The 48,524-nt window shown below is 71.3% G+C and carries 45 protein-coding genes; 20 read left to right on the forward strand and 25 right to left on the reverse strand.

Going from position 1 to position 48,524, the window contains the following annotated elements:
* The first annotated feature begins 169 nt into the window (after positions 1–169).
* The 4 genes from lipB (at position 170) to ACWDYJ_RS25240 (ending at position 3,376) form a co-directional block, all read left to right on the forward strand.
* Positions 170–982: a lipoyl(octanoyl) transferase LipB gene (gene lipB / locus ACWDYJ_RS25225; protein WP_451567865.1), complete on the forward strand. Its 813-nt coding sequence runs from the start codon at positions 170–172 to the stop codon at positions 980–982.
* A gap of 111 nt (positions 983–1,093) precedes the next feature.
* On the forward strand, positions 1,094–2,047 hold the full coding sequence (gene lipA, locus ACWDYJ_RS25230; RefSeq protein ID WP_451567866.1) for a lipoyl synthase: 954 nt from the start codon (positions 1,094–1,096) through the stop codon (positions 2,045–2,047).
* 422 nt (positions 2,048–2,469) lie between these two features.
* Entirely contained in the window at positions 2,470–2,667 is a 198-nt protein-coding gene (locus ACWDYJ_RS25235; protein WP_388003934.1) for an SCO2195 family GlnR-regulated protein, read from the forward strand.
* Positions 2,668–2,677: 10 nt separating this feature from the next.
* Positions 2,678–3,376 carry a DUF4191 domain-containing protein gene (locus ACWDYJ_RS25240; RefSeq protein ID WP_451567867.1) on the forward strand — a complete coding sequence of 233 codons (699 nt, stop codon included), beginning with the start codon at positions 2,678–2,680 and terminating at the stop codon, positions 3,374–3,376.
* Between the two features lie 151 nt (positions 3,377–3,527).
* Here ACWDYJ_RS25240 and ACWDYJ_RS25245 read toward each other — a convergent pair whose 3' ends face one another.
* On the reverse strand, positions 3,528–3,995 hold the full coding sequence (locus tag ACWDYJ_RS25245) for an RDD family protein (RefSeq protein ID WP_451567868.1): 468 nt from the start codon (positions 3,993–3,995) through the stop codon (positions 3,528–3,530).
* A gap of 184 nt (positions 3,996–4,179) precedes the next feature.
* Between ACWDYJ_RS25245 and glnA the strand changes: the two genes are divergently transcribed.
* Both glnA and ACWDYJ_RS25255 read left to right on the forward strand, forming a co-directional pair.
* Positions 4,180–5,589: a type I glutamate--ammonia ligase gene (gene glnA, locus ACWDYJ_RS25250; RefSeq protein WP_451567869.1), complete on the forward strand. Its 1,410-nt coding sequence runs from the start codon at positions 4,180–4,182 to the stop codon at positions 5,587–5,589.
* Positions 5,590–5,753: 164 nt separating this feature from the next.
* A complete protein-coding gene (locus ACWDYJ_RS25255; RefSeq protein WP_451567870.1) occupies positions 5,754–6,164 on the forward strand; it encodes a hypothetical protein in 411 nt (136 codons plus the stop codon).
* 59 nt (positions 6,165–6,223) lie between these two features.
* Here the strand turns inward: ACWDYJ_RS25255 and ACWDYJ_RS25260 are convergent, their stop codons facing one another.
* The gene (locus ACWDYJ_RS25260) at positions 6,224–6,877 is read right to left on the reverse strand and encodes a TetR/AcrR family transcriptional regulator (protein WP_451567871.1); all 654 of its coding nucleotides are present in this window, start codon (positions 6,875–6,877) and stop codon (positions 6,224–6,226) included.
* Between the two features lie 85 nt (positions 6,878–6,962).
* On the opposite strand from ACWDYJ_RS25260, the gene ACWDYJ_RS25265 reads away from it, so the two are divergent.
* A complete protein-coding gene (locus ACWDYJ_RS25265; protein WP_451567872.1) occupies positions 6,963–7,733 on the forward strand; it encodes an SDR family NAD(P)-dependent oxidoreductase in 771 nt (256 codons plus the stop codon).
* 6 nt (positions 7,734–7,739) lie between these two features.
* Here ACWDYJ_RS25265 and ACWDYJ_RS25270 read toward each other — a convergent pair whose 3' ends face one another.
* The 6 genes from ACWDYJ_RS25270 to ACWDYJ_RS25295 form a co-directional block, all read right to left on the reverse strand.
* A complete protein-coding gene (locus ACWDYJ_RS25270) occupies positions 7,740–8,258 on the reverse strand; it encodes a DUF4240 domain-containing protein (RefSeq protein WP_451567873.1) in 519 nt (172 codons plus the stop codon).
* Between the two features lie 255 nt (positions 8,259–8,513).
* Positions 8,514–11,198 carry a pyruvate dehydrogenase (acetyl-transferring), homodimeric type gene (aceE, locus tag ACWDYJ_RS25275; RefSeq protein WP_451567874.1) on the reverse strand — a complete coding sequence of 895 codons (2,685 nt, stop codon included), beginning with the start codon at positions 11,196–11,198 and terminating at the stop codon, positions 8,514–8,516.
* Positions 11,199–11,413: 215 nt separating this feature from the next.
* Positions 11,414–12,037 (reverse strand): GntR family transcriptional regulator, encoded by a 624-nt coding sequence (locus ACWDYJ_RS25280; RefSeq protein ID WP_451567905.1) that lies wholly within the window; start codon positions 12,035–12,037, stop codon positions 11,414–11,416.
* 231 nt (positions 12,038–12,268) lie between these two features.
* Positions 12,269–14,023: a 2-oxoglutarate dehydrogenase, E2 component, dihydrolipoamide succinyltransferase gene (gene sucB, locus ACWDYJ_RS25285; RefSeq protein WP_451567875.1), complete on the reverse strand. Its 1,755-nt coding sequence runs from the start codon at positions 14,021–14,023 to the stop codon at positions 12,269–12,271.
* A 53-nt stretch (positions 14,024–14,076) separates the two neighbouring features.
* Complete coding sequence (lpdA, locus tag ACWDYJ_RS25290) at positions 14,077–15,465, reverse strand: dihydrolipoyl dehydrogenase (RefSeq protein ID WP_451567876.1); 1,389 nt, start codon at positions 15,463–15,465, stop codon at positions 14,077–14,079.
* A 310-nt stretch (positions 15,466–15,775) separates the two neighbouring features.
* Positions 15,776–17,305 carry a leucyl aminopeptidase gene (locus ACWDYJ_RS25295; protein WP_451567877.1) on the reverse strand — a complete coding sequence of 510 codons (1,530 nt, stop codon included), beginning with the start codon at positions 17,303–17,305 and terminating at the stop codon, positions 15,776–15,778.
* Positions 17,306–17,663: 358 nt separating this feature from the next.
* Between ACWDYJ_RS25295 and ACWDYJ_RS25300 the strand changes: the two genes are divergently transcribed.
* The 5 genes from ACWDYJ_RS25300 (at position 17,664) to ACWDYJ_RS25320 (ending at position 24,397) form a co-directional block, all read left to right on the forward strand.
* Positions 17,664–19,700: a hypothetical protein gene (locus tag ACWDYJ_RS25300; RefSeq protein ID WP_451567878.1), complete on the forward strand. Its 2,037-nt coding sequence runs from the start codon at positions 17,664–17,666 to the stop codon at positions 19,698–19,700.
* Between the two features lie 122 nt (positions 19,701–19,822).
* Positions 19,823–21,328: a GT4 family glycosyltransferase PelF gene (gene pelF, locus ACWDYJ_RS25305; protein WP_451567879.1), complete on the forward strand. Its 1,506-nt coding sequence runs from the start codon at positions 19,823–19,825 to the stop codon at positions 21,326–21,328.
* A complete protein-coding gene (locus ACWDYJ_RS25310; protein WP_451567880.1) occupies positions 21,325–22,899 on the forward strand; it encodes a hypothetical protein in 1,575 nt (524 codons plus the stop codon). The genes pelF and ACWDYJ_RS25310 overlap by 4 nt, the downstream gene beginning before the upstream one ends.
* 32 nt (positions 22,900–22,931) lie before the next feature.
* Positions 22,932–23,594, forward strand: a complete 663-nt coding sequence (locus ACWDYJ_RS25315) for a spherulation-specific family 4 protein (protein ID WP_451567906.1) — start codon at positions 22,932–22,934, stop codon at positions 23,592–23,594.
* Positions 23,591–24,397 (forward strand): endo alpha-1,4 polygalactosaminidase, encoded by an 807-nt coding sequence (locus tag ACWDYJ_RS25320; protein ID WP_451567881.1) that lies wholly within the window; start codon positions 23,591–23,593, stop codon positions 24,395–24,397. Before ACWDYJ_RS25315 ends, ACWDYJ_RS25320 begins: the two co-directional genes overlap by 4 nt.
* A 16-nt stretch (positions 24,398–24,413) precedes the next feature.
* On the opposite strand, the gene ACWDYJ_RS25325 is transcribed toward ACWDYJ_RS25320, so the two are convergent.
* The 6 genes from ACWDYJ_RS25325 to ACWDYJ_RS25350 all read right to left on the reverse strand — a co-directional run bounded on the left by ACWDYJ_RS25325 (position 24,414) and on the right by ACWDYJ_RS25350 (position 31,863).
* On the reverse strand, positions 24,414–25,613 hold the full coding sequence (locus tag ACWDYJ_RS25325; RefSeq protein WP_451567907.1) for a sensor histidine kinase: 1,200 nt from the start codon (positions 25,611–25,613) through the stop codon (positions 24,414–24,416).
* A gap of 81 nt (positions 25,614–25,694) precedes the next feature.
* Positions 25,695–26,441 (reverse strand): hypothetical protein, encoded by a 747-nt coding sequence (locus ACWDYJ_RS25330; RefSeq protein WP_451567882.1) that lies wholly within the window; start codon positions 26,439–26,441, stop codon positions 25,695–25,697.
* Positions 26,438–28,324, reverse strand: a complete 1,887-nt coding sequence (locus tag ACWDYJ_RS25335; RefSeq protein ID WP_451567883.1) for a phosphatidylglycerol lysyltransferase domain-containing protein — start codon at positions 28,322–28,324, stop codon at positions 26,438–26,440. The genes ACWDYJ_RS25330 and ACWDYJ_RS25335 overlap by 4 nt, the downstream gene beginning before the upstream one ends.
* A gap of 80 nt (positions 28,325–28,404) precedes the next feature.
* Entirely contained in the window at positions 28,405–29,496 is a 1,092-nt protein-coding gene (gene cobT, locus ACWDYJ_RS25340) for a nicotinate-nucleotide--dimethylbenzimidazole phosphoribosyltransferase (RefSeq protein ID WP_451567884.1), read from the reverse strand.
* Positions 29,497–29,725: 229 nt separating this feature from the next.
* Positions 29,726–30,649 (reverse strand): DMT family transporter, encoded by a 924-nt coding sequence (locus ACWDYJ_RS25345; RefSeq protein WP_451567885.1) that lies wholly within the window; start codon positions 30,647–30,649, stop codon positions 29,726–29,728.
* A gap of 5 nt (positions 30,650–30,654) precedes the next feature.
* Positions 30,655–31,863 carry a bifunctional adenosylcobinamide kinase/adenosylcobinamide-phosphate guanylyltransferase gene (locus ACWDYJ_RS25350; protein WP_451567886.1) on the reverse strand — a complete coding sequence of 403 codons (1,209 nt, stop codon included), beginning with the start codon at positions 31,861–31,863 and terminating at the stop codon, positions 30,655–30,657.
* 93 nt (positions 31,864–31,956) lie between these two features.
* Between ACWDYJ_RS25350 and ACWDYJ_RS25355 the strand changes: the two genes are divergently transcribed.
* Positions 31,957–32,169: a hypothetical protein gene (locus ACWDYJ_RS25355; RefSeq protein WP_451567887.1), complete on the forward strand. Its 213-nt coding sequence runs from the start codon at positions 31,957–31,959 to the stop codon at positions 32,167–32,169.
* 827 nt (positions 32,170–32,996) lie between these two features.
* Here ACWDYJ_RS25355 and ACWDYJ_RS25360 read toward each other — a convergent pair.
* Positions 32,997–33,704 carry a class I SAM-dependent methyltransferase gene (locus ACWDYJ_RS25360; RefSeq protein ID WP_451567888.1) on the reverse strand — a complete coding sequence of 236 codons (708 nt, stop codon included), beginning with the start codon at positions 33,702–33,704 and terminating at the stop codon, positions 32,997–32,999.
* 101 nt (positions 33,705–33,805) lie between these two features.
* On the reverse strand, positions 33,806–34,414 hold the full coding sequence (locus tag ACWDYJ_RS25365; protein ID WP_451567889.1) for a DUF3043 domain-containing protein: 609 nt from the start codon (positions 34,412–34,414) through the stop codon (positions 33,806–33,808).
* A gap of 287 nt (positions 34,415–34,701) precedes the next feature.
* Between ACWDYJ_RS25365 and ACWDYJ_RS25370 the strand changes: the two genes are divergently transcribed.
* Both ACWDYJ_RS25370 and pspAA read left to right on the forward strand, forming a co-directional pair.
* The gene (locus ACWDYJ_RS25370; protein ID WP_451567890.1) at positions 34,702–35,496 is read left to right on the forward strand and encodes a PspA/IM30 family protein; all 795 of its coding nucleotides are present in this window, start codon (positions 34,702–34,704) and stop codon (positions 35,494–35,496) included.
* Positions 35,497–35,510: 14 nt separating this feature from the next.
* The gene (gene pspAA, locus ACWDYJ_RS25375; RefSeq protein WP_451567891.1) at positions 35,511–35,789 is read left to right on the forward strand and encodes a PspA-associated protein PspAA; all 279 of its coding nucleotides are present in this window, start codon (positions 35,511–35,513) and stop codon (positions 35,787–35,789) included.
* An 88-nt stretch (positions 35,790–35,877) separates the two neighbouring features.
* On the opposite strand, the gene ACWDYJ_RS25380 is transcribed toward pspAA, so the two are convergent.
* A complete protein-coding gene (locus ACWDYJ_RS25380) occupies positions 35,878–36,645 on the reverse strand; it encodes a hypothetical protein (protein WP_451567892.1) in 768 nt (255 codons plus the stop codon).
* Between the two features lie 85 nt (positions 36,646–36,730).
* Between ACWDYJ_RS25380 and ACWDYJ_RS25385 the strand changes: the two genes are divergently transcribed.
* Together ACWDYJ_RS25385 and ACWDYJ_RS25390 are read left to right on the forward strand one after the other, a co-directional pair.
* The gene (locus ACWDYJ_RS25385; protein ID WP_451567893.1) at positions 36,731–37,552 is read left to right on the forward strand and encodes an adenosylcobinamide-GDP ribazoletransferase; all 822 of its coding nucleotides are present in this window, start codon (positions 36,731–36,733) and stop codon (positions 37,550–37,552) included.
* 33 nt (positions 37,553–37,585) lie between these two features.
* Positions 37,586–38,311, forward strand: a complete 726-nt coding sequence (locus ACWDYJ_RS25390) for a response regulator (protein WP_451567894.1) — start codon at positions 37,586–37,588, stop codon at positions 38,309–38,311.
* Positions 38,312–38,468: 157 nt separating this feature from the next.
* On the opposite strand, the gene ACWDYJ_RS25395 is transcribed toward ACWDYJ_RS25390, so the two are convergent.
* From ACWDYJ_RS25395 to ACWDYJ_RS25415, 5 genes are all read right to left on the reverse strand, one after another.
* Complete coding sequence (locus ACWDYJ_RS25395) at positions 38,469–39,701, reverse strand: LuxR C-terminal-related transcriptional regulator (protein WP_451567895.1); 1,233 nt, start codon at positions 39,699–39,701, stop codon at positions 38,469–38,471.
* A gap of 104 nt (positions 39,702–39,805) precedes the next feature.
* Positions 39,806–40,126, reverse strand: coding sequence for a hypothetical protein (locus ACWDYJ_RS25400; RefSeq protein WP_451567896.1), 321 nt, complete (start codon positions 40,124–40,126; stop codon positions 39,806–39,808).
* 191 nt (positions 40,127–40,317) lie between these two features.
* The gene (locus tag ACWDYJ_RS25405) at positions 40,318–41,238 is read right to left on the reverse strand and encodes a hypothetical protein (RefSeq protein WP_451567897.1); all 921 of its coding nucleotides are present in this window, start codon (positions 41,236–41,238) and stop codon (positions 40,318–40,320) included.
* A 632-nt stretch (positions 41,239–41,870) separates the two neighbouring features.
* Positions 41,871–42,089 carry a DUF397 domain-containing protein gene (locus tag ACWDYJ_RS25410; protein WP_451567898.1) on the reverse strand — a complete coding sequence of 73 codons (219 nt, stop codon included), beginning with the start codon at positions 42,087–42,089 and terminating at the stop codon, positions 41,871–41,873.
* Positions 42,065–42,913, reverse strand: a complete 849-nt coding sequence (locus tag ACWDYJ_RS25415; RefSeq protein ID WP_451567899.1) for a helix-turn-helix domain-containing protein — start codon at positions 42,911–42,913, stop codon at positions 42,065–42,067. Before ACWDYJ_RS25415 ends, ACWDYJ_RS25410 begins: the two co-directional genes overlap by 25 nt.
* Before the next feature lie 158 nt (positions 42,914–43,071).
* On the opposite strand from ACWDYJ_RS25415, the gene ACWDYJ_RS25420 reads away from it, so the two are divergent.
* A complete protein-coding gene (locus ACWDYJ_RS25420; protein ID WP_451567900.1) occupies positions 43,072–43,452 on the forward strand; it encodes a hypothetical protein in 381 nt (126 codons plus the stop codon).
* Positions 43,453–43,511: 59 nt separating this feature from the next.
* Here ACWDYJ_RS25420 and nadA read toward each other — a convergent pair whose 3' ends face one another.
* Entirely contained in the window at positions 43,512–44,699 is a 1,188-nt protein-coding gene (nadA, locus tag ACWDYJ_RS25425) for a quinolinate synthase NadA (RefSeq protein WP_451567901.1), read from the reverse strand.
* A 305-nt stretch (positions 44,700–45,004) separates the two neighbouring features.
* Between nadA and erpA the strand changes: the two genes are divergently transcribed.
* Positions 45,005–45,361: an iron-sulfur cluster insertion protein ErpA gene (gene erpA, locus ACWDYJ_RS25430; protein ID WP_030010511.1), complete on the forward strand. Its 357-nt coding sequence runs from the start codon at positions 45,005–45,007 to the stop codon at positions 45,359–45,361.
* A gap of 128 nt (positions 45,362–45,489) precedes the next feature.
* On the opposite strand, the gene ACWDYJ_RS25435 is transcribed toward erpA, so the two are convergent.
* On the reverse strand, positions 45,490–46,926 hold the full coding sequence (locus tag ACWDYJ_RS25435; protein WP_451567902.1) for a hypothetical protein: 1,437 nt from the start codon (positions 46,924–46,926) through the stop codon (positions 45,490–45,492).
* Positions 46,927–47,002: 76 nt separating this feature from the next.
* Entirely contained in the window at positions 47,003–47,218 is a 216-nt protein-coding gene (locus tag ACWDYJ_RS25440) for a hypothetical protein (RefSeq protein WP_451567903.1), read from the reverse strand.
* A 131-nt stretch (positions 47,219–47,349) separates the two neighbouring features.
* Here ACWDYJ_RS25440 and ACWDYJ_RS25445 point away from each other — a divergent pair, with 131 nt between their 5' ends.
* Positions 47,350–48,327, forward strand: a complete 978-nt coding sequence (locus ACWDYJ_RS25445) for a carbohydrate kinase family protein (RefSeq protein ID WP_451567904.1) — start codon at positions 47,350–47,352, stop codon at positions 48,325–48,327.
* Positions 48,328–48,524: the final 197 nt, after the last annotated feature.

Below are 48,524 nucleotides of genomic sequence, written 5' to 3' on the forward strand. Positions count from 1 at the left end.
CAGCGCACCGGCACCACCCCCGCCGCCTACGTGGAGTCGGCCCGGTTGGAGGCCGCCCGCCGCCTCCTCGAAGATCCGAGAAACACCCCCTAAGGGCGTCCCGCGGGGCCGCCGTACCCTTGTCGAGTGCGATACGTGCACACAGCAGGTTCAACGAGGAGGCGCTGCGGTGACTGAGCTTCGGTTTGTCCATCTGGGCTTCGGGCCGGAATCCGTCGAGTACACCGAGGCCTGGGAAGAGCAGCGGCGCGTCCACGCCGCCCGCTTCGCGGACGAGATCGAGGACACCTGCCTGCTCGTGGAGCACCTGCCGGTCTACACCGCGGGCCGGCGCACCGACCCCAGCGAGCGGCCGCTCGACGGCACGCCCGTCGTGGACGTCGACCGAGGCGGCAAGATCACCTGGCACGGCCCGGGCCAGCTGGTCGGCTACCCGATCATGAAGCTGCCCCGCCCGGTCGACGTGGTCGCCCACGTACGCCGCCTCGAGGACGCCCTGATCCGCACGGCCGCCGACTTCGGCCTGGAGACCACCCGCGTCGAAGGCCGCAGCGGCGTCTGGGTGCTGGGTGACCCGGTGGAGGAGCGCCCGGAGATCGGCGGCCTCTCCCTGGACTTCACTGGGCCCGTTCAAGATCTGCGGATCGGCGACGACGACTTCGACGCCCGGCTGAACGGCCCCGAGTACGCCCCGTCCAACGCCGGCCAGCGCCGTGAGGACCGCAAGCTCGCCGCCATCGGCATCCGCGTCGCCAAGGGCGTCACCATGCACGGCTTCGCGATCAACGTGAACCCCGACAACACCTGGTTCGACCGGATCGTCCCCTGCGGCATCCGGGACGCCGGTGTGACCTCGCTCTCGTACGAACTGGGCCGTGAGATCACCATCGCCGAGGTGCTGCCGGTCGTCGAACGGCACCTGAAGGACGTACTGGAGCACGCCGAGCCGCAGCCCCGGCAGATCGAGCCGGCCGTCGGCTGACGGCCGGGGGGAATGCGGTCGGCCGCTCCCAGGTTGGCCGACGTAAGAACGTACGAAATTACGGGCGTACCCTGGTGGGCGCCGAAGAATCGAAGTCACAGGGAGCCGGTCGTGTCCGCAGTCGCACCCGACGGACGCAAGATGCTGCGCCTCGAGGTCCGGAACAGCCAGACCCCCATCGAGCGCAAGCCCGAGTGGATCAAGACCCGGGCGAAGATGGGTCCCGAGTACACCAAGATGCAGGCCCTGGTGAAGGGCGAAGGACTGCACACGGTGTGCCAGGAAGCCGGTTGTCCGAACATCTACGAATGCTGGGAGGACCGCGAGGCCACCTTCCTCATCGGTGGCGACCAGTGCACCCGGCGCTGTGACTTCTGCCAGATCGACACGGGCAAGCCCGAGGCCCTCGACCGGGACGAGCCGCGCCGTGTCGGCGAGTCCGTGGTCACCATGGACCTGAACTACGCCACCATCACCGGCGTCGCCCGCGACGACCTGCCCGACGGCGGCGCGTGGCTGTACGCGGAGACCGTGCGCCAGATCCACCAGCAGACGGCGGGCCGCGAGAGCGGCCACACCAAGGTCGAGCTGCTGGCCCCCGACTTCAACGCGGTTCCGGAGCTGCTGGAGGAGGTCTTCGCCTCCCGCCCCGAGGTCTTCGCGCACAACGTCGAGACCGTGCCCCGGATCTTCAAGCGGATCCGCCCCGGCTTCCGCTACGAGCGCTCGCTGGAAGTGATCACCAAGGCGCGGGCCTACGGCCTGATCACCAAGTCGAACTTGATCCTCGGCATGGGCGAGGAGCGCGAGGAGGTCTCGCAGGCCCTGAAGGACCTGCACGAGGCCGGCTGCGAGCTCATCACCATCACCCAGTACCTGCGGCCCTCGCCGCGGCACCACCCCGTCGAGCGCTGGGTGAAGCCGCACGAGTTCGTCGAGCTGGCGAAGGAGGCCGAGGACATCGGCTTCTCCGGCGTGATGTCCGGCCCGCTCGTCCGCTCGTCCTACAGGGCGGGCCGTCTCTACACGCAGGCGATGGAGAAGCGCAGCCGAGCCGGAGCGTAGGTTGAGGGTCCGCCTGAGGAACGAGGGCGGGCACTCGGCCGGAGCGGTGGCGAGGCGTAGCTCGACCGGCGACACAGAGAAGCGCAGCCGAGCCGGAGCGTAGGTTGAGGGTCCGCCTGAGGAACGAGGGCGGGCACTCGGCCGGAGCGGTGGCGAGGCGTAGCTCGATCGGCGACACAGAGAAGCGCGCCAGCGTGTTAAGCGTGAAGTGTGAAATTGTGAAGTGACGCACAAAGCTGTACCAGGCAGTAACAGCGCGGCGACGCGGCCCCTAGGCTCCTTCCAGGAAGAGCCCGGCGGGCCGCGTCAATGTTTCAGAAACGTTTGACCGACCGGTCATGCCCTGGTAACACCTGTCAGTGATGCTGGGTCCACGCACCGCACACACCATCGATGCGAGCACCGAGAGAGGGATTGACATCATGCAGGCCGCGCCCGTCCGCGCCATCGCCATCCCGTCCTTCACCGACGCCTTCCGCGGCATCGAGTCGCTGCTCATGAGCGGCGCCCGCCGCAACGCCTGGTCGGCGGTCCTGGAAGACCGCCGCAGGGCCAAGGACCGGGTCGAAACCGAGCACGTACTCGAGGCCGCGGCCACCCGGACCCCGCAGGCCACGTAAACTTCGCCTCATGGCGAGGAAGTCAAACGCAGAGACTGCTGCGAACCCCGGGCGACTGAAGCAGATCGCCCTGACGTACAAGATGACGCGCAAGGCCGACCCGAAGGTCGGTCTGATCGTCGCGGGCGTGGGAATCGTCACCTTCGGTGTCTTTCTTGCGATCGGCTTCCTGATCGGCTACCCGGTCTACCTGGGCATTCTGGGCTTCCTGGTGGCGTTCCTCGGGATGGCGATCGTCTTCGGACGACGGGCCGAGCGAGCTGCCTTCGGGCAGATGGAGGGACAGCCGGGCGCGGCCGCGGCCGTACTGGACAACGTGGGACGGGGCTGGACGACCACCCCGGCCGTCGCGATGAACCGGAACCAGGACATCGTCCACCGGGCCGTCGGCAAGGCGGGCGTGGTCCTGATCGGCGAGGGCAACCCGAATCGGGTCAAGACCCTGCTCGCGGCCGAGAAGAAGAAGCTGGCCCGGATCATGCCCGACATCCCGGTCCACGACTTCATCGTGGGCACCGGCGAGGGCGAGGTGCCGCTCAAGAAGGTCCGTACGACGCTGCTGAAGCTGCCCCGCGTCCTGGCCGGCCACCAGATCACCCAGGTCAACGACAAGCTCCGGGCCATGGGCGACTTGCTGAGTAATATGCCGGTGCCAAAGGGTCCGATGCCTAAGGGCATGCGCATGCCACGCGGCGGGAAGCAGCGCTGATCGGCAGCTGATCCGCTTTTCGTATACGACACAGGGGCGCCCCCGAAGCCATCCGGCCCGGGGGCGCCCCTGTGTCATAGGCGGTGCGTCGTACGCGGTGTGTCGTAGGCGGTGTGTCGTAGGCGGTGTGCCCTACGCGAAGGACGCCGGTCTAGATCCGGACCTGGACGGCGCCCGAGAGGCGGTCGTGGAGGCCGCGGCCGTCGCGGTCCCGGACCAGGGCGGGGATGACGAGGGCCAGCAGCGCCGTGCGGATCGCCACACGGACGATGCCGAGGCGGCCGCCGTCCTCCCCGATCACGCGGAGGCCCAGAATCCGCTTGCCGGGGGTGAATCCGACGGTGCCCACCGTCAGGAGGGTCAGGGCCAGGAAGAGCCCCAGCGTCCAGTTGGCCGCCGCCGCCAGGTTCCCGCCCGTGATCAGCCCGTACGCGATCAGCTGGCAGCTCACCCAGTCGATGGCGACCGCGCCGAGGCGGCGTCCGAAGCGGGCCAGGGAGCCGGGTCCCGACTGCGGCATGCCGAGCCGCTGGCCCGGATAGCCGAACTCGACGCCCATTTCCTCGGCGGCCGCCCGGGGGCCCGAGAGCCAGGATCCGATTGCTTGCCTGTTGTCCACCCGACCACGGTACCGGTGGCGCACCAGCGCACTCCGACGGGACCCTGGTTAACTTGTGCGAAACAAATGGGTCATGCTTGAGAAATCCCGTCTGCTTATGGTCGGTACCAGCGTGCGGCACCGCACTGCCGCATCACGAGCTATAAAACCCGCCCTCCCCCGGGCCGGGAGTAGGAGGAGTTGGATGTTCCAGAACGCCGACGAAGTGAAGCAGTACATCGAGGAGAACGACGTCAAGTTCGTCGACGTCCGCTTCTGCGACCTGCCTGGTGTCATGCAGCACTTCACCATCCCGGGGCGGGCGTTCGACCCGAACGAGGAGCTGGCCTTCGACGGCTCCTCGATCCGCGGCTTCCAGGCGATCCACGAGTCCGACATGGCGCTGCGCGCCGACATCACGACCGCGCGCCTGGACCCGTTCCGCAAGGACAAGACGCTCAACATCAACTTCTTCATCCACGACCCGATCACGGGTGAGGCCTACAGCCGCGACCCGCGCAACATCGCGAAGAAGGCCGAGGCCTACCTCGCCTCCACCGGCATCGCCGACACCGCGTACTTCGGTCCCGAGGCCGAGTTCTACGTGTTCGACAGCGTGCGCTTCGCGACCACCGCGAACGAGAGCTTCTACCACATCGACTCCGAGGCCGGCGCCTGGAACACCGGTTCCGAGGAGAACAACCGCGGCTACAAGGTCCGCTACAAGGGCGGCTACTTCCCGGTCGCCCCGGTCGACCACTTCGCCGACCTGCGCGCCGAGATCTCCCTCGAGCTGGACGCCCAGGGCCTCCAGGTCGAGCGCCAGCACCACGAGGTCGGCACCGGTGGCCAGGCCGAGATCAACTACAAGTTCAACACGCTGCTCGCCGCGGCCGACGACCTGATGCTCTTCAAGTACATCGTGAAGAACGTCGCCTGGCGCAACGGCAAGACCGCGACCTTCATGCCGAAGCCGATCTTCGGTGACAACGGCTCGGGCATGCACGTGCACCAGTCGCTGTGGGCGAACGGCGACCCGCTGTTCTACGACGAGTCCGGCTACGCGGGCCTCTCGGACACCGCCCGCTACTACATCGGCGGCATCCTCAAGCACGCCCCGTCGCTGCTGGCCTTCACCAACCCGACGGTGAACTCGTACCACCGCCTGGTGCCGGGCTTCGAGGCGCCGGTCAACATGGTGTACTCGCAGCGCAACCGCTCCGCGGCCATGCGCATCCCGATCACGGGCTCGAACCCGAAGGCCAAGCGCGTCGAGTTCCGCGCCCCGGACCCGTCCTCGAACCCGTACCTCGCCTTCTCGGCGCTGCTGCTCGCGGGTCTCGACGGCGTCAAGAACAAGATCGAGCCGATGGAGCCGATCGACAAGGACCTCTACGAGCTCTCGCCCGACGAGCACGCGAGCGTCCCGCAGGTCCCGACCAGCCTCGAGGACGTCCTCAAGGCGCTGGAGGCCGACCACGACTACCTCCTGGCCGGCGGTGTCTTCACCCCCGACCTGATCGAGACCTGGATCGACTACAAGCGCACGCACGAGATCGCCCCGATCGCGCAGCGTCCGCACCCGCACGAGTTCGAGCTGTACTTCGACCTCTAGGCCGCACTGTTTGAAAGACCGGGTTCTGCCTGGTGAAAGGCCCCCCGCAGCTCTCCACGGAGAGCTGCGGGGGGCCTTCCGCTTTGACAGGTCACCGGGGTCGGGCGAGGGTGGAAATGACCTTAAACGCCCGATAAGCGAGACAGGTGCGGAGGTGCATGAAGATGCGCCGTAGGATCGTAGCGGCAGTCATTGCCGGAACCGCCGGGGCCACCCTCGGCCTGATGCCGGTCGGCAGCGCGAGCGCTTCGGCCACTGGTGGCGACGGGTGGAGGTGCTCGGACCACTCCCACTCCCACTCCCACGAGTGCTGGGACCACGATGGCAGGGGCGGTAACGGCGGTTACGGCGGCTACCACGACGACTGGGTCGACTGGCGCCACTCGAACTGGGACGGCCGCGGTGGAAACGGCCACGACCACGACTGGGACGGCTACGGCGGGAACGGTCACCACTGGGACGGCTACGGCGGCAACGGCCACTGGGACGGCTACGGCGGCAACGGCGACCACGGCTGGGACGGCCACGGCGGCGACGGCTACGGCGGGAACGGCCACGGCGACTGGGACCACTGACCGCGGCGGGCCCTGAGCACCGCCCGACACGCTGCACCGATGCCCCTGCTCCGCTGTCCTCAGCGGAGCAGGGGCATCGCGCCTGTGAGGTCGCGCAGGCAGCGCACCGCGAGTTCGGCGGGGGAGCCGGGACCCGAGACCGGGGCGTCGGTGGCCGACCAGACTTCCAGGGAGACGCGGATCGCGTCCGTGGCGGCCGCGGCCAGCAGACGGACTCCCAGGGGATCGGCGTCCGGGCCGGCCAGCCGGAAGACCACCGGGACCAGGCGCTCCTCCGAGTCCTGGTTCACCCGGTACCAGACTGCCCGCAGGGCCTCGTCCGACGCGGCCGCGCGCAGCAGGCCGCGCGTCACCTCCAGGCCCTCCTCGACCGCCTGCGGGCCGCTCAGCGAGCGGGTGACGGCCCGCTCCAGGGCCTGCGCGAGGGGGGTGCCGGGTGCTTCCTCCGCGAGGACCGCGCGCCAGGCGTCGCCGCCGCCCGCGAGCAGCGGGGCCACGGCCTCCTGCTTGTTGCGGAAGTAGCGGTAGAACGTGCGCAGTGCCACGCCGGCGCGGTGGGCGATGTCCTCGGCGGTGGTGCCGTCGGGGCCGTGCTCGGCGAACAGCTCGCAGGCCGCGCGGGCGATGTCGAGCTGGGTCGCGGCCTTGCGGCGCTCGGTCAGCGACGGGGTTCCCGGGCCGGTCCGGGGCGCGTACGGACGAGGAGATCTCACGTCTGAAGCGTACCGCTCGCAACGGTGGTGACTGCATTCCTTGCCAGTCTGGCAAAGCATGCCAGCGACTGGGTACGCTCGCCCCATGAACCGTTACGAAGGACGTCGCGTCCTCATCACGGGCGGTGGCTCCGGCATCGGCCGCGCCACCGTCCACCGCATCCTCTCCGAGGGCGGCCGCGTCCACACCGTGGACGTCGACGAGGCCGGCCTGAAGGCCACCGCCGAGCAGGCCGCGGCCGAAGGCCACGGCGACCGGCTGACCACCGCCGCCCTGGACATATCCGACGAGGCCGCGGTGCGGGAGGGCGTCGCCACCGCCGTCGACGCCCTCACCGGGATGGACGTACTCGTCAACGCGGCGGGCATCCTGCGCTCCGCGCACACCCACCGGACCACGCTCGACCTGTGGAACCAGGTCATCGGGGTCAACCTGACCGGCACCTTCCTGATGATCCGCGAGTCCCTCCCGGCGCTGCTCGCCGGCGACCAGCCGGTCGTCGTGAACTTCAGCTCCACCTCGGCGTCCTTCGCCCACCCCTACATGTCCGCCTACGCGGCCAGCAAGGGCGGCATCCAGTCGATGACCCACGCGCTGGCCGCCGAGTACAGCAAGCAGGGCCTGCGCTTCGTCTCCGTGGCCCCCGGCTCCATCGAGAGCGGCATGACCACCGGCGCCGGCCCGGGCCTGCCCGAGGACACCGACTGGAGCCTGTTCGCCAAGCTCGCCCCCGCCATCGGCCAGGGCTTCGCCGGGCCGCAGACCGTGGCCGGCGTCGTCGCCATGCTGGGCTCCGAGGACGGCGCCTTCATCACCGGTACGGAGATCCGTATCGACGGCGGTACGCACTACTAGAACGGGCTAGGCCCTGAAGCGTTCCCAGAGCCGGGGGAAGCGCTCCGCGAGCACGGCTTCGTTCTCGAAGTCCAGCGGAGTGCCCTCCGGCTCCGCCGGTTGCAACGGGACCCCGAGATCGGGGGCGACCGAGCCGGTCAGCTGCTCGTACGCCTCGTCGGCCGCGTAGCCCAGCTCCTCGCCGTCCCCGTCGATCTCCTCGTCGAAGTCGTCCAGCAGCTCCGCCAGGTGGTCCGGGTCGTGGACGGCGCCCTCGAAGACCTCCCGGCCCTGGCCGATCAGCCAGCAGCGGAAGTAGTCGAACGCGTCGTCGCTCGCCCCGTCGAGCAGCACCCAGGCGGCGCCCCACAGGTCCCAGGTGTACGCCCGGTTGTACCGCGCCTCGAAGTGCCGTGCGAAGTCCAGGACGGAATCCGGGTCCAGCTGCGCCAGCCGTTCCACGAGCAGCTCGGCGTGCTCCTCGGGGTCGCCCTCGGCGGCCTCGCGGGTACGGTCGACGATCTCCCAGAACTCCGTCTCGTCCATGCGATCCTCTCGAAAGGGCCCGAGCCGACGCCGCGCCGTAGTACGTTCAGTGTCTGCCCTCGGGCAGAGGTCAGGGCTTGGCCTTCATGAGGGATCGCGATCCCACGTGAGAAGCCGCCCGGATTCGTCCGGGAGGAGGAGTCACCACCGCTCCAGCATCACGGCTGGACCGCACCGACGCCACCGCGCGTACGGCGAAGGCCGGTATCCATTCCCCCAGAGGGATGGATACCGGCCTTCGCCGTGCCTACGGCCTCAGAGGCCGTAGCGCTCCCGGGCCTCCTTGACGGAGGACGCCGGGACCTCGCCGCGGCGGGCGAGCTGGGCCAGCGCGGCCACCACGATCGACTGGGCGTCGACACCGAAGTGGCGGCGGGCGCCCTCACGGGTGTCGGACAGACCGAAGCCGTCCGTGCCCAGCGAGGTGTAGTCCTGCTCCACCCACTGGCTGATCTGGTCCGGGACCTGACGCATCCAGTCGGAGACGGCGAGCACCGGACTGGTGACACCCTCCAGCGCGCGGGTGACGTACGGGGTACGCACCTCGCCGCGCAGCAGCGCCTCGTCACACTCCAGCGCGTCGCGCCGCAGCTCGCCCCAGGAGGTGGCGGACCAGACGTCGGCGGCCACGTTCCAGTCGGCGGCCAGCAGGCGCTGCGCCTCCAGGATCCAGTGGATCGCCGTACCCGAGGCCATGAGCTGGATCTTCGGGGAGTCGGCGGCCGGGGCCGCCTCCGCCAGGTCGGCCGCCGTGTTGAAGCGGTAGAGACCCTTCAGGATGCCTTCCTCGACGCCCTCGGGCATCGCGGGCTGCACCTTGGGCTCGTTGTAGACCGTCAGGTAGTAGAAGACGTCTTCCGGCTTCTCGCCGTACATGCGGCGCAGACCGTCCTTGACGATCACCGCGATCTCGTACGCGAAGGCCGGGTCGTAGTTGAGCGACGCCGGGTTCGTGGACGCGATGAGGTGCGAGTGGCCGTCCGCGTGCTGGAGGCCCTCACCGGTCAGGGTGGTGCGGCCGGCGGTGGCGCCGACGATGAAGCCCTTGCCGAGCTGGTCGGCGAGCTGCCACATCTGGTCGGCGGTGCGCTGCCAGCCGAACATCGAGTAGAAGATGTAGAAGGGGATCATCGGCTCGCCGTGCGTCGCGTACGACGTGCAGGCGGCGATGAAGTCGGCCATGGCGCCGGCCTCGGTGATCCCCTCGTTGAGGATCTGGCCGTCCTTGGCTTCCTTGTAGTACATGAGCTGGTCGCGGTCGACCGGCTCGTACGTCTGACCCAGCGGCGAGTAGATGCCGGCCGACGGGAAGAGGGACTCCATACCGAAGGTACGGGCCTCGTCCGGGACGATCGGCACCCAGCGCTTGCCGGTCTCCTTGTCCCGCATCAGGTCCTTGACGAGCCGGACGAAGGCCATGGTGGTGGCCATCTCCTGCTTGCCGGAGCCCTTGAGCAGCGGGGCGAAGGAACGGTCCGCCGGAGCGGGCAGGGCCACGTGCTTCACCTGGCGGGACGGGGCCGGCCCGCCGAGCGCCGCGCGGCGCTCATTGAGGTACCGGACCTCGGGGGAGTTCGCGCCGGGGTGGCCGTAGGGCACGACACCGTCGGCGAAGGCGCTGTCCGGGATCGGGAGTCCGAGCAGGTCGCGCATGCTCTTGAACTCGTCGATCGACAGCTTCTTCATCTGGTGGTTCGCGTTCTTCGACTCGAACCCGGCGCCCAGCGTGTAGCCCTTGACGGTCTGCGCGAGGATGACCGTCGGCGCGCCCTTGTGCTCCAGGGCGGCCTTGTACGCGGCGTAGACCTTGCGGGGCTCGTGGCCGCCGCGCGAGCTGTGGAAGCACTCGGCGATCTTCGCGTCGGACAGCACGCCGGCCAGCTGCACGAGCTCGGCGTTGGCGCCGAAGAAGTGCTGGCGGATGTAGGCCACGTCGCGGGTCGCGTACGTCTGGAACTGCGCGTCCGGTACCTCGCGCAGGCGGCGTACCAGGGCGCCCGTGGTGTCGAGCTGGAACAGCTCGTCCCAGGCGGAGCCCCACAGCGACTTGATGACGTTCCAGCCGGCGCCGCGGAACTGGGCTTCCAGCTCCTGCACCACGCGGAAGTTCGCGCGGACCGGACCGTCGAGGCGCTGCAGGTTGCAGTTGATGACGAAGGTCAGGTTGTCGAGCTGCTCGCGGGAGGCCAGGGCCAGGGCGGCGGTCGACTCGGGCTCGTCCATCTCGCCGTCGCCCAGGAAGGCCCAGACGTGCGAGTTGGCGGTGTCCTTGATGCTCCGGTTCTGCAGGTAGCGGTTGAAGCGCGCCTGGTAGATCGCGGAGAGCGGGCCGAGGCCCATGGAGACCGTCGGGAACTCCCACAGCCACGGCAGGCGCCGCGGGTGGGGGTAGGACGGCAGGCCGTTGCCGCCGGCCTCCTGGCGGAAGTTGTCGAGCTGCTGCTCGGACACGCGTCCGTCGAGGAAGGCGCGGGCGTAGATACCGGGGGAGGCGTGGCCCTGGATGTAGAGCTGGTCGCCCGATCCGTCGGCCTCCTTCCCGCGGAAGAAGTGCTGGAAGCCGGTCTCGTACAGCCACGCGGCGGAGGCGAAGGTGGCGATGTGGCCGCCGACGCCGTACTTGGAGCCGCGGGTCACCATGGCGGCCGCGTTCCAGCGGTTCCAGGCGGTGATCCTGGCTTCGAGGTCCATGTCACCCGGAAACTCGGGCTCCGCGGCGGTGGGGATGGTGTTGACGTAATCCGTCTCCAGCAGCTTCGGCAGCGCGAGGCCGGCGGCCTCGGCGTGCTGGAGCGTACGGCGGAGCAGGTATTCGGCGCGGCGCGTACCGGCGGCCTTGGCGACGGCGTCGAGTGAGGCCGCCCATTCGGCGGTCTCCTCGGTGTCGCGGTCCGGGAGCTGGTCGAGCTCGCTCGGAAGCTTTCCTACGGGGTCGGACATCGGTGTGCGCCGCCTTCCGGACAAAGGAGAGGAGGTGGTGAAGAAAACCCTGACGGGCAGGACAGGGTCGATGGACCCGGGTGGGGCCCGCGTTGACTGTAAGGCGCTGATCGATGATCGATCAAATAAAAGTGACGAATAAATGTCACTCAGGCGAAAGTCGGCACCGGGTGCCAGAGAACTAGGCACGCGGTGCCGGGTGAATCAGGCGCGCGTCAGGCGCGCGGAGCACACCCGAGGACATGCCGCTTCACCAGCAGCCCGATGTCCGGATCCTGACTGCGGAACGCCGCCACCAGGGCCTCGTGCTCCTCCGCGTACGACTTCTGGACCGTGCCCAGCCAGCGGATCGACAGCGCCGTGAACACCTCGATCCCGAGACTTTCCCAGGTGTGCAGCAGCACGCTGTTCCCCGCCGCGCGCACCATCTCCCGGTGGAAGCCCACCGTGTGCCGCACCTGCGCCGTGCCGTCCTCGCTGCGGTCGGCCTCCCACAGGGCCGCGACGTGCGGCTCCAGGGCCGAGGTGTCGGCCGCCAGCCGGGGCGCGGCCAGCTCGGCCGCGATCTGCTCCAGACCGGCCCGGACCGGGTAGATCTCCTCCAGGTCGGCGGCGGACAGGTTCCGTACGCGCACGCCCTTGTTCGGCGCCGACTCGATCAGCCGCAGCGTTTCCAGCTCGCGCAGGGCTTCCCGTACCGGAGTCTGGCTGACCTCCAGCTCGACGGCGATCCGCCGCTCGACGATCCGCTCGCCGGGCTTCCAGCGTCCGCTGACGATCCCCTCCACGATGTGCTCGCGGATCTGCTCGCGCAGCGAGTGCACGACGGGTGGGGTGATCATCGGCGCTTCATCTCCTGGAGGCACGCAGGGCTCTGATGCGTAGACAATACGGCCGTGTCGGCCCGCTGCGATGCGTTCCTGGTCAGGGACCGTGGGTGAGGCTGGTTACTTTCCTCACCGGCTGCGGGCGCCGGCTACGACGACGGCGCCCCCGCCCGGTGATGTTCCGGGCGGGGGCGCCGTATCGAGGCAAACTGTGCGGTTGTGCCTTACAGGCTCTCGGTCTGGTCAGAGACCGAGCTCGACCTCGAACTCGCCGGCCTCGAGGATCGCCTTGACGGCCGAGAGGTACCGGGCCGCGTCCGCGCCGTCCACCAGGCGGTGGTCGTAGGACAGGGTCAGGTACGTCATGTCACGGATGCCGATGTTCGTGCCCTCGGCGGTCTCGATGACCACCGGGCGCTTGACCGTGGCACCGATGCCCAGGATGGCGACCTGGTTCGGGGGCACGATGACCGTGTCGAACAGCGCACCGCGCGAACCGGTGTTGCTGATGGTGAAGGTCGCGCCCGACAGCTCGTCCGGCGTGATCTTGTTGCCGCGGACCTTGGAGGCCAGGTCGGCGGTCGCCTTGGAGATGCCCGCCAGGTTGAGGTCACCGGCACCCTTGATGACCGGGGTCATCAGGCCCTTCTCGGAGTCCACGGCGATGCCGATGTTCTCCGAGTCGAAGTAGGTGATGGTGCCCTCGTCCTCGTTGATCCGGGCGTTGACGACCGCGTGGGCCTTCAGCGCCTGGGCCGCGGCCTTGACGAAGAACGGCATCGGGGACAGCTTGACGCCCTCGCGGGCGAGGAAGGAGGCCTTGGCCTTCTCGCGCAGCTTCATGATCTTGGTGATGTCCACCTCGACCACGGAGCTGAGCTGCGCCTGCGAGTGCAGGGCCTTCATCATGTTGTCGCCGATGACCTTGCGCATGCGGGTCATCTTGACGGTCTGACCGCGCAGTTCGGACACCGCGGCCGGAGCCTTGGCGGCCGGGGCGGCGGCAGCGGCGGCCGGAGCCGGAGCGGCGGCAGCGGCCTTGGCGGCCTCGGCGGCGGCCAGGACGTCCTGCTTGCGGATACGGCCACCGACACCGGTGCCCGAGACCGAGGACAGGTCGACGCCGGACTCCGACGCGAGCTTGCGCACCAGCGGGGTCACGTACGCGCCCTCGTCACCGGCCGAGACCGGGGCGGCGGGGGCGGCCGGGGCGACCGGAGCCGGAGCGGCCACGGGGGCCGGAGCGGCGACCGGAGCCGGAGCCGGAGCGGCCACGGGCGCCGGGGCAGCCGGGGCCGGAGCGGCCGCGGGAGCCGGGGCAGCGGCCGGAGCAGCAGCGGCCGGAGCCGGAGCAGCGGCGGGCGCGGCACCGGCGGCGCCGATGACGGCCAGACGAGCGCCGACCTCGGCGGTCTCGTCCTCGCCGACCACGATCTCCAGCAGCGTGCCGGAGACCGGCGCGGGGATCTCGGTGTCGACCTTGTCGGTGGAGACCTCCAGCAGCGGCTCGTCGGCCTCGACCGACTCGCCGACCTGCTTCAGCCACCGGGTGACGGTGCCCTCGGTGACGGACTCGCCCAGGGCGGGGAGCACGACATCAGTACCGGAGGCAGCGGGAGCCGCAGCGGCCGGGGCCGGAGCCTCGGCGGCCGGGGCCGCGGGGGCCTCGGCGACCGGAGCCGGGGCGGCCTGGGTCTCAGCGGCCGGGGCCGGGGCCTCGGCAGCGGCCGGGGCCTCGGCAGCCGGAGCCGCCGCGCCCGAGCCGTCGTCAATGACGGCCAGCTCGGCGCCGACCTCGACGGTCTCGTCCTCGGCGACCTTGATGGAGGCCAGAATGCCGGAGACGGGAGACGGGATCTCGGTGTCGACCTTGTCGGTCGAGACCTCGAGCAGCGGCTCGTCGGCCTCGACGCGTTCGCCCTCGGCCTTCAGCCAACGGGTGACAGTGCCCTCGGACACGCTCTCTCCGAGCGCCGGAAGGGTTACGGAAACCGGCATGGTTTCAGTTGCTCCTAACGAATGTGCGGAAGTGGTCGTCGCGCCCGTGACGATTAGTCGTGGGAGTGAAGCGGCTTGCCGGCCAGGGCCAGGTGGGCCTCGCCGAGGGCCTCGTTCTGGGTCGGGTGCGCGTGGATGAGCTGCGCGACCTCGGCCGGCAGGGCCTCCCAGTTGTAGATCAGCTGAGCTTCGCCGACCTGCTCGCCCATCCGGTCACCGACCATGTGGACGCCGACCACGGCACCGTCCTTGACCTGGACGAGCTTGATCTCGCCCGCGGTCTTGAGGATCTTGCTCTTGCCGTTGCCCGCCAGGTTGTACTTCAGGGCCACGACCTTGTCCGCGCCGTAGATCTCCTTGGCCTTGGCCTCGGTGATGCCGACCGAGGCGACCTCGGGGTGGCAGTACGTGACGCGCGGCACACCGTCGTAGTCGATCGGAACGGTCTTGAGACCGGCCAGACGCTCCGCGACGAGCATGCCCTCCGCGAAGCCGACGTGGGCCAGCTGCAGGGTGGGGACGAGGTCACCGACGGCCGAGATGGTCGGCACGTTGGTCTGCATGTACTCGTCGACCAGGACGTAGCCGCGGTCCATCGCGACGCCCTGCTCCTCGTAGCCCAGGCCCTGCGAGACCGGGCCGCGGCCGATGGCGACCAGAAGCACCTCGGCCTCGAAGGTCTTGCCGTCGGCGAGCGTGACGCGGACGCCGGACTCGGTGTACTCGGCCTTCTCGAAGAAGGTGCCGAGGTTGAACTTGATGCCGCGCTTGCGGAACGCGCGCTCCAGGAGCTTCGAGCTGTTCTCGTCCTCGACCGGGACGAGGTGCCCCAGGCCCTCGACGACGGTGACGTCGGTGCCGAAGGACTTCCACGCCGAGGCGAACTCGACGCCGATGACGCCGCCGCCCAGGATGATCGCGGACTCGGGCACGCGGTCCAGGACCAGCGCGTGGTCCGAGGAGATGATGCGGTTGCCGTCGATGTCCAGGCCCGGCAGCGACTTCGGCACGGAGCCGGTCGCCAGCAGGACGTGGCGGCCCTGGACACGCTGGCCGTTGACGTCGACGGAAGTCGGCGAGGAGAGGCGGCCCTCACCCTCGATGTAGGTCACCTTGCGGGAGGCGACCAGCCCCTGCAGGCCCTTGTAGAGGCCGGAGACGACCTCGTCCTTGTACTTGTGCACACCCGCGATGTCGATGCCCTCGAAGGAGGCCTTGACACCGAACTGAGCGGCTTCGCGCGCCTGGTCCGCGATCTCACCGGCGTGCAGCAGAGCCTTCGTGGGGATGCAGCCGTTGTGCAGGCAGGTGCCGCCGAGCTTGTTCTTCTCGATCAGCGCAACGTCGAGACCCAGCTGGGAGGCGCGCAGCGCCGCGGCGTAACCGCCACTGCCACCGCCGAGGATCACTAGGTCGAAAACGGTGCTGGCGTCGTTCGCCACGTCACGTCCTCCATGCATGTGCGCCGGGCACCGGTCCTCTATGACCGGGCGGCGGCTGGTAATCGGCCGCTGTTTCTTCGGCCCTGTGGTGGGGGCCCTGTCCTGCCGAGAACCCATCTTCGCATTTGTCGGGGGAACGCGGGACGCCGGGCCCCGGGTGTGGACCGTCGTTCTGCCCGAAGTCAGGGTTACCGCTGCGTAGAAACCTACTGATCGTTGAGGTTTCTTCCAGAGCGAACGCGCCCCGGGACCCTGATCCGGGTCCCGGGGCGCGGTGCGTGTCACGTCGTGCGTCTCACAGTCTGATACGTCAGCCCAGGTCGCCGGTGGCGGTGCGCTCGGCCAGCCGGACCAGGGTGCGCACGGCCGAGCCGGTGCCGCCCTTGGGGGTGTAGCCGTACGGCGAGCCCTCGTGGAAGGCCGGGCCCGCGATGTCGAGGTGGGCCCAGGTGATGCCCTCGCCGACGAACTCCCGCAGGAAGAGGCCGGCCACCAGGCCGCCGCCCATGCGCTCGCCCATGTTGGCGATGTCGGCGGTGGGGGACTCCATGCCCTTGCGCAGGTCCTCGGGAAGCGGCATCGGCCAGGAGGACTCGCCGACCTCCTCGGCGATCTCGTGGACCGAGGTGCGGAAGGCGTCGTCGTTGGCCATGACGCCGAAGGTGCGGTTGCCGAGGGCCAGCACCATCGCGCCGGTGAGGGTGGCGACGTCGACGATCGCGTCCGGGTTGTCCTCGGAGGCCTTGGTCAGCGCGTCCGCGAGGACGAGGCGGCCCTCGGCGTCCGTGTTGAGGACCTCGACGGTCTTGCCGCTGTACATGCGCAGCACGTCACCGGGGCGGGTGGCGGAACCGGACGGCATGTTCTCGGCGAGCGCGAGCCAGCCGGTGACGTTGACCTGGAGGCCCAGCTTGGCCGCGGCGATGACGGCGCCGAACACGGCGGCGGCGCCGGCCATGTCGCACTTCATCGTCTCGTTGTGGCCGGCCGGCTTCAGGGAGATGCCGCCCGAGTCGTAGGTGATGCCCTTGCCGACGAAGGCCAGGGTCTTCTGCGCCTTGGAGTGGGTGTAGGTGAGCTTCACCAGGCGCGGCGGGTTCTCTGAGCCCTTGCCGACGCCCATCAGGCCGCCGTAGCCGCCCTTGGCGAGGGCCTTCTCGTCCAGGACCTGGACCTTGACGCCGTTCTCCTTCGCGGCCGCGGAGGCGACGGCGGCGAAGGACTCCGGGGTGAGGTCGTTCGGCGGGGTGTTGACCAGGTCGCGAGCGATGTTGACCTCGGTCGCGACGATCGTGGCCCGCTCGGCGGCGGCCTTGTGCTCCTTGTCGCGCGGCTTGGCGCCGACCAGGACCACCTCGGAGAGGGGCTGCTTCGGGCCGCCGTTCTTGGAGTCCTTCTTGTCGCCGCCCTGGTAGGCGGTGAAGGCGTACGCGCCCAGCAGCGCGCCCTCGGCGACGGCGGTGACGGCGGAGGCGTCGTCCAGGGGGAGGGCGAAGGCGGCCTTCTTGCTGCCGTGCAGGGCACGGGCGGCGGAGCCGGCGGCGCGGCGCAGCGCCTCCTCGTCGTAGGACTCGTCCTGCTCGGGTACGGAGCCCAGTCCGACCGCCAGCACGACCGGGGCCTTGAGACCGGCCGGGGCGGGGAGCTTGGTGGTCTCGCCTTCCGCGCCCGAGGCACCGAGCGCTTCGAGCACGGTGGCGAGCTTTCCGTCGAACGCCTTGTCCACGGCCTCGGCGCCGGCGGCCACGACCGGGCCCTTGGGGCCCTTCGCCACGCCGACCACGAGTGCGTCGGCGCGCAGCGTCGTCGCGCCGGCAGTGCTGAGAGTCAGAGCAGTCACGGTGGTGAAGTCTCGCTTCCGTTTGTGTATGTGGTCGCTGCGGTCGCGTCGGGATCGCCGGCCGCTCCGCAGCGATCGTATTCGGGCCCGACGGCCGCCGGAAATGAGCGTACGCGCACGCACTCTTCCGTACGTCACTCGAATGATTTGGCAAGTTGTTCGATCAAGGTGTCGTCCGGTTCACCCATCTGTGGCCTCTGTTCCAGGTTTGCCCGTGAGGCCTGACGAGGTCCGAGACACTCGGTCCACTCTCGCAAGCGGACGCGGAGTTCCTTTGCACGATTTCCACAGAGCCTCCCCGGCCCGGCCGTCCGCCACGGGGCCGAAGTCCGGGGACGCCTGCGGGGGGAAGGCCGACATGGTCAAGAAGAACCGGATGAACAGGGTGGCCGCCGCGGTGGCGGCAGCGGCCCTGATAGCCGTGGCGCTGCCGGGCTCCACCGCCCAGGCGGCCACGGCGCCGCGGATCGACCTGAAGGTGCTGGTCGTCGACGACGGCGGCACCTCCGTAGAGGCGATCACCGCCGAACTCCGGGACACCGGAGTGCCGTACACCCGGGTCGACCTGGGCAGCGCGAACCGTCCGGTGATCGACGGGGGCTTCCTCAGCGACACGGTCGACGGTCGGCCGCGGGCCAAGTACCAGGGGGTCGTACTGCCCAACGAGAACCCCTTCGGTGCCGGTTCGGCCGAGCTGGCCGCCCTCACCGCGTACGAGACGGCGTACGGGATCCGTCAGGTCGACGCCTACACCTGGGCCCACCCGGAGGTCGGCCTGGAGTACACCGACAACGGCGGCTACAGCGGCCAGCTCGACGGCACCCGGGCAGCCGTCACCCCGGCCGGCGAGGCGGGCCCCTTCGGCTACCTCGGCGGCCAGGTCACCTTCGAGGACAACTCCGCGCTGATCCCGGAGAGCTACGGGTTCATGGGCAAGCCGCGCCCCGGCTACACCAGCTTCCTCGACGCCCCCGTCGGCCCCTCGGGCACCGACCGGGCCTCACTCGTCGGCGAGTACACCCACGACGGACGCAGCGAACTCGTCGTGACCTTCGGCTACAACCAGCACCAGCGGCAGTTCCGGCTGCTGGCCCGGGGCATCGTCGAGTGGCTCACCCAGGGCGTCCACCTCGGCCGGAGCCGCAACTACTTCGCGGTCCACGTCGACGACGTCTTCGCCCCCGACGCCCGCTGGAACAAGGAGCTCAACTGCACGCCCGGCGACTACGCCTGCGCGGGGGGCGAGGGCAAGGAGAGCACCATCCGGATGACCGCCGCCGACGCGCAGTACGCGGCGCAGTGGCAGCAGGCCAAGAACTTCAAGCTGGACATGCTCTTCAACGCGGGCGCCGGGGAGGAGTGGAAGGCGGAAAACGGCGGCGCCGACGCGCTCACCGCCCAGCTCGTGGCCGACCGGGCCAAGTACCGGTGGATGAACCACACGTTCACGCACCCCTTCCTGGGCTGCGTGCAGAACGTCACCACCGTCCCCTGGAGCTGTACCAAGAACGCCCAGGGCGCGATCAGCTGGATGAGCCGGGCCGAGATCTCCGCGCAGATCCGCGACAACAACAACTGGGCCGCCGCCAGGGGCATCACGTTGGACCGCACCGAGCTCGTCACCGGTGAGCACTCCGGCCTCAAGACCCTTCCGCAGCAGCCCCAGGACAATCCCAACCTGGCCGGCGCCCTCGCCGACAACGGCGTCAAGTGGGCCGGCAGCGACAACTCCCGCGAACCCGACCAGCGGCCGCTCGGCGCCGCCCTGACCGTGCCCCGCCACCCGATGAACGTGTACTACAACACGGGCACCAACGCGGAGATGGCCGACGAGTACAACTGGATCTACACCAGCCGGGCCGACGGCGGCAGCGGCGCCTGCGAGGACAACCCGGCGACCTCCACCTGTCTGCCCGCCCCGCTCGACGTCTCCACCGGCTACCTGGACCACGTCGTCCCGCAGGAGGCCCGAACGGCCCTGCGTCACGTGCTGGCCAACGACCCGCGGCCGCACTACGTCCACCAGTCCAACCTCGCCGAGGACCGCACCCTCTACCCGGTGGTCGACCAGGTCCTCGACACCTACCGCGCCCTCCACGCGCCCAGCGCGCCGATCGTCAACCAGAGCATGAAGGACACCGGCGTCGAGCTCACCCGGCGCGCCGCCTGGGACAAGGCGCTCGCCGCCGGCCAGGTCACCGCCTACCGCGTCGGCGGTGACATCACCGTCAAGGCCCCGGCCGGGGTCGTCGCCCCCGTGACCGCCCCCGAGGGCACCAGGAAGCTGCTCCTGCTCGGTACCGCCGTCTTCGGCAGCGCCTACGCGGGCACCCGCTCGGCCTGGACCTCGCCCGAGCCGCTCCAGAGCGCCGTCAGGCTCCGGCTGCCCAGCTGACCGTCCGTCCCGCAGAACCGCCACTCGTACGACCCAGCGCCGGCGCTCCGCGAACCCACGGGCGCCGGCCCCTTTTCCGTCCTGGGGGGACACACCGCATGAGCCATGGGCGCCATGTCACCATGCTCACCGAAGGAACCTATCCGCACGTCCACGGGGGCGTCAGCACCTGGTGCGACCAACTGGTCCGGGGTATGCCGGAGGTCGACTTCAACGTCATAGCCCTGACCGGCTCCGGACGCGAGCCGGTCACCTGGGAACTGCCGCGCAACGTATACCGGCACACCGCCTTCCCCCTCTGGGGCCCCGCGCCGTCCCGGAGCCGCCGGTCGGCCCTGCGCGGCAAGGCGCACCGCCGCTTCACCGAGATCTACGAGACGTTCCTGCTGTCGCTGATCGACCCGGGGCGCGGGGGTTTCTCCGCCGCCCTCGGCGAACTGGTCCAGCTGGCCCGGGCCGGGACGCTCGCCCCGGCCCTGCGCTCAGAAACGGTCCTGCGCCTGCTGATGGCCGTCTGGACCCGCCCCGGCCTGGTCACCGCCGAGGCCGCGCCCACCGTCCACGACGCGCTCACCGCCACCGACCTGCTGGAACACGCCCTGCGCCCGCTGTCCGTACGGATCCCGCCCGACAGCGTCGCCCACGCCGTGAGCAGCGGCCTCGCCACCCTCCCCGCACTCGCCGCCAAACGGCTCGACGGCGTGCCCTTCCTGCTCACCGAGCACGGCATCTACCTGCGCGAGCGCTACCTCGGCTACCGCACCGCCGCCCAGCGCTGGCCCGTGAAGGCCCTGATGCTCGGCTTCTACCGCGAGCTGAACACCGAGGGCTACCGGCAGGCCGACCTGATCACCCCCTGCAACCAGTACAACCGCCGCTGGGAGGAGCGCGGAGGCGCCGCCTCCGAGCGGATCCGCACCGTCTACAACGGCGTCGACCCGCACGCCTTCCCCGCGGCCGGACCCGAACCCGAAGTGCCCACCCTCAGCTGGTGCGGCCGCATCGACCCGATCAAGGACCTCGAAACCCTCATCCGCGCCTACGCCTTCATGCGCGAGGAACTGCCCGCCCTGCGGCTGCGCCTCTTCGGGCCCGTCCCGGCGGGCTGCGAGGAGTACAAGCTGCGCCTGGAGAAGCTCGCCGCCGAGCTCGGCGTCGGCGACGGGATCACGTACGAGGGCCGCGTCGAGCAGGTCGCGCGGGCGTACGCGGCGGGCAGCATCGTGATGCTCTCCAGCATCAGCGAGGGCTTCCCCTTCAGCATCATCGAGGCCATGTCCTGCGGCCGCACCACCGTCTCCACCGATGTCGGCGGCGTCCGCGAGGCCGTGGGCGACACCGGCCTCGTCGTCCCACCCCGCGAGCCCGAGACCATGGCCCGCGCCACCCTCGCCCTGCTGCGCGACGACGAACGGCGCGCCGAGCTGGGCCGGATGTCCCGCAAGCGGGTGGTCGAGAAGTTCACGCTCCACCAGTCCGTGGACGGCTTCCGCCACATCTACCGGGGCCTCGCCCATCAGAAGCGTGCCGGCCGGCCCGTCCTGCCGGTCCACGTGGGCGACGACTGGACCCAGCGGCTCGCCGACCCCTGGTACAGGGAGCTCGCGACCGACGGGAGTGCCTGGTGAGCGGATCCCTCTGGCTGAAGCCGCCGGGGCCCGGAGGGACCTGGGTTCCCGTCGCGCGGGCCGCCCCCTCCCGTGCCCGGGTGGACACGCTGCCCGCCGTCCCCCGACCGGGCCGCGCAGCGCCGGCGGCCGACCCGATGGACGAACTCGCGGAGCGGCTCGACCTGTTCATCGCCGCCGCCGTCCACCCCGACGAGATCGCCGCCATCCTCGAATCGGACGGCATGAACGACGAGTACATCCGGCTCACCTACGGCCGCCACGACTCCTTCACCCTCGCCGAGGAGCTCTACGCCCGCGTGCCCCGCTCCTTCCCGGAGCCGGACGACGTCCCCGACCCCTGGAAGGTCTCCCTTACCGCCTGCCTCCTGCGCGGGCTCATCTTCGCCCTGCCGGGCCTCGCCTACCTCCTCGGCGCACCCCTGCTCGACGGCCCCCAGGACCGGCTCGGCCTGCCCGCCGGGACGCTGACCCTGCTCGCCGGAGCGCTCATCGGCTGGACCTGGGACCAGGCCCTGTCCCACCGGGCCTACTCCTGGCTCGGCCTCGGCGACCGGGCCGCCGCCGGGCGGACCCTGCTCGTCGGCGCCCCCGCCGGGGCGCTGCTCGGCACCGCCGCCGCGCTCTGCGTAGGCGGCGGGCCGCCGTTCTCGTACGCCTTCGCCGCCGGACAGGCCCTCTACGTCGGGGCCGCCACCGTCCTGCTGGTACTCGGCCGGGAGCGGCTCCTGCTCGCCGCGCTCGCCCCGATGGCCACCGGGGCGGTGCTCTCGCTGATCACCGACCTGCCCGTGCCCGTACGGGTCACCCTGCTGGTGGTGTCGCTGCTGGCCGCGTGCACCCTCGCCGTACGGGAACTGCCGCTGGCCGAGGGCGTACGGGCCGCCGTACGCCGCATCCGCGGCCGGGCCGCGCGCCGCCCCGGCGGGGGCCCGGTGCGCTGGCGGATGCTGCGCGGCGCCGAGGAGGAGTACGTCCGGCGCGGGCCCCGGCTCGGGGACTCGGTGCCGTACGGGGTCTTCGGCCTCGGCACCGGCCTGCTCGTGCTGTACGCGGCCCTCGGTGAGGTGCTCTCCGGCGGCCCCGCCGAGGCGGTCGCCGCCCCCTCGGCGGTGGCCCTCACCCTCAGCATGGGCCCCGCCGAGTGGCTGCTCCACCGGTTCCGCAGCGGCAGCCTCGCCGGGCTGCGGGCGGCCCGCTCGCCCCGGTCGTTCCGGCGCCGGATGCTCACCACCCTCGCCCGGTGCCTCGCCCGGTACCTGGCGGTGCTGCTGGCCCTGGGGGTCACCGGCACGCTGCTGTGGCCGGACGCCCCGGGCCTGACCGGGGTGCGGGTCGCCACGCTGCTGCTGCTCGGCGCGGTGATGTGGACAGGGCTGCTCCTGCAGTCCTTCGGCGCGGTCCGGCCGGCGGCGGTGGTCTGCGCCTCGGCGGCGGTCGCGCAGAGCCTGGCCCTGCTGACCGGGCTGGGGCAGCCCCGGCTGGTCCAGCTGGTCGTGGCCGGCACGGCCGCGGCCGTCCTGGCCGCGCTGGTCTGCCTGCTCCTCGGCCGCGCGACGGCCCACCGGTGACCCACGTCAGAACGTACGAGAAGAAGGACCCCATGCTGCTGGTGCCCCTCTACGAGCATCCCGCCGACCGGCCCGAGGACTGGGAGCTGCTGATCCGCTGCGCGGGCCGGCTGCACTCGGTGGTGCTCAACCCCGACAGCGGTCCCGGTCGGGCCGCCGACGAGCGGTTCGCCGCCGTCGCCGCACGGCTGCGCGACGCCGGAGTGCCCGTCCTCGGGTACGCCGACACCGACTACGGGCGGCGCCCGCACGCGGCCGTCGTCCAGGACCTGCTGCGCCACCGCGACTGGTACGGGGCCGACGGGGCCTTCCTCGACCAGGCCGCCTCCGGTCCGGAACTGCTGCCGCACTACGGCCGGCTCGCCGTCGCCGCCCGCGCCGCCGGGGCCCGTACGCTCGTCCTGAACCACGGCGTCCACCCGCACCCCGGGTACGCCCGGCTCGCCGATCTGCTCGTCACCTTCGAGGGCCCCTGGGACGCCTACCGGGAGGCGGCCGCCGTGCCGCCCTGGACCGCCGACCACCCCGCCCAGCGGTTCTGCCACCTCGTGTACGCCGTCCCGCCGGGCGCACCCGCCGCCCGGCTCGCCGCGGAACTGGCGGCCGAACGGGGGGCGGGGGTGCACTGCGCGGTTCCCGGGACCGGAGCGCACCCGTGGGGCACCCTCCCGTACGCCCTGGAGGCGGCTGGATGAGACGTTTCTCCACAGCTCTGGTCGTGGCGCTGCTGCTGCTCACCGCCTGCACCGCCGCCCCGGACGACGACGGCCCGCGGCCGGGCCCCACCCGGGCGCCGGGGGAGCGCTGGCGGCCGGAGCCGGGCATCGGCTGGCAGTGGCAGCTCAGCGGCGCCCTCGACACCTCCGTGGACGTGCCGGTGTACGACGTCGACGGGTTCACCACGACCAAGGAGCAGGTCGCCCGGCTGAAGAAGGACGGCCGCAGGACCATCTGCTACCTCTCCACCGGCGCCTGGGAGGACTTCCGCCCGGACGCGGGGGAGTTCCCGCAAGGGATGCTCGGCCGGGGCAACGGCTGGGAGGGCGAGCGGTGGGTCGACATCCGGCGGCTGAAGGAACTGGAGCCGCTGATCGCCAAGAGGTTCGACATGTGCCGGGACAAGGGTTTCGACGCGGTGGAGCCCGACAACATGGACGCCTACCGCAACCCCTCCGGCTTCCCGCTCACCGCCGACGACCAGTTGGAGTACAACCGGCTGATCGCCCGGCTGGCCCACGAGCGGGGGCTCGCGGTCGGCCTCAAGAACGACCTCGACCAGATCCCGCAGCTGGTCGGCGAGTTCGACTTCGCGGTGAACGAGCAGTGCGCCCAGTACCGGGAGTGCGAGAAGCTGACGCCCTTCATCGAGGCGGGCAAGGCGGTCTTCCACGTGGAGTACGAGCTAGCGGCGGAGCGGTTCTGCGCCCGCTCGCGCGAGCTGCGGCTCAGCTCGCTGGAGAAGAAGTACGAACTGGGCCCGTGGCGCCGCGCCTGCTGAACGCCGCCGTCCGCCCCTACCGGAGCGGCAGGACGGCGTGCACCCGGTAGCCGCCCCCGTACCGTGGCCCCGCGAAGCAGGAGCCGCCCAGCGCGCCGGCCCGCTCGCGCATCCCGAGCAGTCCGTGGCCGCCGGCCGGCTCGGTCGGCTCGGCCGGCTCGGCCGGCTCCTGCGCGGGCCCGTCCGTACCGCCGCCGTCGTCCAGCACGGTCACCTCCACCGAGGCACCCACCCGCACGACGCTGACCTCGGCGCGGGCCCCCTGGCCCGTGTGCTTGCGTACGTTGGTCAGCGCCTCCTGGATCACCCGGTACGCCGCCAGGTCCACGGCGGCGGGCAGTGGCTCCGTCACCCGACCCAGCTCGACGAACACCTCCACCGGCAGCCCGGCGTGCCGGAAGGTGTCCAGCAGCTCGTCGAGCACGGCGAGCCCCGGCGCGGGTTCCGTCGGGGCCTCGGGGTCGCCGGACTGGCGCAGCAGCCCGACCGTGGCGCGCAGCTCGTTCAGCGCCGAGCGGCTGGCGTCCCGTACGTGGGCCAGCGCCTCCTTGGCCTGGTCGGGGCGCTTGTCCATGACGTGCGCGGCCACACCGGCTTGCACATTTACCAGTGCGATGTGATGGGCCACCACATCGTGCAGGTCCCGGGCGATCCGCAGCCGCTCCTCGGCGACCCGCCGCCGGGCCTCCTCCTCGCGGGTCCGCTCCGCCCGCTCGGCACGCTCCCGGATCGCGTCGACGAAGGCCCGGCGGCTGCGCACCGCGTCACCGGCCGCCGCGGCCATCCCGGTCCACGCGAAGAGGCCGAGGTTCTCCTGCGCGTACCAGGGCAGCGGACCGGCCAGCATGGACACCCCCGTCAGGCCGGCCATGGTCAGCAGGCCGATCCGCCAGGTGGTGGGCCGGTCGGTGAGGGCGGCCACCGTGTAGAGGGCGATCACCGCGCACATGGCGACGGGCGCCCGCGGCGGTTCCCCGACGGTCAGTTCCAGCAGCGCGAGCCCGCTGGTGACCGCCAGCACGGCGCGCGGCCGGCGTCGCCGCAGCACCAGGGCGGCCGCGGCGGGCAGCATCAGCAGCAGCGAGAACGGCTCGGGGGCGCGGGTGCCGAAGGTGGGCCCGTGCGGCCCGTGCGGATCGGCGAAGGACCCGACCACCATGGCGACGAACGCCCCGAGCGCGAGCACGGCGTCGGTGGCGAGCGGATGGGCCCGCATCCACTGCCGGGTGCGGGTGAAGGGCCCGAGGTCTGTGCTCACCCCGATACGGTACGGGCTCCCCCCGGCCGCGCGTACGGCTCAGGCACGCCCCGGCGGAGGCGACGGGGGCGGGGGAGCCGCGGGCCGGGACGACGACCGGCGGCCGAGCGGTGCCCGCGAGCGCCCCGGACCCCACTTCGCCCGGACCACGCACACCACCATGACGGCGGCGATGGCCGCCAGGTGCTCCTTGCCCGCCAGATTGTTCTTGACCAGCACCTCCGCGATCATCACCAGGATCACCAGGGCGGCGGTGAGATACGCCCGGTAGCGCCAGCAGACGTACATGGCGAGCCCCACCACGGCCGCCGAGGGCCCCGTGTCGTTGACGATCCGGTCGGAATCCGGCAGACCGAAGGGATGGCCGGGGTCCAGCGCGAGCCCGATCCGGGCGTACGTGGTCCCGGCCAGGGTGGCGACGTAGCCGATCAGCAGGGTGCGCCACCAGCCGATGCAGATCTCCGCGATCCCGAAGACGAGCAGGATCTGTGCGAGCGCCCCCCACACCGGCAGGTCGAGGGCCGGCACGAACAGCGACAGGGGCGTACGCAGCAGCGCGAGCCACAGCGGATCGACGGCCTTGACGGAGCCCAGGTTCTGGACCGGCTGGAAGCCCCAGGGCGTGTTCTGCACGATCTGGAAGACCGAGGTCAGAGCGACCGCGCCGATCGTCATCGGGATCGCGCGCCACTTGTCGCGGACGAGCGCGTCCCGGATCGTCCAGAACAGGGGGCCCCACTCGCGGCGGGCGAACCGCCGCGGTGAGGCCGTCGTCCACGCCGTCAACGAATCGTCTCCAGATGTCTGCGGTGCAGCCACTTCGGCAGGCCGGGTGCCTCCAGGAAGCCTTCGGCCCGGCCCGCCGCGATACCGATCCGCAGCAGGTCGGAACTCTTCTCGAAGAGCATGAACCGCGGCTCCCAGATCGGCCGGTATTTGGCGTTGGCCCGGTAGAGGGACTCGATCTGCCACCAGCGGGAGAAGAAGCTCAGCAGCGAGCGCCACATGCGCAGCACCGGACCCGCGCCGAGCTTGGACCCCCGCTCGAAGACGGAACGGAACATCGCGAAGTTCAGTGAGACCTGTGTGACGCCGATCTCCTTGGCGCGTTCCAGGAGTTCGATGACCATGAACTCCATCAGACCGTTCTCGGAGTCCCGGTCGCGGCGCATCAGATCGAGCGAGAGCCCCTTGGGGCCCCACGGCACGAAGGACAGCACGGCCCGCAGATCGCCATTGCCGTCGGTGCACTCCAGCATCACGCACTGGCCGTCGTCCGGATCACCCAGCCGGCCCAGTGCCATGGAGAAGCCGCGCTCGGTCGCTCCGTCGCGCCAGTCGTCGGCCCGCTCGAGGAGTACGGCCATCTCGTCGGCCGGGATGTCGGCGTGGCGGCGGATCCGCACCGTGTACCCGGCTCGCCCGACGCGGTTGTAGGCCTGCCGGACGGTCCGCATGGCCCGCCCCTCCAGGGTGAACTCCTCGGTCTCGACGATGGCTTCGTCGCCCAGCTCCAGCGCGTCCAGCCCGTGCCGCGCGTAGATCTGCCCGGCCTCCTCGCTCGCGCCCATCACGGCCGGCACCCAGCCGTGCTCGCGCGCCTCGGCCAGCCACGGCTCGATCGCCCCGGGCCAGGCCTCGGGATCGCCGATGGGGTCGCCGGAGGCCAGGGAGACCCCGCCGACGACCCGGTAGGTGACGGCGGCCTTCCCGGTGGGGGACCAGACGACGGACTTCTCGCGGCGCAGCGCGAAGTAGCCGAGCGAGTCGCGCTCGCCCTGCCGGGCGAGCAGCGCCCGCAGCCGCTCCTCGTCCCGCGCGGTGAGCGGGTCGACGGCGCGGCGCGAGCGGAAGGCCGCGAACAGCACGGCGAGCAGCAGCAGCATCGACATCACGTTGATGAAGACGTCCACCCAGGCGGGCGTGGTGATCGCGTGGTACGCCTTGTCGTCGGGCGCCAGTGTCACCAGCCGCATCAGGCCGTAGCGCCAGCGGGCGGGGAACGTCGCGTCGGCGCGGTCCGCGGCGGTGTTGGTGGCGCCGACCAGCAGGGCGGCGACCAGCGAGGTGACGAGCAGTCCGGCGGCTGCGACGGCGGTGGCCAGCTTGGGGTTGGAGCGGTCGCCCTTGGCGTAGAACTCGTGGCGGCCCAGCAGCAGGGCGCCCACGAAGGCCGCGGTCAGGGCGAGGGAGACCCAGTTCTGCGCGTGGTCGCGGAACTCCGGGTAGCACAGGTTCAGTTCGCCGTCGACGCACGGGGCGAAGGCGGCGGTCGCGAAGGCCAGCAGCAACAGCCCGGCGACGACCAGGTTCAGGATCCAGGCCGCCCGCTTGCGGCGGCCCATCGTCACCGCGAGCAGCAGCGAGAACAGCCCCGAGGCGAAGCCGGCCGTGAGCAGGTACGGGGTGTAGAAATCGGCGGTGTTGTGTCTGCGCAGGTCCTGCCCGAGCGAAACCCACACCGCGCTGAGGAAGTTCACGAAGGTGACGGCCCGCAGATACCAGACCGCGAACGCGGCGCCACGCCTCGATCCGGTGGTCCCCCTACGGGTCTCCGGCCTCCCGGCGGGTTCGCCGCCGGTTCCCCTCCCTCCGCCGTGGGAACCCTTGCCGGACGCCTGGTCGAGGCTCCGGTCGGTCTCTGCGCTGGTCAAGCCGACCTCTCCCATGAAAAGCGATGGTATGGGGCGTCACCGTCCACAGGTGGTCCGAACATCGCGGACCGGTCAGGCCCGTGATGTCCGGTGGCTCACTCCGCGGACGGCTCCGCGGAGCGGTCCGCGGGCTGCTCCGCCGCGGCCCGCTCCGGCAGTTCCGCCGCGAGCGCGGCAGCCGCCTGGACCAGGGGGAGTGCCAGCAATGCCCCGGTTCCTTCTCCCACAGTGACGCCGTGGTCGAGCACAGGGTTGAGTGCCATCCGGTCCAGGGCCTTCGCCTGGCCCGGCTCGCCGCTCGCCTGACCGGCCAGCCACCAGTCCGGAGCGCGGAAGGCGGCCCGCTGGGCGACCAGCGCGCACGCCGCCGAGACGACCCCGTCGAGGATGACCGGCGTTCGGCGCACCGCGCACTGGAGCAGGAAACCGGTCATGGCGGCGACATCCGCGCCGCCGACCGCCGCCAGCAGCGCCACCTGGTCACCGAGAACCGGACGGGCCCGGCGCAGGGCATCGCGGATCGCCGCGCACTTGCGCATCCACGTCAGATCGTCGATGGGCGTCCCGCCGCGGCCGGTGACCACCGAGGCGTCGGTTCCGCAGAGCGCGGCGACCAGGGTGGCCGCCACCGTGGTGCCGCCCACGCTGAGGTCCCCCAGGACGACCAGGTCCGTACCGGAGTCGGCCTCCTCGTCGGCGATCCGGATGCCGAGCCGCAGCGCCGCCTCGGCCTCCTCGGCCGTCAGGGCGTCCTCCACGTCGATGCGCCCGCTGCCGCGCCGTACGCGGTGGCGCACCACGTCCTCGGGCAGCAGCTCCGGACCGCAGTCCAGACCCGCGTCCACGACGCGCACGGTGGCACCGAGGCGCCCGGCCAGGATCGAGACGGGACTGTTCCCGTCGAGCACGGAACGCACCAGCTCGTGCGCGGTTCCGGCGGACCGGGCGGAGACGCCCTGGGCGGCGATCCCGTGGTCGCCGGCGAACAGGACGACGCGCGCCCGCTCGATCGGCCGGACCGGCACCCGTCCCTGCGCGGCGGCCAGCCATTCGGCGAGCTCGTCGAGCCGGCCCAGCGCGCCCGGCGGCACCGCCAGCCGTTCACGGCGCTCCTCGGCGTCACGCCGGACGCCCCCGTCGGGGCGCTCGATCAGATCGGAGAAGTCGTCGAGATTCAGCGTGGTCATCTGCCAGAGCGTACAGCCGGTGAGGCCCTGACCTAGGGGGTGTTTCCCGGATCTCCGCGGCGTCGCGGGGTCTGGCACGCACTCCCCCAGACTCCGTCCGGGGGGACCCCCAGCCGCGTTGCCGAAATGCCCGAGTAGCTCCGCTACTAGGACACTCCGGCGCCTTGCGATCGCACGCGCCAGACCCCGCTCCTTCTCCCACGGAGATCCGGGAAACACCCCCTAGCCCCTAACGGCGGTGCGTACGGCCCGTGCGGGCCTCCTCCCGGCCGGGCCGCAGAGCGCCCAGATGGACGCCGAGCAGGACGAGCGGAGCGCCCAGCAGCAGACCGGCCGTCAGCTCCTCGTCGTCGAGCCAGGCCGACAGGACGATCGTGATGACGGGGATGACGACGAAGACGTAGGCCGCGCGCGACGCACCCCACCGCCGCACGACCATCAGGTAGAGGACGAAGGTCAGCACCGAACCCGCCACCACCAGGTACACCAGCGCCCACCAGGTCGCGGCCCGCTCCGGCAGCCGCCAGGTGTCGCCCGCCGCGAAGGAGCCCGCGAACAGCACCACCGCCGCGGCCGTCATGCCCACCGCGTTCATCGTCACCGGATGGACCGGCGGCAGCCGGTGCGCGAGTACGGTCGCCTCCGCGAAGGACAGTACGGCGCCCAGCATCGCCAGCAGGGACAGCACCGGCACGTCGGCCTGGAGCGGCGCCCGCGAGGCCAGCGCGACCCCGGCGGCCGCGACGAGCGTCCCCGCCAGCGCCGCCCTGCGGAACGGTTCCTGACGCTGCGCCACCGCCAGCAGCAGCGCCACCAGCGGCACCAGCGCCAGCACCGTCTGCCCGAGCCCCGCGTGGAGGTGGACCAGGGCGTAGTAGGCCAGCGCGAAGGTCACCCCGAAGTTGAGCAGCCCGTACAGCACCGCCCCGGCCAGCGCCCGGCCGCGCGGCAGCGCCAGCCGCAGGACGGCCATGACCGCCAGCAGCAGCACCGCCGCCGCGCCGAACCGCAGGGCGGCGCCCCACAGCGGCTCCAGCTCCCGGTTGCTGAAGCGGACCCCGACGGCATTGCCCCCGCCCAGCAGCGAACACCCCGCGAAGGCGGCGAGCCCGGCCCGCTCCGTGGTCCCACCGGAGGTTTCCACACTGACCACCTCAGCTACTCCTTGAGGACGAGCGCCTGCCCCGCCACGACGAGGAGCACGTGCTCGCACTCCCCGGCCACCGCGTTGTTGAGCCGCCCCAGCTCGTCCCGGAACCGCCGCCCCGACGCCGTCGCCGGAACCACCCCCGCCCCCACCTCGTTGCTCACCAGCACCACCGTGCGGCGGGTCGCGCGGACGGCCGCCACGAGATCGGCCATCCGCTCGCGCAGCTCCTTCTGCCCCCCGGCCGCCCACACGGCGTCGTCCCACGCCCCGGCCCGGTCCATGGCGTCGGTGAGCCACAGCGCGAGGCAGTCGATCAGCAGCGGCGGCCCGTCGGTCTGCGCCAGCAGCGGCACCAGCTCGCAGGTCTCCACCGTCCGCCAGCTCCCCGGCCGGCGCTCCCGGTGCAGACCGACGCGCTGGGCCCATTCCGCGTCACCGTCGCGGGTGCCGCCCGTGGCGACGTAGACCACCTCCGGGAAGGCCGCCAGCCGCCGCTCCGCCTCGAAGGACTTGCCCGAACGGGCGCCGCCCAGCACCAGGGTCCGGCGCGGTACGTCCGGCACCGCGTGGTAGTCACCGGCCACCACGGTGGTCCCGTCCTGCACGACCCGCGCCCCGACCGCCGCGCACCGCCGCTCCAGTTCCCGCCCCGGCGGGGTGTCGTGGTCCAGGTGCACGGCGATCACATCGGTGGCCGGCCCGACCGCACCGCTCGCCCGCAGCCGCGCCAGCGCCTCCGGCCGGCCCAGCACATCCGCGAGGACCATGTCGTACGGGCGCTGCGCCGACCTCCCGTCCGTCCCGGCCGGAGCCCCGCCCGGCGGCAGGTACAGCAGCCGGCTCCCGTCCGGGCCGGTGACCTCGTACCCGGTGCCCGGCGCGTCCATCGCCGCCGCCCGCACCCGGTGCCCGCTGATCACCGCGAGCTCCCGCCCGTCCGGCACCCGCCCGGCGGCGGGCAGCCCGGGCGGCAGCTCGACGGCCGGCCCGTCGTGCGGATGCGTCAGCAGCACCTGCCGTACGCCGCCCAGCGAACGCCCCGCACGCGCCCCCGCCAGCACCGCCCCCGGGGTCAGGTCCAGCAGCAGCGCCCCGTCCACGAGTACGGCGGTCGCGGCGCGGGCATGGGGCCCCACGGACACCGCGCAGGCGGCGCAGGGACAGCCGGGGCGGGGCAGTCCTTCGGGTGTACCGGTGCCGAGCAGAGTGAGTTCCACACAGAGATCCTCCCGCGTCGCCGCGAGTGGTGCGCGCCCGGTTACTCTGCGGGCAGACTCAAGGCGAGCAGCGGACGAGCAACGGAGGCGGACATGGCGTGGACGTGGCGGTTCGAGACGGCCGAAGGCACCGAGACGAGCCCGTCGGTGGTACCGGAGGAGTTCACCACCCAGGGAGACGCGGAGTCCTGGATCGGTGAGTACTGGAAGGACCTGCTGGAGGGCGGCACGGAACAGGTGAAACTGTCCGACGACAACGGCACGGAGCTCTACACGATGAGCCTCCGCGCGGCCCTGGACGCCTGACCCCTGGCCGGGGGATAGCCGGGGGTAACGGGGGCCCGCGCGGCCCCCGCTCCTCCCTGGCCGGGGGGTAGCCGGGGGTAACGGGGGCCCGCGCGGCCCCCGCTCCGCGCCGCCCACCCGGACGGGGAACCCGTCCGGGCTGCCTGCCCGGAGCCCGTGCCGACCGGTCCCTGGCCCGGACCTGTCCATGGCCGGGCCGGGCTCCAGCTTGGCCCGGGGCCCGGACCAGGCCGGGGTGCGCCGGTTCTGGGGGAACAGCTCTGCCGGCTTCGCGGGCCCGGGGTAGTGCGCGTCATCCGGGCTGGCCGTTGGCCGGACCCTGCGGTCCGGGGCCGGACCGGACCGGGGTGCGTCGGCTCTGGCCGGAACCGCTCAGTCAGGCCTCGCGGGCCGGCTCAGTGCGCGTCATCCAGGCAGGGCTGGTCGGCGGAGCGGCCTGTCAGCGCCGAGTGGGGATCGTCCGGGCGCCCGGGCGGGGTCCGGCCGGCCTTGGCCGACGCGCGGATCCCGCCTCGCCGAGGCGCGGCCCCGGGTCCGCGGCCGGCTGGTCCGGCCTCGCGGTCCGCAACTCGGCCCGCCGGGCTGCGGAACCCGTCAGGGGAGGTGCACGGGCGTGCCCGTGCACTGCCCGGGTGCGGGTTGCGCCAGGGCCGCACCCGGTCCGGCCTCGGCCGGCGTCACGGATGCGCCTCGGCGCGGGGTAGCCCGGTCACGGCCGGTCCCCGCCCCGCGCGGGTCAGGGGCCCGGCCGGTGGGCTCCCGGGCAACGCCCGGGTCCCGGCCGGTGGGACCCCCCGACCGGGGGTTCCGGGAAACAGCCGGCCAGGCTACCCGCGGACGCCGCACAGGTGGAGGAGCGCGGCGACCCCGCGGTAGGGGTCGGTGCGGCCGGCGCGTTCCTCGGCGGCCAGCAGCCGCTCCAGCTCCGCCTCCGGCGGGAGCTCCTCCCCGGCCTCGGTCCCGTCGGTGAAGACGCGGACCCCGTACCAGGTGTGCAGCGGCGCGCCGATCCCGGAGAGCGTCGCGGTCAGCCCGGCGAGCCGGTCGGCCCGGACGTCCAGGCCCAGCCGGTTCCTGTAGTCCACGGTGTCGAAGGCGGCCAGCGCGGCCGTCCAGTCCCCGGACAGGCCGGGCCGCATGGCGAGCGCGTCGCCGTTGCGTACGAGCAGGGACAGCAGGCCGCCCGGCGCCAGCATCCGGGCCAGCCCGGCGAGCATGGCGTCGGACTCGGCGACGTACATCAGGACGCCGTGGCAGAGCACCACGTCGAAGCTGCCCGGCCCGAAGTGCGCGCCCGTCTCGCGGCCGTCGCCCTCGATCAGGCTGACCCGGTCGCGGATCCCGGGGGGCTCGGCGGCCAGGGCCGCGCGGGCGACCTCCAGCATGGCCGGGTCCTGCTCCAGCCCGGTGACCTTGTGCCCGGCGCGGGCGAGCCGCAGCGCCTGGGTGCCCTGGCCCATGCCGACGTCCAGGACGCGCAGCCGCTGCCCCACCGGGAAGCGGTGCGCGATCTGTTCCTCGACCTGTCGGCCCACGAGCTCCTGGCGGACCGCGTTGCGCAGTCCGCCCAGGCCCTCGAGCCACAGCCGGGCTCCCCCTGAAAAGCGGTCGCCCGGTGCTCCGGGCGTCGCTCCGCTCAGGGCCGTTCCCCGCGCTTGACCTGCGGCTTCGGCAGGCGCAGCCGGCGCATCTGGAGGGTGCGCATCAGGCCGTACGCGACGGCGCCGCGGCGCGGCTCGTCCGGGAAGCGCTCGGTCAGTGCCTTGCGGAGCCGGAAGACCAGACCGATGGAGTCGACGATGATCAGGGCGATCACGCCGAGCCACAGCATCAGCGCGATGTTCTGGATCGACGGGACACGGACCATGCTCAGCACCAGGATGATCACTGCCAGCGGCAGGAACATCTCGGCGACCGAGAAGCGGGAGTCCACGAAGTCACGGACGAACTTGCGGACGGGGCCCTTGTCGCGGGCGGGCAGATAACGCTCATCGCCATTGGCCAGCGCTGCGCGCTGCCGGGCCATCTCTTCACGGCGGCGCTCACGGGCTCGCCTGGCGTCCTCCTTGCGGTTGCCGGTCGAGGCCACCACGGCCTTGCGCTGCGACTGGGCCACAGCACGCTTCGGCGTAGGGCGGCCCTTCGGGGCCTGCGGGTTACGGGGCTGCGAGAGGTCGGCGCTCGCCTTGTCGGCGGCGGCGGCCTTCTCTTCCTTGGAGGAGCGGCTACCAAACACAAAACCCAAGCCTACGTGGTCGGGGGCATGGGCCCCACCCTGCCGGGGAACGATCCGGCAACGGCGGGCGTCTTCCCGGTACGAGGGTCCTCGGGGTTCTCGGGGATCACCTACTCCTTACGCCTGACAAGGGGCGGGTGTAGTCGTCCTGGAGGAGGAGCGCATCCGTACCGGAACAGTGCGGTAATAGAGACAGGGCCCGTACTGTGGGTTCTGTGGCGATCACCGGCGTGACGGGGGATCGCACCTGTTGGTGACCTTGAGCGAAGTCCGTCAGAAGGGGGCGCGCGAAGCCCATGAGCGGTGTCATGAAGCGTATGGGGATGATCTTCCGCGCGAAGGCGAACCAGGCCCTGGACCGGGCCGAGGATCCGCGCGAGACCCTTGACTACTCGTATCAGAAGCAGCTGGAGCTCCTGCAGAAGGTGCGCCGCGGAGTCGCCGACGTGGCGACCTCCCGCAAGCGCCTGGAACTGCAGCTCAACCAGCTCCAGGGGCAGTCCGCCAAGCTGGAGGACCAGGGCCGCAAGGCGCTCGCGCTCGGCCGTGAAGACCTGGCCCGCGAGGCGCTGTCCCGCCGCGCCTCGCTCCAGCAGCAGGTCAGCGACCTGGAGGTGCAGCACCAGACCCTCCAGGGCGAGGAGGAGAAGCTGACCCTCGCCTCGCAGCGCCTGCAGGCCAAGGTGGACGCCTTCCGGACGAAGAAGGAGACCATCAAGGCCACCTACACCGCCGCCCAGGCGCAGACCCGGATCGCGGAGTCCTTCTCCGGCATCTCGGAGGAGATGAGCGACGTCGGCCTCGCCATCCAGCGGGCCGAGGACAAGACCGCCCAGCTCCAGGCACGGGCCGGCGCGATCGACGAGCTGCTGGCCTCCGGCGCGCTGGACGACCAGAGCGGCCTCGGCTCCCGGGACGACATCCAGGCCGAGCTGGACCGCCTCTCCGGCGGCAGCGACGTCGAACTGGAGCTTCAGCGCATGAAGGCCGAGCTGGCGGGCGGCTCCTCCGCCCAGCAGCCCGCCATCGAGGGCGGCGCCCCGGGCACCACCCAGCAGCCGCAGACCCAGCACCGGTTCGACAAGCAGTAGGACAGGGGCCCGTCATGATTGTCCGCATCATGGGGGAGGGCCAGCGCATGCTGGCCGACAGTCACCTCGTCGAGCTCGACAAGCTGGACGACGAACTGCTCGCGGAGATGGAGACCGGTGACGAGGAGGGCTTCCGGCGCACGCTGGGCGCACTGCTCGCAGCCGTACGGCGGCTCGGCGAGCCGCTCCCGGACGAGGTGCTGGAGCCGTCCGAGCTGATCCTGCCCGCGCCGGAGGCGACGCTGGGCGAGGTCCGGGAGATGCTCAGCGACGACGGCCTGATCCCGGGCTGAGGACACCGACGCGCGAAGGCCCGCCCCCCGGGTACGCCTACCAGGGAGGGCGGGCCTTCGCCGTTCCCCCTGGTACCGGGAGGGCGGGTCATTCGGGCTTCTCCACCGCCACGCGGTCCGGGTCGTCAGGCGTTCCGCCGATGAAGTTCTCGAACCTGCGGCGCGGGCTCGCCCACCGCCGGTCGTGGTGGAAGGCGCGCAGCCCGGCCCTGGCCCGGGCGTGCGGGCGTTTCGCGTAGAACCTCTTGGCGTACGGGGAGCCGGGCCGGGCCAGCCGGATCGCGCCGATCAGGGCGACGAGGGGCACGATGGTGCCGAAGATCGCGGTGCGGGGTTTGCCCTTCCACAGGGCGATCAGGGCCAGGAAGAAGTTGGTGGCCGTGTTCATGGCGACGAGCCCGCGGCTCTGGCGTTCCTCGGCGGTCAGCTCGTTCACTCCGAAGGGCAGGAATCCGCCCAGGACGAGGGCCACCAGAGCGGCCGTCAGGACCACGATCTCCACGCTCGTGCGGCCCTGCTCGCTCCAGTAGACGTCGTCGAGGTGCAGGATCAGCGCGAACTCGTCCAGCACCAGGCCCGCGCCCAGCCCGAAGATCACGGCCGACAGGCCCGCGCCGAAAGTGTGCCCGCCGCTGCCGACCGCGCCGAACCCGCCGATGATCACCAGGATCACCCCCGGGACCACGTGGTGGACGTGGATGCCGCCCGGGGTGACGTTCTTGAAGGGACCCTTGCCGGCCCGGATCATCCGCGTGATCACGCGCGTGACCAGGAACGACATCACGAAGGACAGCAGAGCGAGCAGCAGCGGGAGCTTCCCCGGTTCGATGATGTTGCGGTACCACCAGTGATCCATTCCACCGACTCCCTGCGGCGCGGCTCCCGATATGGAACGTATTGGGCAATTTACCGCTCGGCGTCAGCGGGTAGCGTTCCCGCCGATGACAGATTCATACGACGATTCGCCGCCGGTGCCCCCGTCCGAGCACGCCTCGCTGCCCGACGGCATCCGCTTCGCGTTCGGCACGCTGACCGTCCTGCCCGCGCGCATCACCCGCTGGGACCGGCCCGCCGCCCGCGCGGGCATGGCCTGCGCCCCCCTCGCGGGCCTCGCCGTCGGGCTGCTCGCCGCCGTACCCGGGACGCTCCTGCTGCTCCTCGACGGCGGTCCGCTGCTCGCCGCGGCCGTCACCGTCGCGGTCCCGGCGGCGCTGACCCGCGGGCTGCACCTGGACGGCCTGGCCGACACGGCCGACGGCCTGGGCAGCGCGAAGCCCGCCGAGGACGCCCTGCGGATCATGAAGCAGTCCGACATCGGCCCCTTCGGGGTCATCGCCCTGCTGCTGCTCCTGCTGGTGCAGGCGGCGGCGCTGGCGAACGTGTACGCCGACAGCTGGGTACGGGGCGCGCTCGCCGCCGTGCTCAGCGCCGTCACCGCCCGGCTGGCGATGACCCTGGCCTCCCGCGACGGCGTCCCCGCCGCCCGGCCCGAGGGTCTGGGCGCCGCGGTCGCGGGCGTGGTCCCGCGCGGCACCGCGGCGACGGTGGCGGCCCTCGTCGTGGCCGTGGCCGCGCTGACCGCCCTCCCGCTGGGCCTGCCGGCCGTCGCCCAGCACGCGGCGGCGGTGCTGCTGGCCCTGCTGGCGGCCGAACTGCTGCTGCGCCGCTGCGTCCGCCGCTTCGAGGGCGTCACCGGCGATGTCTTCGGAGCGCTGTCCGAGGTCGCCGCCACCACCGTCCTGCTGGTCCTCGCCCTCGGCTGATCCGGCCTCCCGCCCGGCGCGTACCCTCGGGGCGTGGACGACACGGTGGCGCAGACGCGGGCAGGGGACGGCGCACCCATCAGGGTGCTGCTCGCCGATGACCAGGCACTGCTGCGCAGCGCCTTCAAGGTGCTCGTCGACTCCGAGCCCGACATGCGGGTCGTGGGGGAGGCCCGCGACGGCGCCCAGGCCTACACCCTCGCCCGCGAGCGGCGGGCCGACGTCGTCCTCATGGACATCCGGATGCCCGGCACCGACGGTCTCGCCGCCACCCGCCTGATCAGCGCGGACCCCGAACTCGCCCATGTCCGCGTCGTCATGCTGACCACCTTCGAGGTGGACGAGTACGTCGTCTCCGCGCTGCGCGCCGGGGCCTCCGGCTTCCTCGGCAAGGGCGCCGAGCCCGAGGAGCTGCTCAACGCCGTCCGCGTCGCGTTCGCCGGCGAGGCACTGCTCTCACCGGCCGCGACGAAGGGGCTCATCGCCAGCTTCCTCGCCCAGGGCGACCACAGCGACGCCCCCGCCGTCGGCGCAGCGCACGCGCAGCGGCTCGCCGCCCTGACCGGCCGCGAGCGCGAGGTCCTCGTGCACGTCGCCGCGGGCCTCTCCAACGACGGCATCGCCACGCGGCTGGAGGTCAGTCCGCTCACCGTCAAGACCCACGTCAACCGGGCCATGGCCAAGCTGGGCGCCCGCGACCGGGCCCAATTGGTGGTCATCGCGTACGAATCGGGCCTGGTGCGGCCCCGCACCGAGTAGCGGAGCCGGAGAGCGAACCGAGCACGTCTCGGGCGAGCAGACGCGGCAGGTCTCCGCGATCCGGATACGACCTGGCAGCCATCACAGCCGGGACCGGATCGCGGTTCGGAGCTCGATCACGTCACCCACCGCGGAGTGGTGACCAGCGCGTTGTCCGTCACTTCGATGCGTCGCCGCGTCGCACGAGGTCGTGTTCGTACGCGTAGGCGGTGGCTGCGGCTCGGGACGTGACGCCGATCTTGAGGAAGATGTTGTTGAGGTGCCGCCCCACCGTCTTCTCGCTCAGGAACAGCTCCGTGGCGATCTGTCGATTGCTCTTGCCCGCGGCCACCAGTCGCAGCACCTCGGCTTCCCGTCCGGTGAGCCCGCCCGGCAGCTCCGTGGGCCTCCTGGCCCTGCCGAGCAGCCTTGTCGCGTACTGCTGGTCCGGCATGGCGCCGAGCTGGTTGAAGGCGGACCGTGCGGCGTCGATCTCCAGGTGCGCGGTGTCTTCGTCGCCGAGGGCGCGGCAGGCCAGGCCGATGTGCAGGCGGGTGCGGGCTGCCTCGTAGGGCACGTCCAGCTCCTGCCAGATCTGCCAGGCCCGGCGAAGGCAGGCCAGCGCCCCGTTCGCGTCGCCCTCGGCCAGCTGCACCAGCGCACGCGAGTAGTCGGCAGTTGCCCGGAGCGCCGGGCCGTAGTCCAAGGCGATGGCATGCAGTTCGTCCGCAGCCAGCCGCGCCTCCTGCGCCTGTCCGGCGGCCACGGCGATTTCCACCTGGGCCGGCAGGAGCGCGGCCCTGGCCAGGCGGTCGCGGGAGGGTTCGGCCAACGCGCGGCGGATCGCCGCCCCGGCCGCTTGCATCCGGCCCTGGGCCAACCGCAACAGCGCCAGGCCCGCCTGCGGCTCCCTCCCCAGCCGGCCGGCCCGGACGAATGCCTCCTCGGCCGCGAGCACGTCGCCGACCAGCCGGCGGATCTCACCGATCTGGTACGAGGCCTCGGCGGCGTCGAAGGTGATCAGACCGTTCAACTGCTCCGCAGCCAGCCGCGCCTCCTCCTCGGCCTGTGGCCATGCCCCGCGGAGCTGCATGATCTGCGCTCGATGTACGTGGCAGGTACCGGAGATCAGCCGGGAATGGCTCTGGGCGCCGGCCCATTCCTCCAGGGCGGAGGTCCACTCCGCGGCACGGCGGAACTCCGCGGCGAACTGACACAGGCTGATCGAGCTGCAATAGATCCAGGGGGTGAAGAAGAGGCCGATATCCCCGGCCACCACGGCGACCATGGCCTCGTCGAGTAGCTTCCCGCCTTCGGACATCCCCTTGAGCCGGAAGAGCGCACGGCCCTCCTGGTGCAGTCCCATGGTCGCCAGGTCGAGATCGTCGAACCGGTTACCGATCTCACTCACTCGGGGCGCCAGAGCGAGAGACCCCTCCACGTCACCGCTCAGATACAACATGTCCGCTTCCGTTGCGAGGACGTAGCCCCGCTCGACGCAGTCCGGCTCGTCCTTCAGCAGCCGCTGCGCGCGAGCCAGCCGGCGGCCAGTGCCGCATCGCCCTTGAAGAACAGGGTGACGTGCAGCCAATACGCGGACATTGCGGCGCCGCGCGGATTGCTCGTGCGCAGGTGCTCCGTATACGAACGGCGGTGGGCTTCGGCGCACGCGTCGGTCCTCCCCGTGAGGTAGGCGCATTGTGCGAGCGCCGCCAGGTCCTCCACCTGCAGCGGCGAGGCCGAATCAGCGCTGCTGAGCAGCGTGAAGGCCTCCTCCCAGGAGCACCGCTCGAAGGCCGTGCGCCCACGCTCGAGATCCTCGACCGCCACGCTCATGGTGCGCTCCACGTGCGCGAGATTTCCGGCACCTGATATCAATCTAGATCAGATACCAGGCTGTGGCGACGGTCCGCGATCTCGGACACGTGCTCATGCGCGGGGCGCACTGTGGAACCCATAACTCGGAGCCCATGCCTCCTGGATGATCAAGACAGAGATCACGACAGAGATCACGACAGATCACGGCATCACTTCGCGGCGTGTGATGACGCACCGCGAGCGCCTCGCAAACCCTGCCCCGGCCAAACCCCGCCCCGACCAGGCTGAGCCGGCGGCCGGGAGAGGATCTTGATGAAGCAGATCAGCGCGAGGGGCGCGGCGTAGCAGCTGGCGCGTTCTATGACTTCAAAGGGAGCCCCGTACGCCCCGCTCGTCACGTAGAGCAGCTCCGTCGCGATCTTCCAGGCGCACACGAAGAGGAGCAGGCGGGTCGTCGGCACGGTCACCAGGACCAGCGCACCGAGCGCGATCTCGAACCAGCCCACGGCCTGGGTCACGGAGGTCAGGCCGACGGACGCGTACTGCTCGGTGAGGACCGGCTTGTGGACGAAGGCGCCGTAGCCGCCGTGTCCGATCAGGAAGGAGGCGATGATCAGCCGGAAGCCCCAGGTGAACGACTTCGCCCGCTTCCGCGTCAGACGCGGAATCCCGCGGATTCGCTCCAGCCACTCCCTGCGCGAGGTTGCCACACCATGGAAGAGGAGCAGTGCGAGAGGCACGCCGAAGTTGTACGAGCGCTCGAAGACCTCCCACCACGACTCACCGCTCAGTGGACGCAGCAGGGCGGTGAACAGGCCCCAGAACGCCATGTACGCCAGCGGTGCCCTGGTGGGGCGCAGCAGGACGAGGAGGCCGAGCGTGATGTCCACCATCCCGGTCAAGGGCATCAGGACCCAGGCCGCGGACGGGGGAATGCCCATGACGGCGTAGTAGCCGAGCCAGGCCTCCTTGCCCATGATGCCGAAGGCTCCGTGCCCGATGAACTCGGCCGCGATCGCGATGCGCAGGATCCAGTGGATCTTCCACTCGGTCGGACGGACCCTGAGCGACTCCACCCGTGGACTGGCGACGGCCACGGCGTGACCGGGCTGAATGTGCGGTGTATTCATGATCCAGGCCTCAGGCGAAGATGAACAAACACGGTTCTGCCGGGAATTGATCACCCGGACCAGTAGCCGCCGCCGGCGAAAGCGGTGGAAGCTGCGGTGGCGAGGGATCCCGCGACCAGTACGAGCGTCACGACGACGCGACGGGCCATGCGCTTCATGATCAATCTCCATTCCTCCCTGAAAGCCCTGGGGGTCGGAGGGTGGAAGTCTTAGTACGGCAACAGGCGGCCGGAAGGTGTCCGTAGGTCCAGCAGAGTGGGCCTGGGGCGCGGGGGCGGGCGGCGCGTTATGCGTGTTTGCCGCATCGCTGCCACCTCCTCACACGGAGAGAAAATCAGCCTCGGAACCTCTGCTCTTCCGTCGGCTCACGCTCTTGAATCTAGGACGTGGGCACGCACCCGGCGTCGGGCAAATCGCTCAACCCACCTCGCCCCAACGGCATGGGTCAAACGACCCATGCTCTGACCAGTCAAGAACCACCAGGAGCCGTCACCCCGCACCCGGTACGGCGATGCCGCGGTTCGCAGGCCGTCGGCATGACGTCGCGGTCGTGGCCCGGGTCGATTGACGAGCCCAGCGAGACGAAGAAGCCCGTCCCGGCATGACGCCGGGACGGGCTGCGGCTGCGCTGTTCAGTGGGCGGGCGCGTCCCCGGCCTTCAGGTCCGCGACGAACGTCGTCCACGCGCCGGCCGCCAGTACGAGCGCGGGGCCGTGGGGGTTCTTGCTGTCCCGCACGGGCACGACGCCGGGGAAGCCGTGGGCGACCTCGACGCATTCGCCCCCGTTGGTGTTGCTGTAACTGCTCTTGCGCCAGCGGGCGGCGCTCAGGTCGTCTGGGGTGTGTCGCATGGCCTGTGGTCCTCCATTGCCTTCTGGATCAGCTCCGCCGACTCGGCCGGCGGGAGGGCGTTCGCACGCAGTACCTCGTACTGCCGCCGCCACCTCTTCACCGCGTCCCGGTCCTCGTAGAGATGACCGGCCTGGATGCCCTCTTCGTAGGCCACCGTGGAGCCGTCGGGAAGCGTCAGCAGTGTCAGTGCGCCGCCCAACAGCGAGTGGAGACCCGCCCCGAACGGCATCACCTGCACTTTACTGTGCGCGGTATCGGCCTGTTCCAGCAGTGCGGCCAGCTGTCGGCGGCCGACTTCGGGGCTGCCCATCCGGCGCCGGAGCACGGCCTCGTCGATGATCGCCCACCGGTGCGGAGGACTGTCCGACCTGAGCCGCTCCTGCCGGGACATGCGGGCGGCGACGCGCTCTTGGACCTGCTCCGGCGACAGATCCTCCTGACAGCTGAGGGCGGAGTGGGCGTAGGCCCTGGTCTGGAACAGGCCGGGCACGACCTGGGAGCCGAACTGCTCGATCGTCTCGGCCCGTGCCTCGAAGTCCATGTACCGCCGGTACTGGTCCGGATGCGCCTCGCGCTTGGCGAGTTCGAACAGCCCGTGGAAGTGCCGGTCCGAGCCGAAGGCCGCGTCGAGCTGGGCCGGGAGGTCGGGCGGCGGCATCAGCTCGGCCGTTTCCACGCGCGCGAGCGTGCTCTTGCTGGAGTTGAGGATGCCCGCGAGCTGTACGAGGGACAGCCCCGCGCGCTCACGGTAACGCCGCTGCTCCGAACCGAAGTAGTGGCGGGCGGAGATGTAGGGGGTCAGGGCCTGGGGCTGGTACTTCATCGTCTCGCCTCGCTGTTTTCGTCCCGTACTCAACACCGGGACGCCGTGCCCCTGTTGAGCCGATCTACCGGAGGGTGATGCTGATGACACACACCGTAGCGACCCGGCCGCCGTGAGTGCCAGGGGTTCACGGAACGGCGGCGCGGAGGAGAGACACGATGACGAGTGACGCGGAAGGCGTGCGGCTGCTGCCGTGGACCACACCCGACGGCGCACCCTGCTACCTCAGTACGGACGATCCCGGCAGTCGGATGTCCAGGGTGGCCGACGAGGTGGAGGCCGGCCTGCTCGCCTCGGCCGAGGAGATGCTCCGGGACTTCCGGCCACTGGCGTCCGCCCCCGGCGGGGCCGTGTCCCCGCCCGAGGTGCGCCACGCGGTCGGGTATCTCATCAGGGCCCTCGGAGATGTCCTGCGGATCGCCCACAGCAGAGGTGCCCGGCTGCCGGGTGGCAGCAGGCGGCCGTGTGAGCACCTGGGGACCGAGCGGCGCGGGGACAAGGTCTGCTGCCGTCACTGCGGACGCCAGCTCTATCTCTGAGACCGTGAAGGGGGTCCGGGAATCCCGGACCCCCTTCACGCGTCACTGCGTCGCTCGCCCTACGGGAGCGCGAGCATCCGCTCCAGGGCGAGCTTCGCGAAGCTCTCCGTCTCCCTGTCGACCTGGATCTGGTTGACGAGGTTGCCCTCGGCCAGGGACTCCAGGGTCCACACCAGGTGGGGGAGGTCGATGCGGTTCATCGTCGAGCAGAAGCAGACCGTCTTGTCGAGGAAGACGACTTCCTTGTCCTCGGCGGCGAAACGGTTCGCCAGACGGCGGACCAGGTTCAGCTCGGTGCCGATGGCCCACTTGGAGCCGGCCGGGGCCGCCTCCAGCGCCTTGATGATGTACTCCGTCGAGCCGACGTAGTCCGCCGCCGCCACGACCTCGTGCTTGCACTCGGGGTGCACCAGGACGTTCACGCCGGGGATGCGGGCGCGGACGTCGTTGACCGACTCGACCGAGAAACGGCCGTGCACGGAGCAGTGGCCGCGCCACAGGATCATCTTGGCGTTCCGCAGTTGCTCGACGGTCAGGCCGCCGTTCGGCTTGTGCGGGTTGTAGAGGACGCAGTCGTCGAGGGACAGGCCCATGTCGCGGACGGCGGTGTTGCGGCCGAGGTGCTGGTCCGGCAGGAAGAGGATCTTCTCGCCCTGCTCGAAGGCCCAGTCCAGCGCGCGCTTGGCGTTCGACGACGTACAGATCGTGCCGCCGTGCTTGCCGGTGAAGGCCTTGATGTCGGCCGAGGAGTTCATGTACGAGACGGGCACCGTGACATCGGCGATCCCCGCGTCGGTCAGCACGTCCCAGCACTCCGCGACCTGCTCGGCGGTGGCCATGTCGGCCATCGAGCAGCCGGCGGCCAGGTCGGGCAGGACCACCTTCTGGTCGTCCGAGGTCAGGATGTCCGCGGACTCGGCCATGAAGTGCACGCCGCAGAAGACGATGTACTCGGCCTCCGGCTTGGCGGCCGCGTCCTTGGCCAGCTTGAAGGAGTCGCCGGTGACGTCGGCGAACTCGATGACCTCGTCCCGCTGGTAGTGGTGGCCGAGGATGAAGACCTTGTCCCCGAGCTTCTCCTTGGCCGCCCGGGCGCGCGCCACCAGGTTCGGGTCCGACGGCGACGGCAGGTCGCCGGGGCACTCCACCCCGCGCTCGCTCTTCGGGTCGGCTTCGCGGCCGAGCAGCAGCAGGGCAAGGGGCGTCGGCTGGACGTCCAAGGGCTGGGCGGTGGTCACGACACGCACCCTTTCTGTTCTGCGACAAGGGATTTCTGGAGGCGCTTCGACTTCTCGTCTATTTGACGCTATCTATCATAGCGGCTTCATGTCACTTTGACGATGCCCGATAGCGTCGATGTGACGCATTCGCCCCACCACGGGCCGTCCGGTTCATCAGGTCCACCGCTCCGCGAGGGTGTGCGAGCATGAATATCTGAAACGAGTGCCGGCCCCGGAATGAATCCGCGGTCGCGCTGGTTGCCATCGACGGCAAGAGTCCGACGTTTCCCCAGCCTCCGGCGGGGAGCCGCCCACTTCGGGAGTGAATGCAGATGTCCGTACAGGACGACAAGACCACTGTGAGCGACGGCATCCTCCTGTCCGACGCCGCCGCCGAGAAGGTCAGGACCCTGCTGGAGCAGGAAGGCCGCGATGACCTGGCGCTCCGCGTCGCCGTCCAGCCCGGTGGCTGCTCCGGCCTGCGCTACCAGCTCTTCTTCGACGAGCGCTCCCTCGACGGCGACGTCGTCAAGGACTTCGACGGTGTCAAGGTCGTCACCGACCGGATGAGCTCCCCGTACCTGCACGGCGCCTCCATCGACTTCGTCGACACCATCGAGAAGCAGGGCTTCACCATCGACAACCCGAACGCCACCGGCTCCTGCGCCTGCGGCGACTCGTTCAGCTAAGCGTGCGCCAAAAGGCCCGGGCCCCGGTCGATTCCGACTGGGGCCCGGGCCTTTTCGCGTCTTCCGGCGGCTTCGCCGCACGCGTCTTCCGGCGGCTTCGCCGCACGCGTCTTCCGGCGGCTTCGCCGCTATTGGTGGGGGAGCGTCTCGCCGGACGTCGCGTCGACCACCTTCCGGTCGCCGAGCGGCTGCTGGAGCGTCACCGTCAGGGACATCTCCTTGGCCAGCATGATGCAGGCCTGGTCCGGCTTGTGCGGCGTGTCGGTGATCTTGACCAGGACCGAGGCGCCCTGCTCCCGCGCCTCCAGGGCGTAGCTGCTGCACACCCCGCCCCAGAAGTTCACGGTCAGCTTCCGGTCTTCCTCGTCGTACGAGAACCCGGGCACGGTACGCCCCTGCGAGGGCCCCGGGGCGGGGTTGTCCTCGGCCGCCGGCTGGACCACCGTGTGGCCCGGCCTGCCGCCCTTGCCCGCCACGTCGAACAGCCAGGCCGGCACCAGAGCGCGCCCGCCGTCCACCGTCCCGGGGGCCAGCCCGAGCACGGCCCCCCGTACGGTCTCGGTCCGGGGCGGCTTCATCGGGCGCGGCTCCGGATCGCACGGCACCGTGTCCGTCGGCCCGGGCGGGGTCTCGGGGTTCAGCGGGACGGAGGTCGCGCAACCGCTGGGGGCCGGGTCCGCGCCGCCGCGGGCGCTCGCGGCGTTCAGCCGGGCCAGCGCCTCCACGGCCCCGACCACCGGCTGCTCGGCCGCGCGGACCGGTGCCTTCAGCTCGCCGCCGGCCGACACCACCTGGGTGTCGGAGCCCACGCTGACCTTGGTGGACCAGCCCTGAGTGGGCAGCCCGCCGACCACCGGGTCGGCGGTCACGACCCGGACCGATCCCTGCGTGAGGCGGGCGTCGACCTTGGCGCCGCTCTGGCCGACGGCCGCCAGCACGGGAGCCGCGGCGGCCTTCGCCGCCTGCTCGGACACGGGCTTGCCGCCGCCCTTGCCCGCCGCCGCCGCGTCGTCGCCGCCGCCGCCCGGCAGGGTGGCGGGGCCGCAGGTGTCCTTGCCGCGCACGCAGCCGTCCGTGCCCACCGCCTGGAAGCGGGCGAAGCTCCAGGTTCCGGGGGCCTTACGGGTGACCGTGAGCCGGGGCCCGGACCCGTCGGCGCCCTCCCCGGCCTGCCACTGCTCGCCGCTCAGCCGCGGGGTTCCCGGGATGCCGAGGGCCGTCGCGAGCCGGGCCACCTCCTCGGAGGTGACCTCGCCGGACGCGACGAAGGCCGGCGCCGTGGGCGGACCCTCCGGGAGCTTGGCCTCCGCCGTGTAGACCACGCCGCCACCGGACGGATCCGGCTCCCCGGGCGCGATGCCGGGCCCCGTGGGGCTCCCGGCGTCCCGGGGCGCGACGGCCGCGCTGTCACCCGTACGACCGCCGCCCGCGGCGTCGCCGTGGGCCGTGGACGCCCAGTACGCCGTCCCGCTGCCCGCGAGCAGGACGGCGGCCGCGATCGAGCCGATGGCCCAGGACGGCCGCCGTCGTGTGGCATGTGATGTGTCGGGTTGTTCGCTGGTCACCGCATCGCTCCTTCGCATGTCCCGCCGTGTGATGCGTGTGTGACGGAACAGCCGCGCAACCGGTTCCCTCGCCAGGCTAGTCCCCGTAGGCCGCGGTGGACGCGATCAGCCGGGCCGAGGCCGACGGGACCCTGACGCCGTGGATCTGCGAGGGCGCCACCCGCACCGGCCGGGGAGCCCGCGGCACCGCCCAGTGCGGGGCCATGCGGGCACAGTCGCCCAGCAACGTAGCGAAGCCGGGCCGAGCGTCGGCGGTGTACTCGGCATACCCGAAGCCATCGGTGTAGGTCATGGGGCACGGTAGGCACGGCACGGCGGGTGAAGGAAGTCCTACTACGGGGTAGTTTCTGCCGGTCGGCCTGAGGCCGCCGACCGGGTAGTTTTGAATGTCCCCTCGCCGTCCTCCGCAGGAGCATCCACGCCGTGCGCATCGCAGTCACCGGCTCCATCGCCACCGACCACCTCATGACCTTCCCGGGCCGCTTCGCCGACCAGCTGGTCGCCGACCAGCTCCACACGGTCTCCCTCTCCTTCCTCGTCGACAACCTCGACGTACGGCGGGGCGGCGTCGGCCCGAACATCTGCTTCGGCATGGGCCAGCTCGGCAGCCGCCCGATCCTCGTCGGCGCGGCCGGCTCCGACTTCGACGAGTACCGCGCCTGGCTCGAACGGCACGGCGTCGACACCGACTCCGTACGGATCTCCGAAGTGCTGCACACCGCGCGCTTCGTCTGCACGACCGACTCGGACCACAACCAGATCGGCTCCTTCTACACGGGCGCGATGAGCGAAGCCCGGCAGATCGAACTCAAGGCCGTCGCCGACCGCGTGGGCGGCCTCGACCTCGTCCTGATCGGCGCCGACGACCCCGAGGCGATGCTCCGCCACACGGAGGAGTGCCGGACGCGCGGCATCCCCTTCGCCGCCGACTTCTCGCAGCAGATCGCCCGCATGGACGGCGAGAACATCCGCACCCTGATGGAGGGCGCGACGTACCTGTTCTCGAACGAGTACGAGAAGGGCCTCATCGAGTCGAAGTCCGGCTGGACCGACCAGGAGATCCTCGCCAAGGTCGGCACCCGGGTCACCACGCTCGGCGCGCAGGGCGTGCGGATCGAGCGGGTCGGACAGGAAACGATCGTCGTCGGCTGCCCGGAAGAGATGGCCAAGATCGACCCGACCGGTGTCGGCGACGCGTTCCGCGCGGGCTTCCTGACCGGGCTGGCCTGGGGGGTCGGCCTCGAGCGTGCCGCGCAGCTGGGCTGCATGCTGGCGACGCTGGTCATCGAGACGCTCGGCACCCAGGAGTACACGCTGGCCCGTGCGCACTTCATGGAGCGCTTCACCAAGGCCTACGGGGATTCGGCGGCCACCGAGGTCCGCGCCCACCTTTCCTCTTAACGCGCCGCTCGCACCGCTCGGCCCTGGCGGGCCTCCCGGGCTTCGCGCCGCTGCGCCGGACTCCGTCCGTCGGGGCTGAGCCGGTGTCCCGGGCCGGCGCTCGGGGGTTGCTGTCCCGGACTCCGTCCGCCGGGCCGTGGGCGGGGCCGGGGCCGGCCGCTGCGCGGGGCTGTCCCCTACCCGCCCTTCCCCCATCC

Source organism: Streptomyces sp. NPDC003042 (assembly GCF_053591315.1).

Bases quoted from the DNA above. Each gene is read 5' to 3' on its own strand.
- ACWDYJ_RS25235 (WP_388003934.1), top strand. From the start codon at position 2,470: ATGCAGGCCGCGCCCGTCCGCGCCATCGCCATCCCGTCCTTCACCGAC.
- ACWDYJ_RS25240 (WP_451567867.1), top strand. From the start codon at position 2,678: ATGGCGAGGAAGTCAAACGCAGAGACTGCTGCGAACCCCGGGCGACTG.
- glnA (WP_451567869.1), top strand. From the start codon at position 4,180: ATGTTCCAGAACGCCGACGAAGTGAAGCAGTACATCGAGGAGAACGAC.
- ACWDYJ_RS25255 (WP_451567870.1), top strand. From the start codon at position 5,754: ATGCGCCGTAGGATCGTAGCGGCAGTCATTGCCGGAACCGCCGGGGCC.
- ACWDYJ_RS25265 (WP_451567872.1), top strand. From the start codon at position 6,963: ATGAACCGTTACGAAGGACGTCGCGTCCTCATCACGGGCGGTGGCTCC.
- ACWDYJ_RS25270 (WP_451567873.1), bottom strand. From the start codon at position 8,258: ATGGACGAGACGGAGTTCTGGGAGATCGTCGACCGTACCCGCGAGGCC.
- aceE (WP_451567874.1), bottom strand. From the start codon at position 11,198: ATGTCCGACCCCGTAGGAAAGCTTCCGAGCGAGCTCGACCAGCTCCCG.
- sucB (WP_451567875.1), bottom strand. From the start codon at position 14,023: ATGCCGGTTTCCGTAACCCTTCCGGCGCTCGGAGAGAGCGTGTCCGAG.
- ACWDYJ_RS25300 (WP_451567878.1), top strand. From the start codon at position 17,664: ATGGTCAAGAAGAACCGGATGAACAGGGTGGCCGCCGCGGTGGCGGCA.
- pelF (WP_451567879.1), top strand. From the start codon at position 19,823: ATGCTCACCGAAGGAACCTATCCGCACGTCCACGGGGGCGTCAGCACC.
- ACWDYJ_RS25315 (WP_451567906.1), top strand. From the start codon at position 22,932: ATGCTGCTGGTGCCCCTCTACGAGCATCCCGCCGACCGGCCCGAGGAC.
- ACWDYJ_RS25320 (WP_451567881.1), top strand. From the start codon at position 23,591: ATGAGACGTTTCTCCACAGCTCTGGTCGTGGCGCTGCTGCTGCTCACC.
- ACWDYJ_RS25325 (WP_451567907.1), bottom strand. From the start codon at position 25,613: ATGCGGGCCCATCCGCTCGCCACCGACGCCGTGCTCGCGCTCGGGGCG.
- ACWDYJ_RS25335 (WP_451567883.1), bottom strand. From the start codon at position 28,324: ATGGGAGAGGTCGGCTTGACCAGCGCAGAGACCGACCGGAGCCTCGAC.
- cobT (WP_451567884.1), bottom strand. From the start codon at position 29,496: ATGACCACGCTGAATCTCGACGACTTCTCCGATCTGATCGAGCGCCCC.
- ACWDYJ_RS25355 (WP_451567887.1), top strand. From the start codon at position 31,957: ATGGCGTGGACGTGGCGGTTCGAGACGGCCGAAGGCACCGAGACGAGC.
- ACWDYJ_RS25370 (WP_451567890.1), top strand. From the start codon at position 34,702: ATGAGCGGTGTCATGAAGCGTATGGGGATGATCTTCCGCGCGAAGGCG.
- pspAA (WP_451567891.1), top strand. From the start codon at position 35,511: ATGATTGTCCGCATCATGGGGGAGGGCCAGCGCATGCTGGCCGACAGT.
- ACWDYJ_RS25380 (WP_451567892.1), bottom strand. From the start codon at position 36,645: ATGGATCACTGGTGGTACCGCAACATCATCGAACCGGGGAAGCTCCCG.
- ACWDYJ_RS25385 (WP_451567893.1), top strand. From the start codon at position 36,731: ATGACAGATTCATACGACGATTCGCCGCCGGTGCCCCCGTCCGAGCAC.
- ACWDYJ_RS25400 (WP_451567896.1), bottom strand. From the start codon at position 40,126: ATGAGCGTGGCGGTCGAGGATCTCGAGCGTGGGCGCACGGCCTTCGAG.
- ACWDYJ_RS25405 (WP_451567897.1), bottom strand. From the start codon at position 41,238: ATGAATACACCGCACATTCAGCCCGGTCACGCCGTGGCCGTCGCCAGT.
- ACWDYJ_RS25410 (WP_451567898.1), bottom strand. From the start codon at position 42,089: ATGCGACACACCCCAGACGACCTGAGCGCCGCCCGCTGGCGCAAGAGC.
- ACWDYJ_RS25415 (WP_451567899.1), bottom strand. From the start codon at position 42,913: ATGAAGTACCAGCCCCAGGCCCTGACCCCCTACATCTCCGCCCGCCAC.
- ACWDYJ_RS25420 (WP_451567900.1), top strand. From the start codon at position 43,072: ATGACGAGTGACGCGGAAGGCGTGCGGCTGCTGCCGTGGACCACACCC.
- erpA (WP_030010511.1), top strand. From the start codon at position 45,005: ATGTCCGTACAGGACGACAAGACCACTGTGAGCGACGGCATCCTCCTG.
- ACWDYJ_RS25440 (WP_451567903.1), bottom strand. From the start codon at position 47,218: ATGACCTACACCGATGGCTTCGGGTATGCCGAGTACACCGCCGACGCT.